The organism is Xanthomonas sp. F1 (assembly GCF_014199855.1).
The window spans coordinates 1-56584 of the sequence record NZ_JACHOK010000013.1 but is presented as its reverse complement, the minus strand read 5'-3'; the positions used below and the strand labels follow the sequence as shown (position 1 = coordinate 56584).

The window sequence follows — 56584 nt, the reverse complement described above, 5'->3', positions numbered from 1 at the left end:
CCTGCGCGTGGATCAGGCGGCGTCCGCGTACCAGGCGGGCGCGAGCACCGGCAGCGGCGTCGCCGCATCGCGGCAGGCGTCCAGCAGGCCGTGGTCGGCCAGCGTGGGATGCTGCTGGCGGGCACGCGCCAGGATCTCCCCGGCCAGTTCCGCCATGCGCGCGACGTTGCCGTGCAGACGGGCGACGAAGGCGGCGTCGTCCAGCCGGTCGCGCAGGGCGCGGTTGAGTTCGTGGAACCAGCCGATCAGGTACTGGTCCAGCAGGCGCCCGTCGGCCACCGCCGCGGCCTGCGCGCGGTTGGCCACGCCCCAGTCGCGCAGCAGTGCCTGCATGCCCAGGTTGAGCGCGCTGGCCTGCTGCAGCGCCGGGCGCAGCCGGCCCAGCACCGCCAGGTCGGCGATGCGGTCGGTGCAGTACAGCGGCGCCAGCAGCGACCAGTAGTAGGTGTAGTCCCAGATCACCTTGACCGGCATCACCTGGGCGTCGCCGAACAGCGGGTACTGGTCCTGGTAGAGGGTCAGGGTGTTCTCGTAGAACGAGAAGTACAGCTGCTGGTACAGCTCGGCGTAGGGCGCGATGTCGCGCCCGGCGCGTTCGCGCCCGATCAGTTCGCAGATGTAGGTGTTGCTGATCGCGATGAAGTCGCTGCCCGGCGAATAGAACGGGTCCAGGAACACGCCGGCCTCGCCGGTCAGCGCCCAGCGCTGCGCCGAGAACACCTGCTTGCAGCCGTAGGAGAAGTCACGCAGGAACAGGAAGTCCTGCACGGTGTGCTCGCTGCGCTCCAGCGTGCTGGCCACCTGCGGCTGGTGCGTGCGCAGCCAGTCCATCGCCTTGCCGTGGGTGTTCATCGTCTCCAGCGGATGCAGGGCGGCATCGCAGACGATGCCCAGCGAATGCGCGCCGGAGGACAGCGGGATCAGCCAGAACCAGTAGCCGGGGCCGCACATGTGGTTGGTCGAGCGCCAGCGGTCCGGCGGCGTGCAGCGCTGCAGCCAGGCGCTGTCCTGCGACCAGCCGTTGGGATCGACCAGCCCGTCCACCCGCCACCACACCGCGTTGGCCCGATGCGCGTTGTCCTGGGCCAGGCCGAGCTTGCGCTTGAGCAGGCCGGCGCGGCCACTGGCGTCGATCACCCAGCGCGCCTGCAGACGCGCGTCGGCGCCATCGCGGCTGTAGCGCACGCAGTGGTCGCCGTCGTCCTCGGCCAGGTCGACGCCGCGCACCGTGCTGCCGTCCAGGAACTCCACGCCCAGGTCGCGTGCGCGCTGCCCGAGGAAGTTCTCGAAGCGGCCGCGGTCGATCTGCCACGACGGCGTCGGCAGCAGCTGGCTCACGCCCAGCTCGGTGCACTGGTCGATGTCGGCGCGCCCGTCGGAGAAGAAGAAGCGGAAGCCGAACTTGCGGATCTGTTCGGCGTCCAGGTGTTCGCGCAGGCCCAGCACCTCGGCGAAGTAGTGCGCGCCGATCTCCACCGAGGACTCGCCGACCTTGAACGCGGCCTCGCGCACCGGGTGCGCGCGCCGTTCCAGCACGCGGATGCGCAGCTGCGGGTCGCGCTGGCGCAATTGCAGCGCCAGGGTCAGTCCGGCCAGTCCGCCGCCCAGAATCGCCACATCCGCCTGCGCTGCATTCATGTCGTCTTTTCCTTGGCGACGGCCAGGGGGGCCGGGTCGAGGGTGCCGTCGATGTCGTCGATCAGCACCGGATTGGCGCGGGTGCGCCGGTATTCGCGCACCACGTGCCCGTAGGTCCATACCTGCACGATCACGTGCGAGGTGATCTTCCACAGGTCGCGCACCAGCCGGAAGTGGCTCTTGCGGAACGTACCGGGGGTCTGGTTGGCGTAGCGCGTCTCGATCGGCACCGCCACCACCCGCGCACCGGCCTGGCGCGCGGCCGAGATCAGCAACTGCGCTTCGAACACGAAGCCTTCGCCGGGCACGTCGGGCAGGGTATAGACCGACTGTGGGTACAGGCGCTGGCCGCTCTGGCTGTCGACCAGGCGAAAGCCGCAGCCCCAGGCGATGCCCCAGTCGCCGAAATCGTTGCCGATGCGGCGGATCGGCGGCTGGCTGGCGCGCTTGCGCAGGCGCGCGCCGACGATTACGCAGCCGGGATGGCGGTTGGCCGCGGCCAGCAGCCGCGGGAAGTCGGCGGCGCTGTGCTGGCCGTCGCCGTCCATGGTCATCACCGCGCGCGCGCCCTGGCGCTGCGCCTCGGCGAAGCCGCTGCGCAGCGCCGCGCCCTTGCCGCGGCGCTGCGGGTGGCGCAGCAGGGTCACCGGCAGGTCGGCGATGCAGTCGCTGGTGCCGTCGTCGGAGCCGTCGTCGACCACGATCACCCGCGGGCAGTGCGCCAGCGCGTCGCTGACCACCTCGCGGATGCGTAGCCGTTCGTTGAGGGCCGGGATCAGGATCGCGGCGTCGGCGGCGGTCAGCGGCGTGCGGCTCATGCGCGCAGCTCCACCTGCAGGCAGCGGCCGCCGCCTGCGTCGAGCACGCAACCGCTGCCGCCCAGCGCCAGCGCATCGAACAGCGGCAGCATCGGCGCCATCGCGTTGCCCGCGGCATGCCGCGCCAGCGCGCCATCGCCCACCGGCGCCGTGCCATCGCGCAGCTGCACCTGCAACTGCGGCTTGCCGTTGCGTGCGCCCGCGCTCAGCACCAGCGCGCCGCCGAGCAGGCCCTCGCTGCGTGCGATGCGGCCCAGCGCACCCACCGAGCGGCTGTCATAGCCGACCAGCAGCACCGCGTCTTCGCCCGCGACCAATTGCGACAGCGCTTCCAGCAGGCCCTGCGCGAAGCTGCCCGAGTGCGCGCTGATCGCGGTCGCCGCGGCGGTGGCGCCGGCGCCGATGGTCCAGTAGCCGGCGGCGGCGTTGTGCACCGAGTTGTGGAACTTGGTCGGCGACACCGACAGCGGTTCGCTGGCCAGGGTGGTGCACATGTAGTCGGTGATCGCCAGGTCGCCGTGGGTGGAGGTGAACACCGACGGCAGCGTGGCCGGGTCGCGGCCGGCGTCGTGGCAGGCGGCCAACGCCGCGTCCAGCGACACCGCCACCGTGTCCGGCGCACGCCGCCGTTCGTTGGGCGCCAGCAGCTGCGGCGATGGCCGAGCCGGCGTCTCCTGCAGCGCGCCGCCGTGCGCGAAGGCCTGCGCCACCGCCCACGACGGCAGCCCGGGCGCCCAGAACCCGATGCCTTCGATCGTCGCGCTCAGCATCGGCGTGCTCATGCGCGGCCGAACAGCAGCGAGCAGTTGTTGCCGCCGAAGCCGAAGGAGTTGTTCATCGCGTAGCGGACCTGTGCGTGGGCGGTGGCGAAGCGGATCTGCGGGCCGCAGGCGGGATCGGGCAGTTCGCTGTTGAGGGTGCCGGGCAACAGTCCGTCGCGCAGCGCCAGCAGCGCGAACACCGACTCGACGATGCCGGCGGCGCCGAGCGTGTGCCCGGTCCAGGCCTTGGTCGAACTGGCGTGCAGGGTCGGCGGAAACAATGCCGCCACCGCGGCGGCCTCGACGCTGTCGTTGGCCGGGGTCGCGGTGCCGTGCAGGTTGAGGTACCCGACCTCGGCCGGGTCCACGCCGGCGCGCTGCAGCGCACCGCGCATGGCCAGGCCGGCGCCCAGCCCCTGCGGATGCGGCGCGGACATGTGGTGGGCGTCGCTGGATTCGCCGTAGCCGCACAGCAGCGCCTGCGCCGGCGGCGCGTCGACGGCATCGGTGCGTTCCAGTAGCGCGTAGCCGCCGGCTTCGCCCAACGACAGCCCGACCCGGCGCACGTCGAACGGCCGGCACGGTTCCGGCGACACCACCTGCAGCGAGTTGAAGCCGAACAGCACGCTGCCGCACAACGTGTCCACGCCGCCGACCAGCGCCGCATCGACCACGCCGGCGGCGATCAGCCGCGCGGCCTGGGCGAACACCTTGGCGCTGGACGAACAGGCGGTGGCGACGGTGATGCACGGGCCGCGCAAACCGGTGGCGGCGCGCACGAAATCGCCGAGCGAATGCGGAGTGTGCACGATCGGCCGGTCCAGGTCGGCGGGCATGCGCGGGCCGTCCGCGTCGTGTTCGAGCCGGGTGTAGGCCTCCTCGCTGGCCCCGATGCTGGAGGTGGAGGTGCCCATCACCACCGCCACCCGCTCGGCGCCGTGCCGCTGCGCCGCGGCGGCCACGGCGGCGGCCATGCCGTCCTGCTGCAGGGCCAGCCAGGCCAGGCGATTGTTGCGGCATTCCCACGCAGCCAGGGCGTCCGGCAGCGCGGCGGTTTCCAGCGCGTCCACCCGGCCGATCCAGCATTCCAGCGGCTGCGGACCGAAGTCGTTGCGGCGCAGGCCGCTGCGGCCCTCGCGCAGCGCCGCGGCCTGGGCCTGCAGTCCGCTGCCGAGCGCGTTGGTCGCGGTGTAGGCGCGGATGGCCACGGGAGCCATGCGGGGCGACGAGGACGCTTCGGTCACGCGGTATTCCATACAAGGACAATCACCGCAGTATATCGACGCATTTGGTCATGCCGTGAAACGTCCACAACGCGAACGTGAATAGCACTCCTGCCCCGGAGCCGTTCAGCGCAGGGCCGGCGTGCGCTTTCGCCGCTGGCGCATTTCCTCCACAATCGCTTGCCTTTCCACGCCAGGCGCACGCCACGGGCATGCAAGCCTACGTCTACAAAAGCCAACGCAAGCCGGACACCTATCTGTATCTCGCCGCCCGCGACGACTTCGGCCGTCTGCCGCCGGCGCTGTTGGCGTCGCTGCAGCCGTTGGCGTTCGTGCTCGAGGTGGCCTTGACCGCCGAACGCACGCTGGCCCGCGCCGATCCGGCCGCGGTGCGCGCCAACCTCGCCGGCTGCGGCTTCCATCTGCAATTGCCGCCGTCCCTGCCCGGCACCACCGATCGACACGATGACTGACTCTTTCCTCCGCGCGCGCGCGCCGATGCTCGCCGCCGCGCTGGGCGCGGTGCTGGCGCTGGCCGCCGGATTCGGCCCGCTGGCCGCCGCCCTGGGTGCCTGGCTGGCGCAGCCGGCGTTCGCGCTGGCGCTGTCCTGGCACCGTGGCAGCCGGCCGCGTCCGCGTGCCGCGCGCGACCTGGTCGGCGCGGCGGCGCCGCTGCTGGTGCTGTGGGCGGGCGGCATGGCGCTGGTCGCGGTGCTGGTGGCCTGGCCGCTGGCGGCGCTGCACGACAGCGGCAGCCTGGCCGCGGCGTTGGCGCTGAGCGTGGCCGCCAGTGCCGCATTGCTCGGCCTGTGGCGGACCTGGCCGTTGTGGCACGGCAGCGATGCCGAGGGCGGCCCGCTGGGCGCGCGCTGGCATGCGCTGGCGCAGCAGGACGTGCAGGCCTGGCGCGGGCTGGCGGTGGCCGCGCTGGTGCTGGTGCTGGCCGGACTCGGCGTGGTGCTGGCCTGGCCGGGACTGCTCGCCGAGGCGGCGCGCTGGCCGCTGGCGCTGGCCTATGCGCTGCTCTCGCCGCTGCTGCACGCCGGCCTGCAACGGGTGGCGGCGCCGCAGACGCTGACCCCGCCGGTGTCCTCGGCCGACCTGTTCGCCGAACTCAGCGCCACCGCAGCGCCGCACGCGGACGAGCCGCCGCCGGCGCAGGACGAACTGCATGCGGCGCTGTACGACGCCGCCCGCGGCGGCCGCGTCGATCGCGCGCTGCAGTTGCTGCAGGCCGGCGCCGATCCGCATGCGCTGCCCGCCGCCGAGTGGCGCGACCAGCGCAGCCTGCCGGTGCTGGCCGCGGTGCTGCCGGACCTGCGCCTGCTGCGCGAACTGATCGTGCGCGGGGTCGACGTCAATCGCCCGCACCTGGGCATGACCCCACTGCTGGCCGCCACCCGCGACAGCTGGCATGGCCGCCCGGAGGCGGTGATGACCCTGCTCGCCAACGGCGCCGACCCGCGTGCCAGCGACGGCGAGGGCAACACCCCCCTGCATCATGCCGCGCGCAGCTCCGACCCGGGCGTGGCCGCGCTGCTGCGCGATGCGGCCGCCGAACTGGACGCGGCCAACCGCGACGGCCTGACCCCGCTGGCGGTGGCCTGCCAGGTCGGCAACTGGCGCATGGCCAAGTTCCTGCTCGAGCGCGGGGCCAAGCCGGAGCCGGCCGAGGCCAGCCCGGTGCTGCTGGCCGCCGCCGGCACCGAGGAAGACGATCCGGCCGGCGTGCAGTTGTTGCTCAAGCACAAGGCGCGGGTCGACGCGCGCGATCGCCAGCGCCGCAGCGCGCTGCACGAGGCGGCGCAGGCCGGCCACGTGGAGATCGTGCAGGCCCTGCTCGGCGCCGGCGCCAACCTGGAAGCGCGCGACGCGCTGGGCCGCACGCCGTGGCTGGAAGCCGCCCGCCACGGCCGCGTGGCGGTGCTGGAACGGCTGCTGCCGCACAAGCCGGATCTGGTCGCGGTCGATGGCGACGGCCGCAACGCGATCCTGCTGGCCTGCACCGCCGACCACGTCGCCCCCGGCCTGATCCGGCGCCTGCTCGACCTGGGCGTGGCGCCGGCGCAGCCGGACCAGAGCGGCCGCCGCGCCGTCGACCTGGCCGCCGAGGCCGGGCGCTGGGCGATCGTGTCGGCGCTGGACCCGGACTATCCGCTGCCCGCGGCGGTCAGCGACGGCCAGGGCGAGACCGGCCCCGCCGGCCTGCCCGACCGGCCGCCGCTGGAACTGCTGCGCGAGGGCCTGCAACTGGGCCAGGCGCGCGACGGCCTGGCCGCGCTGGCGCGGCTGTGCGCGGCGGAGGAACTGGGTGCGCTGCTGCACGAGCCGCCGCTGGCATTGAACGCGCAGGCGGTGGACTGGCTGCTGGCGCATGGCGCCGAGCCGGAGGTGCTCGATGCCTGCGGCGACACCCCGATGTTCGCGCTGCTCTCGCGCGGCGTGGAGGCGGTGCCCAGCCTGCAGGCGATGCTGCGCCATGGCGTGTCGCCGGCCGGCCGCGGCGGCCTGACCCGCCTGCTCGCCGCCTGCGCCCAGCACGATCACGCCTCGCGCGCGCTGGAACAGTTCGCCCTGGAACTGCTCGAGCGCGGCGCCGATCCGTTCGCGCCGTCGCCGGCCGGCGACCCGCCGCTGTCGCTGGCGGTGCGGCTGGGCTGGCTGCGTCTGCAACTGCAGTTGCTCGAGCGCGGCGCCGACCGCGAGGCGCGCGACAGCCATGGCATGACCGCGCTGCACCTGGCTGCCGCGCTGGGCCGCGAGGCTTCGCTGAAGCTGCTGATCCAGCAGGGCGCCTCGCCGGACGCGCGCGCCGCCGACGGCCAGACCCCGCTGGGCGTGGCCCTGGCCAGCGGCCGCCGCGACCTGGCCGACTGGCTGGACTGGCGCACCTGGCCGCTGCCGCGGCGCCCGCTGCGCGAGGCCGACGTGCCGGCTGCGGCGATGGTCGGCGACGCCGAGGCGATCCGCCGGCTGATCGACCTGGGCCTGCCGGTGGACGCGGTGGATGCGCAGGGCTGCACCGCGCTGCTGCGCGCCGCCGGCGGCGGCCACCTCGCGGCGGTGAAGCTGCTGCTGTCGCGCGGCGCCGATCTGCAGCACGCCGCGGCCAGCGGCGCCACGCCGCTGTCGGCGGCGGTGAGCATGCGCCAGACCGAGATCGTCGCCGCCCTGCTGCAGGCCGGCGCGCAGATCGAACACCGCCTGCCCGGCGGCGTCACCGTGCTGATGCTGGCCTGCGCGCTGGGCCTGCCGGACATCGCCGCGCGGCTGCTGGCCGCCGGCGCCGACGTGCATGCCGGCGACGCCCAGCAACTGGCGCCGCTGCACTGCGCCGCGCTGTACGGCTTCACCGCGCGCGACAAGACGCGCCTGCTGGCGTTGCTGGACACCTTGTTGCTGGCCGGCGCCGAGGCCGACCGCGGCTCTGCCGGCGGGGTGACGCCGCTGTTGTTGCTGCTCGGCGCACGCGCCGAGCCGGGCACCGCCTGCGAGGAGCCGGTGGTACTGGCCGGTGTGGAGCGCCTGCTCGACGAGGAGGTCAGCCTGGAGGTGCAGGATCCGCGCGGCTTCGGCCCGCTGCACCTGGCCGCGCTGCACGGCCTGCCGCTGCTGGTGCAGCGCCTGCTGCGCGCCGGCGCGGATCCGGAACTGCGCGATACCTTGAACCGCACCCCGCGCGAGATCGCGGTCATGCGCGGCTTCGTCGACGTCGCCGGGCAGTTCCAGCCGGCGCTGCCGGGAGTGTCATCGATGGCACGGTTCCTGCGCGAAAGCCGTTAGCGCATTTTCCTTCTCCCACCGGGAGAAGGTGGCCCGGAGGGCCGGATGCGGGGAGGGCGCAGCCGCGCATCGCCCATTGCACCGCGCCTCGTGCCGCACCCTCACCCCAACCCCTCTCACCGGTGGGAGAGGGGCTTGCGGCATCGTGCGGCATCGCCGTGCGCCACCATGCAAAAAAATGCCCGCCGGAAGGCGGGCGAATTGCGTCATGGTGGGCACGTCGCTGCTTTCGGAACCGCGGCGGGAGGGCGTCCTCCCGCGCACGCTGCGCGGCGGCGAACGGCGCCGCCGCGCGGTCGGGCCTTACTGCCGCCCGACCAGGGTCAGGCCGCTGTAGCTGCCGCTCAGGCGCACGTAGTAGGTCGTGGCGCTGGACGGGGTGAGGCGCACCGTCTGGGTGGTGGTGCCGGGGCGGGTGGAGCGGGCGTCGGCACTGCTGCTGGTCGGCACCTTGCCGGCTGACACATACATCGCCACGTTGCCGGTGCCGCCGAAGGTCATGAAGCTGACCGTGCTCCCGGCCGCGGCCTGGAAGCTGTACAGCGCGTCGCCGCCCTGGCTGCTGAGGCCGCGCATCTCGACCTTGTTGTTCATCGTCTTGGTCGGCGGCACGCAGCTGCTGTCCGACGGATTGCACGGCGGGTTGGTGACCATCTGCAGCAGCATGTCCACGTCCAGGATGCCGGCGCCGATGGGGGTATTGGTGGCGATGGCGACCGGGAACGGCCGCGCACTGGCGCGCAGCAGGTCGCGCATGCCGGTCCAGGTGAATGGGGTCTTGGCGATGCTCTGCACCATCGCCACCGCCGCGGCCACGTGCGGGGACGCCATCGAGGTGCCGGCCATGCCGCCGATCTGCCAGTCGCTGGTCGGGCTCTGCGTGCCACCGTTGATCACCTGGAAGATGTAGCCGCCCGGGTTGCCGTCGATGTCGCCGCCGCCGCCCGGCGCGGCGAGATCCACGCGCGTGCCGTAGTTGGAGTAGCTGGCGCGGCCGCCGTTGATGCGCGAGGCGCCGACGCTGATGACGCCCCTGCACGAGGACATGGTGTAGGTGCCGGCATCGGCATTGGAGTTGCCGGCGGCGACCACGATGATGGTGCCCTTGGCGTTGATCTTGTCGATCGCGTCCTGGTAGAGCTGCGGGCAGCTGTCCGGGCCGCTGCTGCCCAGGCTCATGTTGATCACCTCGGCCGGGTTCGGATTGGTCGGCAGGCCGTCCACCGGCAGGCCGGCGGCCCACAGCATGCCGTCGGCGATGTCGCTGCCGAAGCCGCCGCAGGAGCCGAGCACGCGCACCGGCAGGATCTTGGCGTCGTAGGCCAGGCCGGCGGTGGCCAGGCTGTTGTTGGTGACCTGGGCGATGGTGCCGGAGACGTGGCTGCCGTGCCAGGAGCTGTTTTCCGGCGCATTGCCGCTGGCGCCCAGCGGGACGCAGTAGTCGGCCTCCACCCAGTCGCCCAGGTCGTCGCCGCCGGGCGCGCGGCCATCGGTGGCGCGGCGCGAGACGCGGTGGTCGGTGATCATGTCGTAGCCCGGCAGCACGTTGGCGGCCAGGTCGGGGTTGTTCTTGACCACGCCGGTGTCGACCACCGCCACCACCACGCCCTTGCCCGTGGAGCGGGTCCAGCCCTGCTCGGCGTTGACCCCCCCGACCGCGTTGTTGAAGTTCCACTGCAGCTTGGCGTAGGCCGGATCGTTGGGGGTGGTGGAGGCGGCGGCCGCGGCGACGGCCGGCCCGCGCACGCTGGCTTCGTCCAGGCGCTGGTACAGGCGGTCGACCTGCACCGATTCCACCGACGGGTCGGCCTTGAGTTCGTTGATGAAGGCGGCGCGCTCGCTGTCGCTGAGGTGGCGCGAGGTCTGCACCACGTGCCAGCCCGGTACCGCCATGTCGCGCAACACCTTGGCGCTGACCGCGCTGCGCAGGGTCAGGCCGTTGTTGGCGATCTGCGCGCGCTGCATGCCGCTGCGGGCCACTGCGCTGCTCAGGGTGGTGGCGAGCATGCTGCGTGCCTGGGTGCCGCCATCGCGGGTCTTGACGATGAAGCGCTGGCCCAGGTCGTTGGCGCTGGCCGATTGCGGCACCGGGCCCTGCACGCCGCCCATGCCGATGGTGGGAGTGGCCGCCTGCGCGGCACCGGCGAACAGGACGGCGGCGAGGGCGGCGGCGAGGGTGTTGGAAGACATCATCTGCGGATCCTGGAAGAGAGAGGAGAAGGAGAAACCCGCGGCGCACGCGGCGCCGCGGTACGTCACAGATCGATGCCCACGCCGATGCCGGCCGAGGACTCGCCGCTGCTGAAGGCGCCGCCCAGGCTGAACGAGGCGCGCTCGCCGATCTTGCGGGCATAGCCGATCGACAGCGCCTGCTGCCCGCCCTGGAAGCCGGCGCCGACCGACACGCGCCCACGCGGGCTTTGGGTGCCGGCGGCGTTGACCGCCATGTTGAGCATCGCCGCGCTCATCGCGCCGAGCCGGTCCATGCGCCGGTCCATGCCGTCCAGGCGATGCTCGGTGTCGGTGCGCAACTGGTTGAAGCTGTCGTCCAGCGCGGTGATGCGGGTGTTGGTGTAGGCGTTGGCGCTGCTCAGGGTGGCGGTGTTGCCGGCGCGCAGTTGCGCCACGTTGACCGCATCGGTGTCGGCGCTGCCGGCGGCGACGTTGGCGACCTGGCGCTCGTTGCCGGCGCTGCCCACCGACACCGTGTTGGCGCGGTTGGCGACCGAGCCCTGGCCCAGCGCCACCGAGTTGGCGGCGCTGGCCGAGGCGCCCTGGCCGAGCGCAGTGGCCGACGCGGCCGACGCGTTGGCGCTCTCGCCGACCGCCACCGCATTGGTCGCCACCGCGGCGACGCGGGCGTTGGCGCCGACCGCGGTACTGCCGTCGGCATTGACCTGGGCATTGCCGCCGATGGCGGTGTCGTTGGGGCCGTAGGCCAGCGACTGCGCACCCATCGCCAGGCCGTTGTTGCCGTTGGCGGTAGCCCCGGAGCCGACGGCTACGGCATTGGTGCCGGCACCGGTGCTGGGCGCGGTGGCCGCACCATCGCCGCCGCCGACGCTGATGCCGCCGGAACTGCCGATGGTGTTGAGACGGTTGCCGAAGCCGGTCAGCGCGGTATCGAGCGCGCCCATCGCCGAGCCCAGGTCGGTGTACTTGGTGCCCTGCACCAGATAGTTGCCGCCGATCAGGTTGCCGTTGGCGTCGACCACGCTGCCGGCGCCGAAGGCGGCGGCGACGTTGCGCAACTGCGCCAGGTTGACCGCATCGGTGTCCATGGTGCCGGCGGCCAGGTTGGTGAGCTGGCGCTCGCTGCCCGCCGCGCCGATGGACACGGTGTTGTCGCGTTCGGCCACCGACCCGGCGCCCAGCGCCACGCTGCGGTTGGTGATGGTCGACTTGCCGTTGACCAGGGTGGAATCGCCGACGCGCGCGCCGGGTCCGATCGCGATCGAGTGGTCGCCGAACACTTGCGCACCGGTGCCCATGGCGATGCTGTCGTAGAACAGCACCGGGGTGTCGAGGAAGAATTCGCCGTTCCACACCATCGCCCCGCCCAGGGCCAGGCTGCGGGTGCCGCCGGCCAAGGAGCCGTTGCCGAGCGCGGTGGCGCCGACGCCGCTAGCGAATGCGGCCGGGCCGACTGCGGTGCCGTCGTCGCTCTGCGCGAACGCGCTGGGGCCGACCGCCACGCTGCGGGTGCCCCAGGCGCGTGCGTCATTGCCGAAGGCGGTCGCCCACTCGGCGGTGGCCTGGCTCTGTGCGCCCACTGCGACGGCAGCGTACTGGTTGGCCAACGCGGTGGAGCCCACGGCCACGGTACGCTGGGAACTGGCCTCGGCCAGCGCGCCGACCGCGGTCGCGTTGTAGGCGGTGGCCAGCGCGCCGCCGCCCAGCGCGGTGGATAGCGGACCGGTGGCCTGAGTGGCCTGCAGCTGCATCCCTTCCGAACCGAATCCGTCTTCGCCCACATCGACGATGCCGCCGACGGCGACGCTGGAACGGTCGCTGGCGATCGCGCCGGCGCCGGCGGCCACGTTGAACTTGCCGCTGGCCTGGGCGCCGGCGCCCAGCGCGGTGGCGGCCATGCCGGTGGCGGAGGTCTGCTGCAGGATCTTCACCCCGCCGGACTGGTTGGAGTAGTCCACGTCGAGCATGCCGCCGATGGCGGTGGTGGAGATCTCGGTGGCCAGGCTGTTGTGGCCCACCGCCAGCGCGTGGTCGGCATAGCCGACCGCACCGCCGCCCAGCGCCATGGCGCCGGTGCCGACTGCCGAAGCGGCTTCGCCGGCGGCCAGCGCTTCGTCGCCGTCGGCGTCGGCGCCGGCATTGCTGTTGGCGCTGCCGGTGGCCTTGAAGTAGACGCTGGGGTCGTAGGTGATCGCGGTCGGGGTCGCGTTGGCGTCGGTGGCCGTGGCGTCGGTGCCGGTGGTGGCGGGCTGGGTGGGCGCGGTGGTGGTAGCGGTGGTAGTGGAGGGGGTCTGTGCCATGGCCGTCGATGCCAGGCACAACGCGCAGGCCAGGGCCAGGGTGCTGTAGGCGCGGGGCATCGGATGACGGGCGGCGGTGCCACGGGGGGAAGTGCAATCGTTCATGGCGATCTCGGGCTGGGAAACGGCAGGGCAGAGGGTGACGTCGGCGGCGCATGTGCGCCTCCGCATCGGTCAGGAGTGGTCTGGACGTCGCGCCGTCGTCCCCGGGCGCGCTCCGTCATGTGAACTTAGGCCCGCCGTCACCGGCTTGTCACCCGCAAGTTCTCGCATGATCATCACCGGATTCTCACTGAACGGGCTGGGCACGGCGGCATGAAGGCGTTCTGGAACTGGCTGGGCCGCGCGCCGCTGCTGGACGAGGTGGATCGGCGCAACGCGCGGGTGATCCAGCTGCTGCTGCTGTTCCTGGCGGTGACCATTCCCGCCACGATCGCGGTCGCGCTGGTCCTGGCCTGGCCGCAGTTGCGTGGGCAGGCGGTGCCAGCGGGCATGGTGGTGTCGCTGGGCATGAGCCTGTTGATCGGCGTGTGCGCGGCCATCGGCTTCGTGCGCGTGCGCCACGGTGCGTTGCGCGGCGGCGTGCGGCTGCTGCTCGGGGCGATGCTCGGCTCGCTGCTGGTCAATGCCGCCATCAATGGATTCCAGCGGCAACTGCCGGACCAACTGGCGCAGATGCTGGTGCTGATCCTGGCCGGCCTGGTGCTCGGGCGCCGCGCGCTGTGGGTGACGTTCGCCGCCCTGCTGCTGATGCTTGGTGTCGGCGTCGGCCATGACGCATTGCTGGAATTCGCCGATACGCCCGCACAAGCCTTTTTCAACGTGCTGCCGGTGTTGTTCAGTTACCTGCTGGTGGCGCTGCTGCTGGACCGCACCACCGAGGCGCTGCGCGAGAGCCTGCGCGAGTCCAACGCGCGTGGCCAGCGCCTGCAGCAGGAAATGCAGGAGCGCGAACGCGCGCAGACCCAACTGATCCACGCGCAGAAGCGCGAGATCACCGAGCGCATGGCCAGCGGCCTGGCCCACGACTTCAACAACATCCTGGCGGTGATGTCCGGCTTCGCCGCCACACGTCACGAAGACGACCTGGTCAGCGACGCGCAACGCATCGCGCAACTGGAGGACAGCCTGGCGGCGGTGGAGGCATCGGCCGAGCGCGGCATGACCATCGTGCGCCGGCTGCTGCGCTTCAGCCGCCGCGATGCCGAGCATGTCGAACGCTTCGACGCCGCGGCCGCGGTGGAGGCGCTGCAGCCGATGCTGCGGCAGTTGCTGGAAGCACGGATCGTGCTGCGCTGCGCGCTACCGGCGGCGCCGGCACCGATCCGCTTCGAGCGCAGCCAGTTCGACCTGATGCTGCTCAACCTGGCCTCCAACAGCCGCGACGCGATTGCCGACCGCGGCCATTTCGACATCGCCGTCTCCAGCGAGGACGGCACCACCGTCATCGAGGTCGCCGACGACGGCGATGGCATGCCGGCCGAGGTGGCCGCGCAGGTGTTCGAGCCGTTCTACAGCACCAAGCCAGCCGATCGCGGCACCGGCCTGGGTCTGGCCGTGGTGCGCGACCTGGTGATGCGCGCCGGCGGGCAGATCCAGGTGCACAGCACGGTGGGCGTGGGCACGCGTTTCCGCATCGTGCTGCCGCACGCCGATGCGGTGTCGACGTAGGGCGTGTCATCCATCCCCGAGCGATGACGCGGCCGTAGGCGCAGGCAACCGCGGCCCTTCGGGTTGGGCCGGCAGCGCGCCTGCCAGACCCAACGCGGCATACTCGGGAATTGGTGACACGCCCTAGCGTCTGCCGCGACGCACCGCGCGCCGTGCGAGAGGAGACGTCCTAGCCTGCAGGATCGAAGATATAGCCCTTGCCGTGCACCGCGGCCAACGGCAGCGGCTCGCCGCAGCGGCGCTGCACCTTGCTGCGCAGGCGGTGCACCATCGAATCCAGGCGGTGCGCGTCGAAGTCGTAGACGCGGTCGGTGAGGGCGGCGATCAACGCCTCGCGCGCCACCAGCAGGCCCGGCTGCTCGAGCAGGCGCAGGCACAACCGGCGTTCGCTGCCGGTCAGCGCGGCGGCGGCGCCGGAGGGCGACAGCAGGCACCAGCCATCCTCGCTCACCTGCCAGCGCCCGCGCGCCGGCGCCGCAGGCGGGCGCCCGCTCACGCGCCGCGCCAGGCTGTGCAGGGTCGCGGCCAGCAGGTCGATTTCCACCGGTTTGGACAGATAGGCGTCGGCGCCGCCAGTCAGGCCGCGGATACGGTCCTCGGTCTGGCCCAGGCTGGTCAGCATGACGATGCCGAGGTCCGGATACTGCAGGCGCAGCGCGCCGGCCAGGGTGAAGCCGTCGGTATCGGGCAGGCCGACATCCAGCACCACGATCTCGGCGCCCTCGCGCTGCACCCGTTGCTGCAGTTCCGCACCGGTGCCGCAGCCGTCGGCGGCGAAGCCGAAGCGGCGCAGGCCCGGCACCAGGATGCGATCGCGCAGTATCGGATCGTCCTCCAGGACCAAGGTGCGCAGGGCGGCGGCAGCGGGATCGGAAGTCATGCGCAGGCGCAGTGTAGCGGCAGCCGGCTGCTTGCGCGCGCCTGAACGGCAGCGCGCGGCGATTACGCGACGCAAACACCGGCGCTGGCAGACTCGCCGCTCCTCCGTCCCGGCGCCCACGATGGCCTCGCGAATCGAAGACTACGCCATGCTCGGCAACTGCCGCAGCGCGGCCTTGGTGGACCGTTGCGGCTCGATCGACTGGCTGTGCCTGCCGCGCTTCGATTCCGATGCCCTGTTTGCCGCGCTGCTCGGCGAACCCGACCACGGCCGTTGGGCGATCGCGCCACAGGGCGCCTTCACCAGCACCCGCGCCTACCGCGACGGCAGCCTGGTGCTGGAGACGCGGTTCGAGACCGACACCGGCGCAGTGGCGCTGCTCGACTTCATGGTCGCCAGCCACGACGAGGTGATGCACAACCACGTGGTGCGGATCGTGCGCGGCCTGCACGGCAAGGTGCCGCTGCGCATGCAACTGCAGTTGCGCTTCAACTACGGCCGCACCATCCCCTGGGTGTCGCAGATCGATGGCGGCCTGCAGGCGGTGGCCGGGCCGGATCAGATCGCGCTGCGCAGCCCGCAGGCCATGCACGGCCACGGCTTCGCCACCGAGTCCGAGTTCGTGCTGGACGCCGGCGAGAGCACCTGGTTCGTGCTCAGCCACGGCGCCTCGCACCTGGAACTGCCGCCATTGCTGGCGCCGGAGCAGGCGCTGGCGCAGACCGAGGCGTTCTGGCACGGCTGGTCGCATCGCTGCCTGCATGCCGGTCCATGGACCGAGGCGGTGCGGCGCTCGCTGGTGGTGCTGAAGGGCCTGAGCTACCTGCCCACCGGCGCGATCGTCGCCGCGCCGACCACCTCGCTGCCCGAACGCCTGGGCGGCGAGCGCAACTGGGACTACCGTTTCTGCTGGCTGCGCGATGCAGTGTTCACCCTGACCGCGTTGCGCTCGGCCGGCTACTTCGACGAGGCTGCCGCGTTCCATGGCTGGCTGCAGCGCACCGTGGCCGGGTCGCCGGACCAGTTGCAGGCGCTGTACGGCATCGGCGGCGAGCGGCGCATGTCCGAATGGCAGGTGGACTGGCTGCCCGGCTACGAAGGCGCTTCGCCGGTGCGCGTGGGCAATGCCGCGGTCGGCCAGTTCCAGCTCGACGTCTATGGCGAGGTGATCGCCGCGTTCCACCGTGGCCACCACGAGGGCATGGCCTCGGCCGTGCATGGCCGCTCGCTGGCGCGGCAGCTGCTGGAGGTGCTGGAACAGCGCTGGCGCGAACCGGACGAAGGCATCTGGGAAATCCGTGACAAGCGCCAGCACTTCGTCCATTCCAAGGTGATGGCGTGGCTGGCGTTCGACTGCGGCGCACGCGACGGCGTCACCGATGCCGATGCCACGCAACGCGCGCACTGGCGCGCGCTGGCCGACGAGATCCATGCGCAGGTGCTGGCGCAGGGCGTGCACCGCGACGGCTACTTCGTGCAGAGCTACGGCAGCGAGCGACTGGACGCGGCGACCCTGCTGATCCCCTTGGTCGGCTTCCTGCCGCCGGACGACCCGCGCGTGGCTGCCACCGCCGACGCCATCGCCGAACGCCTGAGCATCGACGGCCTGGTCGAACGCTACCGCGCCGACGACGCCAGCGGCGACGGCCTGCCGGCCGGCGAGGGCACCTTCATCGCCTGCAGCTTCTGGCTGGTGGAGAACTACACGCTGCTCGGCCGTGGCGACCAGGCGCGCACCCTGTTCGAGCGCCTGCTCGGGCTGTGCAACGACGTCGGCCTGCTGGCCGAGGAATACGACCCGCGCAGCGGCCGCATGCTCGGCAATTTCCCGCAGGGCTACTCGCACGTGGCGCTGGTCCACGCGGCGCTGCGCCTGCATGGCTTGATCGGCGAACAGGACACCCATCCATGAGCGATGCTTCCCAGACCACTCCTCCCTGCCTGATCGTGGTGTTCGGCGCCCGCGGCGACCTGACCCGGCGCCTGGTGCTGCCGGCGCTGTACAACCTGCGCCACAGCGGCGCGCTGCCCGAGGAATTCGCGGTGATCGGCGTGGACCACGGCGCGGTCAGCGAAGTGGCGTGGCGGCGCATGCTCGGCGATGCGATGCGCGGGCTGATGGCCGACCGCGACGCCGAGTTCAAGGCCGATGGCCTGGATGAGGAGGTGTGGGGCTGGCTGCGTTCGCGCCTGCACTACCTGCGCGGCGACTTCAACGACGCCGGCACCTATCGCAGCCTGGGCGCGCTGCTGGAGAAGATCGGCGCGCAGTACCGCACGGGCGGCAACGTGCTGTTCTACCTGGCCACCGCGGCGCGCTTCTTCGCGCCGGTGATCGAACAGCTGGGCGCGGCCGGGCTGGTCAAGCAGAGCGCCAGTGGCGGCTGGCGCCGGGTGATCGTGGAGAAGCCGTTCGGCCACGACCTGCAGAGCGCGCGCGAGCTCAATGCCATCGTTGGCCGCGTGCTCGACGAGGACCAGGTGTTCCGCATCGATCATTTCCTCGGCAAGGAAACGGTGCAGAACATCCTCGCCTTCCGCTTCGCCAACGGCCTGTTCGAACCGGTGTGGAACCGCGACCGCATCGACCACGTGCAGATCACCGCGGCCGAGACCATCGGCGTGGAAGGCCGCGGCGGTTTCTACGATCCCACCGGCTGCCTGCGCGACATGGTGCCCAACCATCTGTTCCAGTTGCTGGCGATGATCGCGATGGAACCGCCGGCGGCGTTCACCCCTGCCGCGATGCTGCGCCGGCGCGCCGAGGTGATCGAGGCGGTGCGGCCGCTGAGCCCCGCCGACGTGGTCCGCGGCCAGTACGCGGCTGGCGCGATCGGCCGCAACGCGGTGCCCGGCTACCGCGAGGAAGACACGGTGCCGCCGGATTCCAATACCGAAACCTACGTGGCGATGAAGTTGCAGGTGGACACCTGGCGCTGGGCCGGCGTGCCGTTCTATCTGCGCACCGGCAAGCGCCTGCGCGAGCGCACCACCGAGATCGCGATCCGCTTCAAGCCGGCGCCGCTGGCGCCGCTGCGCAGCGCGGAGATCGGCGGTTACGGTCCCGACTGGCTGGTGCTGCACATCCAGCCCGACGAGGGCATCTCGCTGCAGTTCGACGTCAAGCGTCCGGGCGCAAGGGTCAGCCTGGCGCCGGTGCGCATGGACTTCCGCTACCGCGACTGGTTCCCCAAGGAATACACGGTGGGCTACGAGCGCCTGCTGCAGGACTGCATGCACGGCGAGGCCGGCTTGTTCCAGGACGCGACCATGGTCGAGGCGGCCTGGACCATCGTGCAGCCCATCCTCGACGCCTGGCAGACCTCGGCCGATGAGACCCCGCAATACCCGGCCGGCAGTGCCGGCCCGGCCGCGGCCGATGCGCTGCTGGCGCTCAACGGCGGCCACACCTGGCGCACCCTGACCGCCGGGCGCCGCCCGCCGCCGCGGCGCCCGCCGGAGGCCGGTGCCACGACCGAAACCCGGCCGGTGACGCCGGCGCCGAAGCGTGGCGGGGCCAAGGCGGGCGATGCCTCGGCTGCCGCGACGCTGCGCAAGTCGACCAGGAGCAAGACCGCCTCGGTACCAGCGAAGACGTCGGCGGCGAAGACGGTCGCGAAGAAGACCGCGAAAAAAGCCGTCAAGCGCGCGGCCAGTAGCGCCGCGAAGCGTCCCGCACGCAAGCGCTGAAGCAGTGCCCCGGGCGCTGGCGTGCCCGTCAGTGCTCGGGGAGATGTCTCCATGTCACAAAGCGGTGCCGCGGGCGCTGGCGTGAGCCCCAGCGCTCGGGGAGATGCCTCCATGACAAGGCGGGCGAATGCGTGGCGGTTGGATCCTGCAGTCGGGGCTGAAGCCCCTCCCACAATGGAAGGATGGGCGGTGTCCAGACATCGCGCGCTTGCGAGCATCGGCCTTGGCGAACCGGCATGTCATGCCTGCCCCTATCGTCCCTGCTTTCGCCGCCAGTAAAAGCGTCGCCGCCGCGGACGCGTTCGACCGTCATTGTGGGAGGGGCTTCAGCCCCGACGCGACCATGCCGGATGACGCCCGCAGCATGTCGCAATCCGGGTGCAGCTTGGCGATTGGTCAGTCTCCCCATCGCCACCCGGGCGCGGCGCACACGGCGGTGGCATGCCCGCCGTGAGCGGCAGCAATGCGACCGCAACGCATCGCACACCCGCAACACATGCAGACCATGTGGCCCTGGTCACGCCCACGCCACCAGTCTCAACTGCGCGGCTGCCCCAAGCCCGTCGCATCCGCCGGCCCGGCCGTCGGATCGTTGACGTCGGCCTCGAACAGCTTGGTCAGGTCGGCGCGTGCCGCACGGGCGGTCTGCACCACCGCGGCATCGTCGTCGTAGACCAGGTGCTGGGCGCGCAGCAGTTGCGTGTCGTGCTCGCGGAAGCGGGCGATGCGGTCGCGCGCGGTGGCCGCGTCCAGGCCCAGGCCGAGCAGCACCTGCTCGCTCAGCTCCAGGCTGGAGGCGAACACTTCGCGGAACGGTTCGGCGCCCAGGTCCATCAGCCGCCAGGCGTGCTGGCGGTTGCGCGCGCGGGCCAGCACCTTGGCGGTGGGGTAGAGCCGGCGGATCAGCCGCGTGGTCTTGATGTTGGTCTCCGGGTCGTCCATCGCCACCACGAAGATGCGGATGCCGTCGCTGCCGGCCGCGCGCAGCAGGTCCGGGCGGCTGGGGTCGCCGTAGTAGAGCTGGTTGCCGAAGCGGCGCAGGTCTTCCACCGTGTCCGGGTTGTGTTCCAGCGCCACGAACGGGATGCGCTGTGCGGTCAGCAGGCGCGCCACGATCTGGCCGAAGCGGCCCATGCCGGCGATCAGCACCTGCGCGCGCTGCGCGTCCACGGCGTCGTACTGCGCGGCCGGCGGTGGTGGCTGCTTGCCCTTGCCGGCCTCGTTGCCGCCGAGCAGGCGCTGCATGCCGATCAGCAGCAGCGGCGTCAGCGCCATCGACACGCCGACCACCGCGACCAGGCGGTCGTGGGTGGCGTCGTCGAGCAGACGCACGCGCTGCGCCTCGGTGAACACCACGAAGGCGAACTCGCCGCCCAGCCACAACAGGCTGCCCAGCAGCAGCGCACTGCGCCAGGGCAGGCGCAGCACGCGGCCGATGCCGGCCAGCAGCGCGAACTTGACCAGCAGCAGCGTGGCCACGGCGCCGGCGATCAACCACGGCTCGGCGACGATGCGGTCCAGGTCGATGCCCATGCCCACGGCGATGAAGAACACGCCCAGCAGCAGGCCCTGGAACGGCTCGATCTGTGCTTCCAGTTCGTGGCGGAACTCCGAATCGGCCAGCAGCACGCCGGCCAGGAACGCGCCCAGGCTGGGGCTGAGCCCGGCCTTCTGCAGGAACCAGGCGTTGCCCAGCACCACCAGCAGCGCGCTGGCGGTGAACACCTCGGGCATGCGCGTGCGCGCCACCGTGCGGAACAGATGGCGCAGCACGAAGCGCCCGCACAGCACCACCAGCGCGAGCGCGCCCAGCGCCTGGCCCACTTCCGTCCAGGTCAGGGTGTCGTTCTTGGCGCCGCCGAGCAGCGGCACCGCGGCCAGCAGCGGGATCGCGATCAGGTCCTGGAACAGCAGGATGGCGAAGCCGAGCCGGCCGTAGTCGCTGTTGAGCGCCTTGCGCTCGGCCAGCAGTTGCAGGCCCACCGCGGTGGAGGACAGTGCCAGCGCCAGGCCGATCACCAGCGCGCTCTTCCAGTTCAGACCCACGCACAGCGCCAGCGCGCCCAGCGGCAGCGCGGTCAGTGCGACCTGGGCCGAACCGGCGCCGAACACCGCATGCCGCATCACCTTCAATCGCGCCGGCGACAGCTCCAGGCCGATCAGGAACAGCAGCATCACCACGCCGATCTCGGCGGCGTTGAGGATGCGCTCGGTGTCCTGCACGAAGCCCAGCCCGTCCGGCCCCAGCACCACGCCGGCGGCCAGGTAGGCCAGCACCGCGCCCAGGCCCAGGCGCTTGAACACCGGCACCGCGATCACCGCGGCCAGCAGCAGCACCAGCGCCAGTTCCAGGCCGCCGCTATGCACGAGTCGTCTCCATCGCCGCATTATGCGGCCGCCAATGCGACCGTCTGCTGACCCGGGCTGGGTGCGGGGTGTCCGATGGGCTCTGCGAATCCTTGGAGGTCGAGGCCGGATGGGCGGCGGTGTTGCTGGCCTTGCTGTGGAGGAGGAGGTCGCCTCCTGGATCAGGCGCTGTGCTTGCGCGGTCGCCTCGCCTGTGGCTCGGTCGCGTCGCGACCGAAGGGCGCCTCGAGCAAGCACAAGCGCACACGCGTAGGAGCGGCTTCAGCCGCGACCGTGCCTTACCGGTAGAGCCTCGTCGCGGCTGAAGCCGCTCCTGCGAGACAGCGCGATGCGCGGCAAAACAGGTGATTCAAGGTGCCCTGAAGGCGCTCCCACACGGCATGACTTGCAGCGGTCGAAGTCGTGTTGAATCCAGCAGCACACGCGAGCCGTGAGCACCGGGCAGCCGACCGAAGCCCCTGTGGGAGGGGCTTCAGCCCCGACGCGCGGAGGCCGGAATCGCGACAGTGCACCCTGTCGCCGAACGCGCGCTACGGTCGGCCGCAAGCCCTGGATCATCCCCGCGCCGCGGCCAGCCGTGTACCGTTAGCGCATTCGCTTGCCTCTGCCGCCGCCATGAGTACCTACCACCTGCAGTCCGTGTTCCGCCCCGCTTCGGTCGCCATCGTCGGCGGCAGCCCGCGCGAGCGTTCGGCCGGGCGCGCGGTGGTGCGCAGCCTGCGCGCGGCCGGGTTTCCGGGGCAGATCGGCTGGGTCAGCCCGCGGTATCGCGAGATCGACGGCGTGCCCACGGTGCGCCGCCTCACCGATCTGCCGTGGGTGCCGGATCTGGTGGTGATCACCGCGCCGGCGCGGATGGTGCCGCGCATCGTGTCGATCGCCGCCCGGCGCGGCGTGGCCGCGGCGATCATCCTCACCGCCGGGCTCGGCAGCGGGCCGGGATCGGCCGCGGCGCGGGTCGAGAGCGCTGCGCGCGCCAAGGGCCTGCGCATCCTCGGCCCGCACTGCCTGGGCGTGATCGCGCCGCATGCGCGGCTCAACGCCAGCATCGCCGCGCACTGCCCGCAGCCGGGCGACCTGGCGCTGATCTCCGAATCCAGCGCCATCGCCGCGGCGCTGGTGGAGTGGGGCGTGGCGCGCGCGGTCGGCTTCTCGGCGGTGGTCTCGCTGGGCGACGCGCTGGACGTGGATTTCGCCGACCTGCTCGACTACTTCGCCACCGACTACCGCACCCGCGCGATCCTGCTCTACGTCGAACACATCCGCGACGCGCGCAAGTTCATGTCCGCCGCGCGCGCCGCGGCGCGCGCCAAACCGGTGGTGGTGGTGAAGTCGGGTCGGCAGCTGCGCATCGATCCCAACGCCGACACCCACGTGCAGGCCCTGGCCAGTTCCGATGCGGTGTACGGCGCCGCGTTCGCCCGCGCCGGCTTGCTGCGGGTGCGGGCGCTGGACGAACTGTTCGCTGCGGCGGAGACGCTGGGCCGGCTCAGCACCTTCCCCGGCCGGCGCCTGGCCATCCTCAGCAACGGCGGCGGCGTCGGCCGCCTGGCGGTGGATACGCTGGCCGATCTCGGCGGCACCCTGGCCGCGCTGTCGGCACCCATCCAGCAGCGGCTGGACGCGGCGCTGCCGCAGGAGTGGTCGCACCGCAATCCGGTGGACATCGTGGTGGACGCCGACGGCGAACGCTACGCCGCCGCTGCTGGCGCGCTGCTGGAGGATCCGGAGAACGATGCGGTGCTGGTGGTCAATGTACCGACCGCGTTCACATCCTCCGCCGAGGCGGCGCAGGCGCTGACCCGCATCCTCGGCCAGCGTCCGCGCCACCACCGCGACAAGCCGGTGTTCGCGGTGTGGCTGGGCAACGACGAAAGCGCCACCGCCACGCTCAACGCCGCGCGCATTCCCACCTACGCCACCGAGGCCGACGCGGTGCGCGGCTTCATGCACCTGGTGCGCTACCGCGAGGCACAAGCGGCGCTGATGGAAACGCCGCCGAGCCTACCCGACGATTTCGCCTTCGACGCCGCCGCCGCGCGCGGCATCGTCGACGCCGCGCTGGCCGCCGGGCAGACCTGGCTGGACCCGCTGGCGACCACGCGGCTGCTGGCCGCCTATGGCATTCCCACCGCGCCGGTGGCGCACGCCGCCGATGCCGAGGCCGCGGCGCAGGTGGCCGCGCCGATGCTGGCGCAAGGCTCGGCGGTGGCGGTGAAGATCCACTCGGCCGACATCCCGCACAAGTCCGACGTGGACGGGGTGCGCCTCAACCTGGTCAGCGTGGAGGCGGTGCGCGATGCCGCCGAGGGCATCCTCGCCCGCGCGCGCGCCGCGCGGCCGGACGCGCGCATCGACGGCGTGCTGGTGCAGCCTTCGTTGCTGCGGCCCAAGGCGCGCGAGCTGATCGCCGGCATCGCCGACGACCCGACCTTCGGCCCGGTGATCGTGTTCGGCCGCGGCGGCACCGCGGTCGAGGTGATCGACGACAAGGCGCTGGCGCTGCCGCCGCTGGACCTGCGCCTGGCCCACGAACTGATCGGCCGCACCCGCGTCAGCCGCATCCTCAAGGCCTACCGCGACGTGCCGGCCGCCGACGAGCGCGCGGTGGCGATGGTGCTGGTCAAGCTGGCGCAGCTGGCGGCCGACCTGCCGGAGATCCGCGAACTGGACATCAACCCGCTGCTGGCCGACCGCGACGGCGTGATCGCGGTCGACGCGCGGGTGGCGGTGGCGCCGTCGCGGCGCCTGCACAAGGGCCGCGGCCATCCGCGCTTCGCGATCTTCCCGTATCCCAAGGAGTGGGAGCGGCGCATCGTGCTCAACGACGGCAACGCTGCGCTCGTGCGCCCGGTGCGGCCGGAGGACGATGCGCTGTTCCGCAGCTTCTTCGCCCGCGTCACCGACGAGGACCTGCGCCTGCGCTTCTTCCAGGCGGTCAAGCATTTCAGCCACGAGTTCATCGCGCGCCTGACCCAGCTCGACTACGCGCGCTCGATCGCGCTGGTGGCGATCGAGCCGCGCAGCGGCGACATGCTCGGCGCGGTACGCCTACATGCCGACGCCGACTACGACCGCGGCGAGTACGGCATCCTGATCCGCTCCGACCTCAAGGGCCACGGCATCGGCTGGCAGCTGATGCGGATCATGATCGAGTACGCCGGCTGGCTCGGCCTCAAAGTGGTCGAAGGCCAGGTGCTGCGCGAGAACCGCACCATGCTGGCGATGTGCCAGCAGCTCGGCTTCAAGGCCACGCCCGATCCGGACGACGCCACGCTGATGGACGTGGTACTGCCGGTGACGCAACACTGAGGGCGGCGCTGCGATGTCGACGTTCTCGCCCAGCGTCTTGAAGCCGCGCCACGCGATCCTGTCCGGCCTGCCGGGCGATGCCGCGCTGGAGATCCTGCTGCGCCCGTTCCTGCATGCCGGCGAGATCGTGGACACGGCGATCCGCCTGGACGGTATCGCGCTGCCCTCGCTCAGGCTCGGCGAGCTGGCCGGCCAGCGCTTCGACTTTCCGCGCAACCCGCAGGACGGCTACATTGATGGCGCGCTCTACCTGGCAGGCGCGCACCATCCGGTCGACGTCGACACGCTGACCTTCAACCTTTCGCGCGACGGGCAGCTGATGCTCGTGGTCAAGGGCGTGTACGCGTTCGATGTCGAAGGCCTCGACGAGCTGGGCGCGGTGCCCTTTACCCTGGCGGCACGGGTGAGCACATGCGCGCTGTAAATGGCGTAGGCCACGCAAGCCCCAGCGCACATCGGCACCGCTCCCCACGGGTTCAGTGGCGATCATGAAGTACATCGCGCGGTACTACGACGGCGACACTTTGCTGCGCGCGCGTCAATTGCTACGCGAGAAGGGTATCGCCACGCACGTCGTGCAGGAGGAGTCGCGAAGATTGGGCGAGCAATGGGCGCTGTTCGTCTGTTTCAACGCCCAGGCCGAGGACGCGCTGCGCGTCCTTCACGATCCCAGGCATCAACCGGAAACCAGGATCGATGTGGCAGCGTTCGAGCAGCGCATGGCGACTGCCGACCTGCGTCTGCTCACCCGTGCCGCCAGCATCGTGTTCGTGATCGCAGTACCGGTGTTATGCGCCTTGATCTATCTGCTCTGGCGCTACGCCTGAGCCGCCGCATCCGACCCGCCCTCAGGAGTTCCTCATGCCGTTCAAGCCAGAGCGCTACACCTCGGTCTCGCCGTATCTCATCGTCGACGGTGCGCAGCGCACCATCGATTTCCTGGTCGCGGTGTTCGATGCCGAACCGCTGCGGCAGATTCCCAGCGAGGGCGGCCTGCTCGCGCATGGCGAGGTGCGCATCGACGATACCGTGGTGATGTTCTGCGATGCGGTCGAGGGCTGGCCGGCGGTGCCGGCGCATGTGCACGTCTACGTCCGCGACGTGGATGCCGCCTACCAGCGTGCGTTGGCCGCCGGTGCGACAGCAATACAGGCACCGGAGCAGAAGGACGATCCGGACCGGCGCGGCGGCTTCCGCGACGCCGGCGGCACGACCTGGTGGGTCGGGCAGCAGATCGGCTGAGCGAGCGCAGGCGGCAGCACGCCTGATGCTGCTCATCCCTGTGTCCTTTCGCCGCGCTGGGCACGGGCCGTACCTGCCGGCGCCGTCGGACGGCGCGCGGCAGGCGTGGCATTGCGGCGGTTACTCCAAGTCCTGGTTGCTCAGCCCGCGCTCGACCGGGTACACGGTCGGCGGCGGGGTGGTGGAGCGCATCAGCTTCAGCGACGTCTTGCTCTGCTCGCACAGGTTGCCGCCGCTGACGAACACGCCGTCCTGGGTGCACTTCCAGTCGTAGAAGTTGGCGATGCCGCCGGCCAGCTGCAGGCTGTAATCGGTGCTCTTGGCTGCCGCGTCGAAGGGCTGCCCGGCCGGAATGTTCTGGAACCAGCGCATCCACTCCTTGGAACCGACCGGCGGCACCTTGTCCGGTGCCTGGAAGGTCGGGTTCATCGGCGAGAGCTGCGGCGATTCGGCGGTCATGTGGCAGCTCATGCAGGAGCTGATGGGGTTGTCCACCGGGCCGTTGAGGCGGCCGTTCCAGCCCAGGTGGGTCGGCGGCAGTTCCGGCCTGGCGTTGATCGCCGACTGCAGGATGCGCGGATTGATCCGGGTCTGGGTCGGCTGCTTGTTGGTGTAGTCGTCGCCGCTGTTCTGCGGATCGTTGCCCCACATCACGCCCACCGGCACCAGGTTCTGCCAGCCGGGCTTGCCGCTGACCGCGCCGTTGTACTGGAAGGTGCCGAAGATCCAGCCGGTGCCGGGCACGCGGCTGTCGCGCACGGCGAAATCCATCTGGATCAGGGCCACTTTCTTGAACGAACGGTCGGCGGACTTGAAGCTGTTGGTGACCCAGGCGTTCCACAGCACCGGGTTCTGCAGGAACGGCACCTGGCTCAGGTCCACGTCGGCGAACAGCGCCTTGCACACCACGGTGCCGTCGCGGAAGGTGTTGGGCTTGGTGGTGAAGCTCGGGTCCGGGTTCTGCGGGTCCTTCCACACCTGGCCGAAGGTATAGGCGCCGACATCGTTGTAGATGCCGACCGCGAAGGTCTGGCCGGTGGTGAGCTGGGTCGGCGCCAGTTGCTTGACCTGGATCTGCGCTTCCTTGGTCAGTCCATGCACGCCTTCGCGCCCGAGCGGGCCGTAGTGCTGCCAGGGCGCGTGGTACCAGCGCCGCACCTTGTTGTTCTGCACGTACCAGTCGCTTTCGACGTTGCCTTCCAGGCAGTAGGCCTTCACCGCGTCGGCGTAGCCGCGCCAGGCTTCGAAGTTGTTGCTCAGCGGCTTGGGCAACTGCTGGAAGAAGGCCGGCAACGGGCCGCTCGGCGGCTGTTGCGGATAGTCCTGGCTGAGCTGGAACAGCGGCCCCTTGTAGGTGGAGGGCGGCGCGTAGCCGAAATCCGGAAACCGTCCAGCGGAGGCGGCGCCGCTGGCAAGGGTCAGCACGGTGGCGATGGCGAGAATGCGCGGATGGGGCAGTTGCATGATGGACCTCCGGTCGTGTGCGTCGGTGCGTGCGGGCGATGCCGCGTCCTGTGTCCGGACATCCCTGGCCCCGGACCGGCCGCACGCCCGCGTTGCTGCGCGGCCGCCATGAAGGACTCCCGCCGTGCCGCAGGCACGCGCGCGCATCCGGCTGCGCGCGCAGACGAAGCGGGAGACGCGTTGGGAGGTGGCAACGTCCACCGCCGCCGTGCAGGGGCGACGGCGACGCTGTGGAAGCGGCAATGCGGTGGAACCGGCCTAGCGGACCGAAGACATGTCCATGTCGCTCTCCTGACCCCGTGTGGAAGGCAACTGCGCTGAAGGATCCTGTTGCGTCGAGCGTGGGGGAAACGCGCGGACCCGGCAGGCAGCATCGGGGGACGAATGCTGCGGGGGCGGCGCCATGCGGCGGCCGCGATGCCGGGTTGCGCGTCGATGGCCGGTACCGCGCGGTGTGCGGGCATCGGTGTACTCGACGCTTCGGACTCTAGCGAGCGCCGCGCAGCCGGTGGTAGACAGTTGTCGCCGCCCGCGCTGCGGCGGCGAACGGCTTGCGGGCCGTTCCGGCGCGCCGACCGCGCCTGCCGCGTGGCCGCCCAGCGCGGACGGCCCGGCCGTGGCATGCTGCGCGCGGGGCCGTGCCTGGCGGAAGTGGGCAGGCACGGTGGGGGCGATGGACGCACCGGGTACGGCGGCGTCCATCGCGGCGATGCATTTTCTTGCGGTGACGCCATGCGCACGCACGGGACCTTGATTCAGTGGAACGAGGAGCGCGGTTGCGGCCGGGTGCGCCTGGCGCATCGCGAGACCGAAGCCGAGGTGCAACGCGCGGCGTTTCCCGCAGACGGCGTGCCGCCGCGGGTGGGCGAACTGATCTCCTTCGACCTGGAGCACGACGCGCAGGGACGGCCGCGTGCCTTGCGGGTGATGCGGCCTGGCCGTGCACCGGCAGTGTCGACGCGCGCGGAGGCCGCGCCGCGCGTACGTCGCGGCCGCTGGCTCGGCGTGCTGATGCTGCTGGTGGTGCTCGGGGGCGCGGCCTATGCGGCACTGCGCTTCGGGGCGGCACCGCAAGTGACCACCACAGCGCCACCAGCGCCCGCTTCGCCAGCCGCAATGGCGCGCGCCTCGTCCGCGACGGCACCCGCATTCCACTGCGACGGCCGCACGCACTGCGCACAGATGACCTCCTGCGCCGAAGCGGTGTATTTCCTGCAGCACTGCCCGGGCGTGGAGATGGACGGCAACCACGATGGCGTGCCGTGCGAGCGGCAGTGGTGTCGTAGCGGGCGTTGAGCACCTGCCGCCGAGTGTGTTGCGCATGGTCTTGACCAAGCCGTGATCCGTCTTCGCCTACGGTCAACGATTGCCTGCAGGTGACGCATGACCGAGCCACGCCTTCCCCCCGCCAAGACCCGCGTACTGTCGCTGGGCCTGTTCGTCTTCGTCGCGATCTTCGCCGCCATCGTCTGGTCGCTGCTGCGTCCGTACGGCTCGGTGTACTTCTTCCCGGTGCATTTCCTGGTCGGGCTGGGCATGCCGTTCCTGTGCTATGCGCTGGGCGCCAACCGCGCCGCGTTCCTGGCCGGGCTTGGGCTGACCGCCATCGTGCTGGTGCTGTTCAACCTGTGGGGCGACCAGGTCGGCGGCATCGGCCCGCGCGTGTTCGACTGGGCGCACGCCGTGGCGGGGATGCTGGGCATGCTGCTGGCCTACGGCGTGTTCCGCCTGTCCACGCGTGTGCGCCAGCGCCACACGCGCTGAGCCGCGCTCACTCCGCGTCGTCGCTGCGGGTGAACGGCGCCAACCGCAGTTTGACCCGGTGCTCCACGCCGGCCGGGCACTGCCCCGGCGCCGGTCCGCGGAAGTAGCTGCGCTGCCAGCCTTCGCGGCTGGCGTCGGAATCGGGCTGCTCAAGATCGTGCAGGAACTGCCCGCGGCTGCGCATCCATGCCTGGTGTTCGCGCTCCAGCTCCGGTGTCTGCGACAGCGGCTGCCAGCGCGGCTCGGTCTCGGCCAGCACCCGTCGCTGCACCGGGAAGAAGTGGCAGAACGGCTCGCCGGCCTCGAACCGCACCCGGCCGGGGCGGGTGAACTGCCAGTTCATGGTGAAGGTGTACGGGCTCCAGTCGGTCTCGATCAGCCCGGTGAGCCCGGCGATGCCGTCCTTGGGCCGATTCACCGGCGCGGTGACGTACAGGTCCACGCCGGCCTCGGTGCGGAACAGGCAGGGCACGTGGAAGGTCAGCACGCCGTAGCCGAAGTGGCTGACCGCCGGTGCGTGCGTGCCCGGCGCCGGCTGCACGCGCAGGTCGTCGAGCGCATTGCCGCCGTTCCACTCGGCCTCGAACGCGGTCTGGCACAGCAGCTCCCAGCCGTGCGCATTGGCGATGTCCAGCGGCAGGCAGCGGTAGGCGTAGCGCTCGGCGGTCCGGTCCATCCACGGCCGCTCGCGCGGTGCCGGGCGCACGTCCAGGGTGTGGCCGTCGAGAACGTGGGCGGTGAGTTTCATGGCGCAGGCAGGGCGATGGACCAGCGCCGAGTGTGACGCCTCGCCGCGGCCTTGGCGACCGCGGCGCCGTGCGCGATGCTCAGGCTGCGTCGAAGTCCAGCAGCGCCACGCCGTCGCCGACCAGCTCGCCCTCGCGCACGCGGAAGCCGTGCACGGTGCCATCGGCCGGCGCCTGCAGGGTGTGCTCCATCTTCATCGCCTCCAGCACCAGCAGCGGCGTACCGCGGCGCACCTGGGTGCCGGGCGCGACCAGCAGGGCGACGATGCGCCCCGGCATCGGCGCAGTCAGGCCGCCGTTCTCCACCGCCGGCTGGTCCGCCTCGGCGACCGGGTCGTGGCGTTCGAACAGGTAGCCGTGGCCGTCGACGAACAGGTGCAACTGCGTGCCGGCGAACACCGCATCGGCTTGCAGCCGTTGCGTGCCGAGGAACGCGGACAGGCGGCCGTCGCGCAACTGGCCGCTTGCCTCGAGCACGTCCTGCGCCTGCGCGGCGTGGATCCGCCAGCCGCCGGTATGCGCGGTCAAGTGCAACGTGCGTTGCGTGTCGCCATGCTGCAGCGTCAGCGCACGCGGCGCCGGTGCGCCCAGCCGCCAGCCGTCGCGCAGGTCCCATGGCGACTGCGGATCGGCAGCCTGCGCGGCCGGCGCTGCTTCTTGCAGTTGCCAGGCCAGCGCGGCCAGGCTCCACAACGTGTCCGTGGTCGGAGTGGGGGTGTCGAACAGGGCGGCGTGCTCGCGCTCGATCAGCGCGGTGTCCAGGTCCGCCTGCGCGAACGCGGTGGTGCCGACCAGGCGCTGCAGGAACGCGGCATTGGTCGACACGCCGACCACCTGGCACGCGGCCAGCGCCGCCTGCATGCGCCGTAGCGCGCGCTCGCGGGTCACATCCCAGACGATCAGCTTGGCGATCATCGGATCGTAGTGCGGGCCGATCACGTCGCCCTGTTCGACGCCGGCATCGACCCGGGTATGCGCATCGGCGGCGGGCAGGCGCAGGTGTTGCAGCGTGCCGATCGAGGGCAGGAAACCGCGCGCCGGATCTTCGGCGTACAGCCGCGCTTCCAGTGCATGGCCTTGGATTGCCAGTTCGTGCTGGCGCTGCGGCAGCGGCTGGCCGGCGGCCACGCGCAGTTGCCACTCGACCAGATCGGTGCCGGTGATGCACTCAGTGACCGGGTGTTCCACCTGCAGGCGGGTGTTCATTTCCATGAAGTAGAACGCGCCATCGGGCGCGACGATGAACTCCACCGTACCGGCGCCGACATAGCCGACCGCGCGCGCGGCCTCCACCGCGGCCTGGCCCATCGCCGCACGTCGCGTCGCATCCATGCCGGGTGCGGGCGCTTCCTCCAGCACCTTCTGGTGGCGGCGCTGCACCGAGCAGTCGCGCTCGAACAGGTACACCAGTTCGCCGTGGCTGTCGCCGAACACCTGGATCTCGATATGCCGCGGTCGCAGCACGTACTTCTCCACCAGTACGTGCGCATTGCCGAACGCGGCCTGCGCCTCGCGCTGGCAGGCGGCGAGCGCGGCGATGAAGTCGTCTTCGCGATCGACCCGGCGCATGCCCTTGCCGCCGCCGCCGACGCTGGCCTTGATCAGCACCGGGTAGCCGATGGCCGTGGCCTGCGCGCGCAGGAAGTCCGGATCTTGCTGCTCGCCGTGGTAGCCGGGCGTCAGCGGCACCCTGGCCGCCTGCATCAGCGCCTTGGCCGCGCTCTTGTCGCCCATGGCGCGGATCGCCGCCGGTGGCGGCCCGATGAACGCCAGCCCGCGCGCGGCGCAGGCCTCGGCGAACTCGGCGTTCTCGGACAGGAACCCGTAACCGGGATGGATGGCCTGGGCGCCGCTGCGTTGTGCGGCTTCGAGGATGCGTTCGCCCAGCAGGTAACTCTCGCGCGCCGGTGCGGCGCCGATGTGCACGGCTTCGTCGGTCAGGCGCACGTGGCGGGCATCGCGGTCGGCATCGGAGTACACGGCCACGGTGGCGATGCCGAGCTTGCGGCAGGTGGCGATCACCCGGCAGGCGATCTCGCCGCGATTGGCGATGAGGATCTTGTCGAAGGTCGGCAGGTCGGGGGTGGCCATGGTCGGGTGCCTGGAAATTAGGTCAGGGGTGCTGCGGTTGCTGAGCGAGGATTTGCGCGAGGCGCACGGTGCTGTACGCGAGGTTCCGGCCGTTGCTGTTGCTGTTGCCTTCGCCTTTGCTGTTGCTGTGCTTTGGCTGTTGCTCCGGCTTTTGATTTACCGGGTTCCCTTCCGCAGCGGCGGCCAGCACGGGGATTCGCGGAAGGGGCATCCTGCCCCTGCCGCGAACGGCGCACGTCCATGTGCGCCGCCCTTCGGGTTTTTCCCCGCCGTGGCTGCCGCGCCGAGGGGGCCCGGTAAGTCAAAGGCAGGGCAAGAGCAAACGCAGGAGCCAAAGCAAAAGCGGGAGCCAAAGCAAAGGCAGTTGCGCCGGCCGCTGCCGTAGCGCCGATCAAACGGGCCACGGCCGGGCACACTGCCGCCGACATCGCCAGCGACCACCTGCGTGGCCACCGCCGATCGCGGCACGAAGGCGCCTGCCACCGCGAGCGCATGCGCCCCCTCACATCCGGAACACCCCGAACCGGCTCGGCTCCGCCGGCGCGTTCAACGCCGCCGACAGCCCCAGCCCCAACACCTGCCGCGTCTGCGCCGGATCGATCACCCCGTCGTCCCATAGCCGCGCACTGGCGTAGTAAGGATGACCCTGGCGCTCGAACTGCTCGCGGATCGGCGCCTTGAACGCCGCCTCCTCGGCGTCCGACCACTGCCCGCCCTTGGCCGCGATGCCGTCGCGGCGCACCGTCGCCAGCACGCTCGCCGCCTGCTCGCCGCCCATCACCCCGATGCGCGCGTTCGGCCACATCCACAGGAAGTTCGGCGAATACGCGCGCCCGCACATGCCGTAGTTGCCGGCGCCGAACGAGCCGCCGATCACCACCGTGAACTTGGGCACCTTGGCGCAGGCCACCGCCATCACCAGCTTGGCGCCGTCCTTGGCGATGCCGCCGTGCTCGTACTTGCGGCCGACCATGAAGCCGGTGATGTTCTGTAGGAACACCAGCGGGATGCCACGCTGCGCGCACAGTTCGATGAAGTGCGCGCCCTTCAGTGCCGACTCGGAGAACAGGATGCCGTTGTTGGCGACGATGCCCGCCGGATAGCCATGGATGTGCGCGAAACCGGTGACCAACGTGGTGCCGTAGCGCGCCTTGAACTCGTCGAAGCGCGAGCCGTCGACTACCCGCGCGATGACTTCGCGCACGTCGAATGGCTTGCGCGGGTCGGCCGGGATCACCCCGTACAGTTCCTCGGCCGGATACAGTGGTGGTTCCGGCGTGCGCAGCGCCAGCGCCGGGGCCGGCTTGCGCCAGTTGAGCTGGGCGACGATCGCGCGTACCCGCGCCAGTGCCTGCAGGTCGTTGTCGGCGAAGTGGTCGGCCACGCCGGAGATGCGCGTGTGCACGTCGGCGCCGCCCAGGTCCTCGGCGCTGACGTCCTCGCCGGTGGCGGCCTTCACCAGCGGCGGGCCGCCGAGGAAGATCGTGCCCTGCTCGCGCACGATCACCGTCTCGTCGCTCATCGCCGGCACGTAGGCGCCGCCGGCGGTGCACGATCCCATCACGCAGGCGATCTGGGCGATGCCCTGCGCCGAGAGGTTGGCCTGGTTGTAGAAGATCCGGCCGAAGTGGTCGCGGTCGGGAAATACCTCGTCCTGCAGCGGCAGGAACGCGCCGCCGGAATCGACCAGGTAGATGCACGGCAGCCGGTTCTGCTGGGCGATCTCCTGCGCGCGCAGGTGCTTTTTCACCGTGATCGGGTAGTAGGTGCCGCCCTTGACCGTGGCGTCGTTGGCGACGATCACGCATTCCACGCCGGACACGCGGCCGATGCCGGCGACCACGCCGGCGCACGGTACCTCGTCGTCGTACAGGCCCAGCGCCGCCAGCGGCGCGATCTCCAGGAACGCGCTACCCGGGTCGAGCAGCGCATCGATGCGCTCGCGCACCAGCAGCTTACCGCGCGCCTGGTGCTTGGCGCGGGCGGCCTCACTGCCGCCCAGGGCGATGCGCGCCTGGGTGGCGTGCAGGTCGTCGACCACCGCGCGCAGCGCGGCGGCATTGGCGGCGAAGGCGTCGCTGCCGGGTTGCAACTGGGTCTGGATCGCGCTCATGGCTGGGCCGTGGAAAGAAGGAAAGGGCAGGCGGCTGATGTGGGAGGGGCTTCAGCCCCGACGCGATCTCGTCGAACGGCGTCGGGGCTGAAGCCCCTCCCACACGGCATCACTTGGTCCGCTCGAACAATTCGCGGCCGATCAGCATGCGGCGGATCTCCGAGGTGCCCGCGCCGATCTCGTAGAGCTTGGCGTCGCGCCACAACCGCCCGGTCGGATAGTCGTTGATGTAGCCGTTGCCGCCCAGCACCTGGATCGCCTGGCCGGTCAGCCAGGTCGCCTTCTCGGCGGCGTAGAGGATCGCGCCGGCGGCGTCCTGGCGGGTGGTGCGGCCGGCGTCGCAGGCGCGCGCCACCGCGTACACGTAGGCGCGGCAGGCGTTGAGGCCCACGTACATGTCGGCCAGCTTGCCCTGCATCAGCTGGAAGCTGCCGATCGGTTCGCCGAACTGGCGGCGTTCGTGCACGTAGGGCAGCACCACGTCCAGCGCCGCGGCCATCAGCCCGAGTGGACCGCCCGAGAGCACCACGCGCTCGTAATCCAGGCCCGACATCAGCACGCGCACGCCGCCGCCGACGTCGCCGAGCACGTTCTCCGCCGGCACCTCGCAGTCCTGGAACACCAGTTCGCAGGTGTTGGAGCCGCGCATGCCGAGCTTGTCCAGCTTCTGCGCGGTGCTGAAGCCGGGCATGCCCTTCTCGACCACGAACGCGGTGATGCCGCGCGCGCCGCCGCTCGGGTCGGTCTTGGCGTAGACCACCAGCACGTCGGCGTCGGGGCCGTTGGTGATCCACATCTTGTTGCCATTGAGCACGTAACGGTCGCCGCGCGCCTCGGCGCGCAGCTTCATCGACACCACGTCCGAGCCGGCGCCCGGCTCGCTCATCGCCAGCGCGCCGACGTGCTCGCCGCTGCACAGCTTCGGCAGGTAGCGCGCCTTCTGCGCCGGGCTGGCGTTCTTGCGCAGCTGGTTCACGCACAGGTTCGAATGCGCGCCGTAGGACAGGCCGATCGCGCCGCAGGCGCGTGAGATCTCCTCCATCGCCACCACGTGCGCCAGGTAGCCCATCGCGCTGCCGCCGTACTCCTCCTCGACGGTGAGGCCGAGCAGGCCCTGCTCGCCGAGCTTGCGCCACAGCGGCGCGGGGAAGGCGTTGTCGCGATCGGCCTGCTCGGCCAGCGGCGCGATCTCGCGCGCGGCGAAGGCGGCGACGCTGTCGCGCAGCAGGTCGACCTCCTCGCCCAACTCGAAATTCAACGACGGCATCAGCATGGCGGCAACTCCGGGAATGGCGGGTGGCCGGCGGCGCCTAGAATCAGACCCGCGCCGGGCAAGAGCGCCCAGCGTAGCCGGGAACGGCAAAGAAGTGAACAGAAATTCATTAATTGAACTTAGAATCACGCCATGGCCTATAAACGCTCCGCCCTGATGGAAGAACGCCTCGCCGGCAACCGCCAGCGGATCCTGCTGGCGGCGCGCCGGCTGATCGCCGCCGACGGCTTTCGTGGCGCCCCGGTGACCTCGGTGGCGGCCGAGGCCGGGGTCTCCACCGGGCTGATCTACCGGCATTTCCCATCCAAGGCAGAACTGTTCGTGGAGGTGCTGACCGCGGCGGTGGAGCACGAACTGACCATCCTGCGTGCCATCGCCGCCGCGCCGGCACCGGCGGCGCAGCGCCTGCGCGATGCCATCGCCTCGTTCGTGCGCCGCGCCCTGGCCGGCCCCGGGCTGGCCTATGCCTTCATCGCCGAGCCGGTGGAGCCGGAGGTGGACGCCGAGCGCATCCGCTGCCGGCGCCTGCTCGGCGACGTGTTCAAGGGCATCCTCGCCGACGGTGTGGCCGCGGGCGAGTTCCCCGCGCAGGACCTGGAGGCGGCCGCGGCATGCCTGGTCGGCGCCTACACCGAGGCCCTGGTCGGCCCGACCGCGCCCAGCCGCGACGGCCCCCGCAACAGCGAGCGCCTGGTCGAGGCGGTGTGCGGGTTCTGCCTGCGCGCGGTGGGTAGCGCCTGAGCGCGATCGACCGCGGCGCCTGCGCCGAACTGCTGCGATGCAGCACGCATCGCCTGCGATTCCGTGCCATCGCGGCGTGCCGCGCGGCGCAAACGCTGGCTATACTCGGTCGCGTAGCGGTGGTCCGGATTACCACGTGCCAAAGGGGTGTGATGTGCGGAATTACGACCTCGAATTTCTCAAGCGCTTCTCGATGGTGATCGGCCTGCTGGTGCTGATCACGATCGGCCTGATCGTGTTCGCGCACTACCTGCAGCGGGCCATCCCGCCGGAGGTGTCGCCGATCGCGCAAAAGCGCACCGAGGAACGCATCGCGCCGGTCGGCGCGGTCTACGCCGGCAGCACCGGCGCCGCGGCGCAGGCCGCCGCGCAGGCGGCGGCGCTGGCCAAGGCCTCGGCGCAGGCGGCCTACGGCGGCACCACCGACGGCAAGACCATCTTCAACAACCTGTGCACCGCCTGCCACACCACCGGCGTGGGCAAGGCGCCGACGCTGGACCACGCGCACTGGGACAAGCGCATCGCGCAGGGCAAGGACACGCTCTACAAGCACGCCATCGAGGGCTATACCGGCCCCGACGGCGGCATCATGCCGCCCAAGGGCGGCAATCCCGGGCTGACCGAGGAGCAGATCCACGCCACCGTGGACTGGATGCTGGCCAACCTGAAGTAACCTTGCGCCTCCCGCACGCCCTTGCGCCGCCTTCGGGCGGCGCAGTCGTTTCCGCGCCCGTCGCGTGCCGGCGCAAACAAGGAGAGTGATCACATGCGCATGCCGCCGCCATCGTTGTTGTCGTTGCTGCTGCTGGTCGTAGCCCCCGCCGCGCAGGCGCTGACGCCGCCCACGCTGCTGCCGATCGGGCAGTTGCGTCCGGGGCCGCAGGCGCAGGGCGTGGTGTTCGAGGGCGTGGTCACCGCGCGGGTGGAGGCCGGCGGCAGCGGCTACCTGGTACAGGACGCCGGCGACGACGATCCGCTGACCGCCGACGCGCTGCTGGTGCGCGGCGATGCCGAGCGCAGCCTGGCCCCGGGCGACCGCGTGCGGGTCTGGGGCGAACTGGCGCCGCAGGCCGCGGCGTCCGCCAAGGCCGGTACGGCGTTCGTCGGGCGCAGCGTGCTGGAGCAGGGCCACACCGTGCTGGCACGGGCGCAGCCCTTGCCGCTGCAGGTGCTCGACGCGGCGCCGGCCGACTGGGCGGCGCTGGCCGGCATGCGCGTGCGCATCGCCGCGCCGCTGACCGTGGTCGACAACGACGCGCTGGGCAAGACCGGCGAACTCGGCGTGGCCTTCGGCGGGCGCCTGTGGCAGCCCAGCGAAGTGGCCGCGCCCGGCAGCGCCGAGCAAGCGGCGGTCATTGCCGACAACACGCGGCGCGGGCTGCGGCTGGGCACGCTCACTGCACCGACACCGACACCGGCAACGGCAACGGCAAAGCTCCCGGACTATCTGGGCAGTGCGACTGCACCGCCGCGCGCGGGCAGCACGGTCCAGGACGTGGAGGGCATCGTGGGCGGGGTGATCGACGGCACCGCGCGGCTGTACCCGACCGCCGCGCTGCAGCTGACGTCGCCGCCGGAACCGGCGCCGCCGCAGGTCGAGGGCACCCTGCGCATCGCCGCGTTCAACCTGGAGAACTTCTTCAACGGCGACGGCCGCGGCGGCGGTTTCCCTACCCTGCGCGGTGCGCGCACGCCGGCCGAGTTCCAGGCGCAGCTGCGCAAGCTGGTGGCGACGATCCGCCCGCTGCAGGCCGACGTCGCCGCCCTGATGGAACTGGAGAACGACGGCTACGGCCCGACCTCGGCGATCGCCAGCCTGGTCGACGCGCTCAACGCCGGCGGCGGCGACTGGCGCTTCGTCGATGCCGGGCATGGCCCCGGCGACAACCCGATCCGGGTCGGGCTGATCTACCGCGCCTCGCGGGTGAGCCCGGTCGGCAAGCCGGCGATGCTGGAAGGCGGCCCGTTCGCCGAGCACAGCCGCGTGCCGCTGGCGCAGGCGTTCCGCCACGGCAGCGGCGCGCCGTTCGTGGTGGTCGCCAACCACTTCAAGTCCAAGGGCGGCTGCAGCGAGGCCAGCGGTGCCGACGCCGACCGCGGCGACGGCCAGGGCTGCTGGAACGCGACCCGCACCGAGTCGGCGCGGCGCCTGGATGTCTGGTTGCGCAGCGACCCCACCGGCACCGGCAGCACGTCCAGCGTGCTGCTGGGCGACTTCAACGCCTACGCGATGGAAGATCCGCTGCGCCTGCTGCGCGACGCAGGCTGGCGCGACGCGCTGCAGGAGGCGCATGTCGCGCAGCCCTACAGTTTCGTCTACCGCGGCCTCAGCGGCCGGCTGGACCACGCCTTGTTGAGTCCGGCGCTGGCGGCGCGGTTGCGCGGCGCCGCGGAATGGCACGTCAATGCCGATCTGCCCGACAGCGACGGCTACCGCGAGCGCGATCTGCCCGGTCCGTGGCGCAGTTCGGACCACGATCCGTTGTTGCTGGGGTTTGATCTGTAGGGCCGGGAGCGGGGAATCGGGAATGGGGATTCGCAAAAGCCGATCGTCGGCCTTCTTTCCCCATCCTCGATTTGCAGGACGGCCCGACCTGGGCTCCCGTCGTTCGCAAAGCGTACGACTGCCGTCATGCGTAGTTGCGCTTCGCTTCGGGGTGGTCGTCGATGCACATCCTGCCTTGCGTGTCACCGGCGATCTTGAAGGAGCGTTGGTGTCTCTGACTGCGTTGGCTGCGCGTTTTGCCGTTGCGCCGATCGAAGTCGGTAGATGCGGTGCTTTTGCCCGATAGAGCGACAGCATCGCCCGCTGTTGCTGTTGCTGTTGCGGTTGCTCTGGCTTTTGATTTGCCGGGTTCCCTTCCGAAGCGGCGGCCAGCGCGGGGAAAAACCCCGAAGGGGCGGCGCACATGGATGTGCGCCGTCCGCGGCAGGGGCAGGATGCCCCTTCCGCGGATCCCCGGGATGGACGCGGACCCGGAGCGCGTCAGCGCGGAGGGCGCGTAGGTAGGGTGTGCTTTCTTTTGGTTACTTTTCTTTGCACAAGCAAAGAAAAGTAACTCGCCGCAAGGCGAAAGCTTTGCTCTTGCACATGCTCTTGCTGCTACGGTGGCGACCGCTGGATCGTAGGAGCGGCTTTAGCCGCGACAGACATGACCAATTACGTTTGTCGCGGCTAAAGCCGCTCCTACAGTTTTTCTCATCTGACACCAAAGCTTGGAGCAAGGCTTTCGCCCTTGCGGGCGAGTTACTTTCTTTGCTCGCGCAAAGAAAAGGTAACCAAAAGAAAGCGCGCCCTGCCTCGCGCCCTCCGCGCTAACGCGCTCCGGGTCCGCGGATGCACCGGGGATTCGCGGAAGGGGCTTGGCTGCTTCGCAGCCAAGTCCGGGGCAGTCGCCTCACGGCGCCAGCCCGCCCGCCGGGGCGAAGCAGTGCTTCGCCTTTTTCCGGCGAGCCCTGCCCCTGCCGCGAACGGCGCACGTCCCTGTGCGCCGCCCTTCGGGTTTTTCCCCGGTCCATCCGCCGCTGCGGAAGGGAACCCGGTAAATCAAAAGCCAGACCAAGGCGACAGCCACAGCAAACCGCGCCTTGATTCATGATTGCCGTTCGGCGTCAGCACTCAATGCCGCATGCCGCATAGCGTGCGCGTACGTCCGCGCTCAATGCCGGCAATGCTGCCGGTGTCGGCGCCAGTTCCACAGATGCGCACTGGCCAACGCCAGGCTGCCGCACACCGTCATCGCGGTCTCGCTGGCCTCGTCGGGAATGCCGAAGGCGCCGGCCAGCAGACCGAGCAGGCCCAGCGCCGCCAGCGTCCACAGCGGCCAGGGCAACGCGTCGCGCCGGTGCCCGCGCCAAAGCGCCAGCCCCGCCAATGGCGCGGCGATCGCCACGAACAGCACGTGCACCCATTCGGCCTCGGCCCAGACCCCGAACAGCGGCAGCGCCGCGGCCAGCAACGGCAACGCCAGGCAGTGCAGCAGGCATAGCCCGGACAACACCATCGCCGAGGCGTCGAAGAAGGATTGCGGCAGGGATTTCATGGACGTCCACTCCAATGCATCAAGTGTTATATAGTAACATTTCTCGCCCGCCACGCCTTCGCGCCGATGCCCGCCATGTCCAACGCTGCCGTTTCCGATCGCCGTCTTCCCGTCACCGTGCTGTCCGGCTTCCTGGGTGCCGGCAAGACCACCCTGCTCAACCGTGTGCTGCACAACCGCGACGGCCGCCGGGTGGCGGTCATCGTCAACGACATGAGCGAGGTCAACATCGACGCGGCGCTGATCCGCGACGGCGGCGCCGCGCTCAGCCGCACCGAGGAGACCCTGGTCGAGTTCAGCAACGGCTGCATCTGCTGCACCTTGCGCGACGACCTGCGCCAAGAGGTGCAGCGCCTGGCCGAGAGCGGGCGCTACGACTACCTGCTGATCGAATCCACCGGTATCTCCGAGCCGATGCCGGTGGCGGCCACCTTCGCTGTGCGCGATGCCGACGGTCGCGGCCTGGCCGATGTCGCGCGCCTGGACACCATGCTCACCGTGGTCGACGGGGTCAGTTTCCTGCGTGACTTCGGCTCGGCCGAGCGGCTGGCCGACCGGGGCCTGCAGGCCGGCGACGACGACGATCGCGGGCTGGTCAACCTGCTGGTGGAGCAGATCGAGTTCGCCGACGTGATCGTGATCAGCAAGGCCGACCTGGCCGATGCGGCCACGCTCGACCGCACCCGCGCGGTGCTGCGCGCGCTGAATCGCGATGCGCGCATCGTCGAGGCGAGCGGTGGTGACGTGCCGCTGGAACTGGTGCTGGACACCGGCCGCTTCGACTTCGTGCGCGCGCAACTGGCGCCGGGCTGGATGCAGGCGCTGCGCGGCGAGCACGCGCCGGAGACCGAGCAGTTCGGCATCGAAAGTTTCGTCTATCGCGCGCGCCGGCCGTTCCATCCGTTGCGCTTCGCGCGACTGGCGCAACGCGGCCTGCGCGACGTGATCCGCAGCAAGGGCTTCTTCTGGCTGGCCAGCCGCATGGACTGGGTCGGCGAACTGTCCATCGTCGGCGCGGCCACCCAGACACAGGCGGCCGGCTTCTGGTACGCGGCGCGCGAGCGCGTGGATCGCGGCCTGCTGGACACGCCATTGGCGCTGCCGCCATCGCCGCTGCCTTACACCGAGCTCGGCTGGCAGCGCCAGCAGACCGCGTGCTGGAACGCACCGCCGCCCCAGGCCGAGGAGGTCGGCGATGCGCGCGAGTACGCGGCGTTGCGTGCGATGTGGCACCCGTTGTGGGGCGACCGCCGCCAGGAGCTGGCGGTGATCGGCGTCGGCCTGGACGCGGCGCGGGTGCGCGCCGAACTCGATGCCTGCCTGCTCGACGATGCCGAGCTGCGGCAGGGGCCGGTCGTATGGCAGGGCTTGGAAGATCCGTTTCCGGTGTGGAGGCGCTGAGGGGCTGGGAATCGGGAATCGGGAATCGGGAATCGGGATTGGGGAATCGTAAGAGCGGAATGCGGGCGCTGAAGGTTGGTTGCCTGCGCCAGGGCGTTCCCCCGTGATTCCGGTGCCGTTGCTCGATTTGCGGCTGTCCATCTCCAGCTTGGATGCGCTGGGGCAGGTGGGATTCGGAAGTCGCGCGTTGATGCGCAGGCGCGCTGTGGGCTAGCCGCGCGCACCCAGCGCGATCAGCACGATCGCCGGCACGGCCAGCAGCAGGCCCAGGCGGTTCCAGCGGGTGGTGCGTTCGCCGAACACGGCGATGCCGAGCAGGGTGCCCAGGCCGATCACGCCCAGGTTCATCGCCGCGAACACGCTGGCCGGGCTGTCCGGCAGGGCCTGGTGCGCGCGCACGTAGAACAGGATGTTGCCGAAGTTGAGCGCGCCCAGCAGCAAGCCGCCGCCGAGATTGCGCCAGGCCAGAGGGGCAGTGGCGCGCAGGTGCCGCCACAGCTGCACGCCCAGCAGCAGCACGAAGGCCAGCGCGAAGGCGACCAGCAGCGAGGCGGCGAACGGCGTGCCTGCCTGGGCGATGCGCTTGAGCAGTACGTCGATCGCGGCGAAGCCGACCCACACCAGCAGCAGCCACGGCGCGGTGCCTGCGGTGCTGCGCGACGTCGTGTCCGGCCGCTGCACGATGCCGGCGATCGCCAGCAGGCCCAGCGCCAGGCCGGCCAGCTTGGCGCCGTTGGTGCGTTCGCCGAACCACAGGAAGGCCGCCGCCAGCGACAGCAGCAGCGACAGCCGCTGCGCCGCGTCGGTGCGCACGATGCCGGCGCTGGCCACCGCGCGCCCCAGCACCAGGAACAGGCTCGGCAGCAGCACGCCCAGGGCCAGCAGCGCCGCCCACGGCGTGTGCGCATCGCCCAGCGCGGCCAGCGGCGGCTGCAGCAGGGCGGCGCACAGCAGCAGCGCCGCCAGGTAGTTCCAGGTCACCGCCTGGGCCAGGTCGATGCGCCGCTGCGGCGCCAGCTTCAGCAGCGCCGAGACCAACACGCTGCAGACCACACTCAACAGGACGAAGACCACACGCAGGATCCGGATCGGGAGCAAAAAGAACGCTGCGTGCACCGCATCGGCATGTGGCCGCGACCCAGCCCCGGTATTATGACCGCATGACCTCTCCCGCTTTCCCCACCGCTTCCGGCGCACTGACCCTGCAAGGCCCCGCCGGCCCGATCGAGGCCGCGGTCGATCTGCCCGAGGCCGACATCGCCGCGTTGCCGGTCACCGCCATCGTCTGCCATCCGCTGTCCACCGAGGGCGGCAGCATGCACAACAAGGTGGTGACCATGGTCGCGCGCGCGCTGCGTGAGCTGGGCGTGCGCGTGGTGCGCTTCAACTTCCGCAGCGTCGGCGCCTCCGCCGGCAGCTTCGACCACGGCGAAGGCGAGCAGCAGGACCTGGCCGCGGTCGCTGCCTGGGTGCGCGCGCAGCGTCCGCACGACGCGCTGTGGCTGGCCGGTTTCAGCTTCGGTGCCTACGTGTCGCTGCGCGCCAGCGCCGCGCTGCAGCCGCAGGTGCTGATCTCGATCGCGCCGCCGGCCGGGCGCTGGGATTTTTCCGGCATGGCGCCGCCACCGCAGTGGCTGGTGATCCAGGGCGAGGCCGACGAGATCGTCGATCCGCAGGCCGTGTACGACTGGCTGGAGACCCTGGAGGCGCAGCCGGAACTGGTGCGCATGCCCGACACCAGTCACTTCTTCCATCGCAAGCTGATCGACCTGCGCGGCGCGTTGCAGCACGCGGTCAAGGCCTGGCTGCCGGCGGCGCAGGCGTGAGCGCGGCGGCATTGCCGTCGCAGCGCTACGCCGAGGGCGTGGCGCGCGGCGACTGGCGCGACGATCCGGCCCAGCATGCGGCGCTGGCCGAACTGGATCGCATCCACGTGGCGATCGTGGACGGCGACCAGGAGGGCTGGCTGGACCGCCTGTCGGCGTTCTGGAAGAAGCCCGAGCCGGTGCGCGGCCTGTACTTCTGGGGCGGGGTCGGTCGCGGCAAGACCTTTCTGGTCGATCTGTTCTACGACGGCCTGCCGATCGCGCGGAAGTACCGCACCCACTTCCACCGTTTCATGCGCGGCGTGCACGAGCGCCTGCGCGAACATGCCGGGCAGAGCGATCCGCTGGCGAAAATTGCCCAGGAGTGGCGCAGCCGACTGCGCGTGCTGGTGCTGGACGAGTTCTTCGTCACCGACATCGGCGATGCGATGCTGTTGTCGCGCCTGCTCGAGCGCCTGTTCGCCGAGGGCGTGACCCTGGTCACCACGTCCAACACCGCGCCGCAGAACCTGTACCTCAACGGGCTGCAGCGCGACAGCTTCCTGCCCGCGATCGCGCTGCTGCAGACCTACTGCGTGGAGTTGTACGCTGAGGGCACCGAGGATTACCGCATGCGCGCGCTGACCCGCTCGCCGGTGTACCGCGCACCGCTGGCCGAGGACAGCGACGCCTGGCTGGGGCAGCGCTGGAGCGAGCTCACCGGCAAGGCCGAGGCGCGCCGCGGCAATATCGAGATCGAAGGGCGCAAGATCCCGGTGCGCGCGCGCGGCAAGAGCATCGTCTGGTTCGATTTCGTCGCGCTGTGCGAAGGCCCGCGCGGTCCCAGCGACTACATCGAGATCGCGCACGAGTTCACCACCGTGCTGCTCGGCGGCATCCCGCACTTCGACCGCATGAACGAGGACGCGGCGCGGCGCTTCGTCAACCTGATCGACGAGCTGTACGACCGCCACGTCAACCTGGTCTGCACCGCGCAGGAACCGCCACCGCTGCTGTACACCGGCGAGCGCCTGGCCGGCGCCTTCGAGCGCACCGCCTCGCGGCTGATCGAGATGCAGAGCGCCGAGTACCTGTCGGCCGCACACCGGGTCTGAGCGCGGGACCGACGGCGCGCGCTCAGCGCACTGCGCCGGCCGCGCACAGCCCGGCGACGAAGCGCGGCATCAGGCCCGCGCCCGCAATCTCTTCCAGATAGGCGGCCGCCAGGCAACTGGCGCCGCCTTCGCGGTGCGCGCAGCGGGCCGGACCGAACGCGCCGTCCTGCGGCAACTACCGGTCCATCGCCTGGCGCTGCGCCACCGACATCCCGTCCCGAAAGGTCTCCTCGGCATCGAGCAGGTCGGCCGGGGTGAGCCGGTCGGTCGGCAAGCCGGGGCACTGGCGACGGGTTTCGCGGGCCAGCGCGTCGACCAGCACCGGGCCGGCGGGCAGGGTGTTCGGCACGACGGCGGCGGGCGCACCGCCAAGCACGGCCAGCAGCAGGAACGATGCGCGCATGCGGAAACTCCTCGGGCTGCACGGCAGCGTAATCCTGCGCCAGCGGCGGGCGCAGTGGCAGGCCGCCGACCGCTTCAGCCGGAAGTTAGCGCTGAAAAATATCGCTTGCGATTGAGTAGCGCGCTATGTAATATCTCCCCCATGGACCGCACCTCTCCCCCCGACGCCACCGCGCTGCTGAAGCTGGACACCCAGCTGTGCTTCGCGCTGTATTCGGCCAACCTGGCGATGCACAAGCTCTACCGCGGGCTGCTGGGCGAGCTCGGCCTGACCTATCCGCAGTACTTGGTGATGCTGGTGCTGTGGGAACAGGACGGCTGCAGCGTCTCGGACATCGGCGAGAAGCTGTTCCTGGATTCGGCCACGCTGACCCCGCTGCTCAAGCGCCTGGAGGCGGTCGGCCTGCTGACCCGCCGCCGCGCCGCCGCCGACGAGCGCCGCGTGCTGATCGCGCTGACCGCCGAAGGCCAGGCCCTGCGCGCCCGTGCGCAGGCGGTGCCGGAAGGCGTGCTGTGCGCGGTCGCCTGCGACCTGCAGCAACTGACCCGGCTCAAGCAGGATCTGGAAGAAGTCCGCGGCAAGCTGCAGGCCGCGGCCTGAGCGGTTCCCGCCCCCGATCACCCCATCCCCTCTAACCCATGGCGCCGCGGCGCCGCCCTCCAAGGAGAACCACCATGGCTTCACCGACCACCATCGTCTACACCGCCACTGCCACCGCCACCGGGGGCCGCGACGGCCGCGCCGCCACTCCGGACAAGGCGTTGGACGTCAAGCTGTCGACCCCGCGCGAGCTGGGCGGCGCCGGCGGCGACGGCACCAACCCGGAGCAGCTGTTCGCGGCTGGCTATTCGGCCTGCTTCATCGGTGCGCTGAAGTTCGTCGCCGGGCAGGAGAAAGTGAAGCTGCCGGCCGAGCCGAGCATCGAGGGCCATGTCGGCATCGGCCAGATCCCGGGCGGCTTCGGCATCGCCGTGGAGCTGCGCATCGCCGTGCCGGGCCTGGAGCGGGCGACGCTGGAATCGCTGGTGGAGAAGGCGCACCAGGTGTGCCCGTACTCCAACGCCACGCGCGGCAACATCGACGTCAAGCTGGTCGTGCTCGACTGAGTCAGCGGAAGGTTTGGGCCGGCGCCTGCGCCGGACCTTGGCGACACGCAACGGGCGGCCACTGGCCGCCCGTTCGCGTTGCGGGAGCGGGCGGCCGCGCGTGCTGCCATGCACATTGAGACCGCCTTGCGTCAATGCAATAGTGTGCGCTTCATCAAGTCGAGCGCGCCATGCTCAGTTCCGCCTACAACGCCGAGACCGTCGCCGCCTTCATTCAGGGCGCGCGCCGTGTGCTGGTGCTGACCGGCGCCGGCATGTCCGCCGAGAGCGGGGTGCCGACCTTCCGCGGCCAGGACGACAGCCTGTGGTCGCGCTTCGATCCCGAGCAACTGGCCACCGAGGACGCCTGGCGCGCCGACCCTGCACTGGTCTGGGGCTGGTATCGCTGGCGCATGGCGATCGTGGCGCTGGCGCAGCCGCACGCCGGGCATCGCGCGCTGGCGCACCTGGCCGAGGTCCGCCACACCACGCTGGTGACCCAGAACGTGGACGACCTGCACCAGCGCGCCGACAGCGAGGTCGCCGCGCACGTGCACGGCCGCCTGTCGGCGCTGCGCTGCAGCGACTGCGGCCAACCCTGGCGCGGGCTGCTGCCGCCGGTGGACGTGCACACGCCCAGCCAGCGCCTGGCGCCGCCGGTGTGCGCGGCCTGTGGCGGCACGGTACGCCCGGGCGTGGTGTGGTTCGGCGAGGCGCTGCCGGCGATGGAGTGGACGCGTGCGCAGACGGCGGCCGACGCCGCCGACCTGGTGCTGGTGATCGGCAGTTCCGGCCTGGTCTATCCGGCCGCCAGCCTGCCGCTGCAGGCCAAGGAGCGCGGCGCCTGCGTGGTCGAGATCAACCCCGAACCCAGCGCGCTGTCGGCGCGCGCCGATCTGCACTGGCGCGACAGCGCGGCGGTGGCCCTGCCATTGCTGTTGCAGCAGTGCCTGGTGGCCCGATGAGGCCGCTGCACGTTGGAGATTGCCTTCGATTGCTTCGGTCGGCCACCCAAGGAGTGTGATGATGGGCATCAAACCTGGCCCCAAGCGCATCGCAAAGAGCACCGGCAAGCCGGATCGGCGTCAGCGAGACAACAAGGACATTCCGGGAAACACGAAGTCCCTCAAGCCGCGCAAGCACAAGAAAGGCGACTGAGCCGGCCGGCGGGGCGGATGGCCGGGAGGGCGCGCGCCCGGGGGCCGGCGGGCCGTTTCGATGGCATCTCGCCGCTCTCCGAGGACCGGCTTCACGGCCCCGTTACGGCCGCGGACGTTCTCCGCGGCGGGGCCGAAACCGGCGGCCGACGGCAAACCGTTGGCAGGCTTAGGTTTTCGTAATTTGACCCATATTTAGCGTTGACGTCGTCGAGCGACCACACTATCTTGGGGTGGTCGGTTCCGGCGGCCACAAGCCGCGGGATCAAAAGGGAAGCCGGTGCGGCGTGCCAACGCCAACTCCGGCGCTGCCCCGCAGCGGTAATTGGGAACGAACCCGTCATCCGCACTGAGGCGCCCGCCTTGGGAAGCGACGGGCTAGGAACCGGCCACGGCCGTTGCCCATCAGCCCGAAGACCTGCCGACAGCCGCGCGAAGCACACCGCGCGGCGCCGACCGCGCGCTCTCCGGGGGGAGAGGGTCGGTGCAGCGTTGACCGCCCGCAGGCCTGGTGCCTGCGCCGTTTGCAGTCTTCGCGACACCGCCTGCCCACCTGCGAACCCGGTCGGACCGCTGCCTGCGAGGGTCGGGCGGCCGCGTGCACCACGCTTGGAGACCTTCATGAGCCAGACCCACAGCCTGCCGGCCACCGCGTCCGTCGACGCCGCCGTCGACCCCTCGACTGCTGCCGCTACCGCCACCGCCCAGCCGGAGCCGGCCAGCAGCGAGCCGAGCAACGACCAGCGCGCCGTGACCTGGATCGTCAAGGACGGCGGCAACCGCCGCATGGCCTTCGACCGCTCGCGCCTGCAGCGCACCCTGGACCGGATCCACGCCGAGTTCCCGCAGCTGGACGTGAGCGACTACGAGCGCAAGGCCTTCGCCTTCATCGAGAAGAAGGAAAGCCTGTCGGCCGACGACATGGTCGACTACCTGATCCGCGAGGCCGAGTCGCGCGTGGACATCGCCACGCCGGAGTGGGAGTACTTCGCTGCGCGCCTGTACCTGGACCGCCTGTACAAGCGCGCCAGCAAGAATCGTTTCTACGATGCCGGCGAGAAGTACGGCTCCTACGTCGGCCTGCAGGAAAGCCTGGCCGACCGCGGCGTGTACTCGATCGACATCCTCAAGAACTACTCCAAGGACGAACTGGCCGAAGCCGGCCGCATGATCGATCCGGAGCGCGACAAGCTGTTCGCCTACAACGGCCTGTACCTGCTGGCCACGCGCTACCTGGCCACCGACAACTCGCGCAAGGTCTACGAACTGCCGCAGGAGCGCTGGCTGACCATCGCCCTGTACCTGATGCAGGACGAGAAGCCGCGCGAGCGCCGCATGCAGCTGGTCGGCGAGGCCTACTGGGCGCTGTCCAACCTGTACATGACCGTGGCCACGCCGACCCTGGCCAACGCCGGCAAGATCGGCGGGCAGCTGTCGAGCTGCTTCATCGACACTGTCGACGACAGCCTGCAGGGCATCTACGACTCCAACACCGACGTGGCGCGCGTGTCCAAGCACGGCGGCGGCGTCGGCGCCTACCTGGGCTACGTGCGTTCGTCCGGCTCGGCGATCCGTGGGGTCAAGAACTCCAGCGGCGGCGTGGTGCCGTGGATCAAGCAACTCAACAACACCGCCGTGTCGGTGGACCAGCTCGGCCAGCGCAAGGGCGCCATCGCCGTGTACCTGGACATCTGGCACCGCGACATCGAGGCGTTCCTGGACCTGCGCCTGAACAACGGCGACCAGCGCCTGCGCGCGCACGACGTGTTCACCGCGGTGTGCGTGCCGGACATCTTCATGGAAGCGGTGGAGCGCCGCGGCGAGTGGTACCTGTTCGACCCGCACGAGGTGAAGGAGGTCAAGGGCTGGTATCTGCAGGACTTCTTCGACGAGAAGCGCGGCGAAGGCAGCTTCCGCGCCCGCTACGAGGAAGTGGTGGCCGACGAGCGCATCGGCCGCAAGGTGGTCAAGGCCATCGACATGTTCAAGCGGATCATGGTCAGCCAGCTGGAGACCGGCAACCCGTTCATGTTCTATCGCGACGAAGTCAATCGCATGAACCCGAACAAGCACCAGGGCATGGTGTATTCCAGCAACCTGTGCACCGAGATCCTGCAGAACATGAGCCCGACGCGGGTCATCCAGGAGATGATCAGCGGCGACCAGATCGTCACCACCAAGCAGGCCGGCGACTTCGTCGTGTGCAACCTGTCCTCGGTGAACCTGGGCCGCGCGGTCACCGCGCAGCCGGACCTGCTGTCGCCGGACATCCTGGAGCGGCTGATCCGCGTGCAGGTGCGCATGCTCGACAACGTCATCGACCTCAACGAGCTGCCGGTGCCGCAGGCCACCATCACCAACCAGAAGTACCGGGCGATCGGCCTGGGCACCTTCGGCTGGCACCACCTGCTGGCGCAGAAGGGCATCGACTGGAATTCGCCGGCGGCCGAGGAGTACAGCGACACGCTGTACGAGCGCATCAACTACCTGACCATCCAGGCGAGCCTGGCGCTGGCCAAGGAGAAGGGCGCGTACAAGGTGTTCAAGGGCAGCGACTGGCAGAACGGCGAGTACTTCAGCAAGCGCGGCTACGACAGCGCGCAGTGGCAGGAACTGGCCGCGCAGGTGAGCGTGCACGGCGTGCGCAACGCCTGGATGGTGGCGGTGGCGCCGAACATGAGCACCGCGCAGATCGCCGGCTCCACCGCCTCGATCGACCCGATCTACAGCGCGTTCTACTACGAAGAGAAGAAGGACTTCCGCCGTCCAGTGGTGGCGCCGGGCCTGACCGTGGACACCTATCCGTACTACGAGAAGGGCGCCTACAAGGTCGACCAGTTCGCCAGCGTGCGCCAGAACGCGCGCCGCCAGCGCCACGTCGACCAGTCGATCAGCTTCAACTTCTACGTGCCCAGCGGCATCCGCGCCAGCACCCTGCTGGACCTGCACATGACCGCATGGAAAGAAGGCCTGAAGACCACGTACTACGTGCGTTCCAACGACATCGACATCAGCGAGTGCGAGTGGTGCTCGAGCTGATCGCCGGCGTCTGACGCCACCAGCGCGCGGCGGCCCATGGTCGCCGTGCGTTTCGCATTCCCGCGCCGCCTGCCGGCGCCGTTCACCCGACTTGACGAAGCACATCCATGGCCATCGCGCTCGACCGCATCAAGATCCTCGAACCGCTGCACCCCAACCGTTCCACCGGCATCATCAACGGCACCACCAGCGGCATCCTCAACTGGAACGACATCCCGTACCCGTCCTTCTACCGGGCGTACAAGGAGCTGTCGACCAACTTCTGGATCCCCGACGAAGTGGACATGAAGGGCGATGCCAAGCAGTACGGGGAGCTGTCGGCGCGCGAGAAGAACGCCTACGACTCGATCATCGGCCTGCTGGCCACGCTGGATTCGCCGCAGACGCGCTTCATCTACAACGTCGCCGAATACATCACCGACCCGGCCGCGCACGCCAACGCCGCGATCATCGGCCAGCAGGAAGTGATCCACAACGAGAGCTACTCGTACGTGCTGGCGTCGATCGCCGGCCTGGCCGACCAGAACCGCGTGTTCGAGATCGCGCGGACGCATCCGACCATCATCGCGCGCAACCAGCCGATCATGCAGGCCTACGACGACTTCATGCGCGAGAAGACCGCAGAGACCCTGCTGCGCTCGCTGATCCAGTCCTCGATCCTGGAAGGCATCAACTTCTATTCCGGCTTCGCGTATTTCTACAACCTGGTGCGGCAGAACCGCATGACCGGCACCGGCAAGATCATCAGCTTCATCAACCGCGACGAACTGGCCCACACCAAGTTCATCAGCGAGCTGATCCGCGCCATCATCGGCGAGAACGCCGAGCTGCAGACCAACGAGCTGACCGACTACGTGCACCAGGCCTTCGAACACGCGATCTGCCTGGAGACCGAGTGGTCCTCGGAAGTGCTCGACGGCATCGAGGGCATCGACGTGGACGAGATGATCCAGTACGTGAAGTACCGCGCCAACAAGATGTCCGGCATGCTTGGCATCGAGAAGCTGTACAGCGGCGCCAGCGACAACGTGATGCCGTGGATCAAGGCCTACGCCGACAACTTCACCGAGACCAAGACCGACTTCTTCGAGATGCGCAACGCCAGCTACAAGAAGACCAACTCGGACAACGGCTTCGACGATCTGTGAAGAGCCGGGATTGGGGAATCGGGAATGGGGATTGGTAAAAGCAGGTCTCCGCGCTCTGACGAATCCCCACTCCCCACTCCCTAATCCCCGCCCCATGCGTATCCTGCTCGCCTACGCTTCGCTCAGCGGCAACACCCGCGACGTCGCCCGCCGCGTGCATGCGCAGTGCGAGGCGGCCGGGCACGCGGTGACCTGGATCCACACCGACCTGCAGACGCTGCAGGGCGCGCTCGGCGATGCCGCGCGTGCGGCGGACTTCGATCTGCATCTGCTCGGCAGCTGGAGCGACAACGCCGGGCGCACGCCGGCGGAGATGAAGCGCTACATCGCCGAGCTGGTCGAGGCGACCGGCAAGACGATCGAGGTGGCGGCGTTCGGCACCGGCGAGACGCAGTGGGGGCTGGAGTACTACTGCGGTGCGGTCAAGCGCATCGCGTTGTTCTTCGACAGCGCTTATCCATTGCTGGAGATCGAGCAGATGCCGCATGGCGACCGCGACAATGCGGCCATCGACGCCTGGTGCGCGCAGGTGCTGGCGTTGCGCGCGGTGCGGGCGTCGTCGATAGGCACCGTGCCGCTGGCCGCTGCCGCCGCAGCCGAGCCCCCGTCCGCTGGTGCGGGCGGCTTCGCTGCGAGGGTGTTGCCGCTGCAGGGCAGCGGCTGACGCCGTCGTCGTTCTTCCGTTTTCCTGTCATCGCCGGCGTCGCTATCGTGCGCCGGGCTTCTTCCGACATCAGACAAGGTTCCGTTCCATGCTCACCACCATCACCGTCTCCAGTGCCGAACAGTTCGCGGATGCGCTCGCCGCCCACCCGCGCGTGCTGGCCGATTTCAACAAGGACAACTGCCCTGGCTGCCGCATGCTCGACAAGTCGCTGGAGCGCTTCGCCGAAAGCGACACGGCGCAGGGTGTGACCCTGCTCAAGGTGAAGATGGAAGACGTGGGCGAGGACTTCTTCCGCGCCCAGGGCCTGCGCCAGACCCCGACGCTGATGCTGTTCCGCCAGGGCGAGGAAGTGGCACGGGTGCCGGGCTTCGTGCCGCCGGCCAAGATCGACGAAGCGGTGCGCACGCATCTGGGTTGAGCACGCCACGTTCCTCGTAGGAGCGGCTTCAGCCGCGACGGGCTTCACCGATAGAGCCTATCGCTGCTAAAGCCCACTCTCGCTGTTGTGCTTTTCTGGCGGGTAAATCTCAAACAGCAACAGCAAAGCTTTCGCCCTTGCGGGCGAGTTACTTTTCTTTGCTTGTGCAAAGAAAAAGTAACCAAAAGGAAGCACACCCTGCCTGCGCGCCCTCCGCGCTGCGCGCTCCGGGTCCGCGTCCATCACGGGGATCCGCGGAAGGGGCATCCTGCCCCTGCCGCCCCTTCGGGGTTTTTTCCCCGCGCTGGCCGCCGCTTCGGAAGGGAACCCGGTAAGTCAAAAGCCGAAGCAACGGCAACAGCCGAAGCAACAGCAACAGCAACTGCCGAAGCGACTGCCGCTGCAGCGCCCGCCCGCGTCATTGCAGCGTCCGCCAGCGAAATGCGTTGCGCGTGGTGGCACACGTTGCTTGTCGATCATGGTGGACGCGCAACGGCGCTGGTTTCCGCAGCAGCGGCAGGCGGTGTTCGCGCGTGGCGGAACGACTCTTACAGGGGCTTGCGATACGTCGGCTGGGTGCACTGTGGGAGGGACTTCAGTCCCGACGCCTTACACGGTTGGCTACCCGCATGCGCTGTTCGTCGCGGCTGCATGACAGTTGAGTCCTACATGCGTGCCTAGAAGCGTGCAGCGATGCCTTGCTCGCCCCTACCCGCGCCTACCCGCCGCATGCCCCTGCGCCAACTGCCACAGGTGGCGCACGATCGGCATCGCCTGCGCGGTGGCTGGCAGCGCGGCCAGGGCCAGCCGCGCCATCGGCACGCGACCTTCGATGTCCAGGTAGCGCACGCCGGGCAACTGCACCTGCGCGGTCGAGGCGGGGACCACCGACACGCCCAGTTCCGCAGCCACCAGGTTGACGATGGAAGACATCTGCGGCGCTTCCTGTTCGATCTTCAGTTCGAAGCCGGCCTGGCGGCAGGCATCGAGGATTTCGTCGTACAGGCTGGTGCCGAAGCTGCGCGGGAACAGGATGAAGGGTTCGCCGGCCAGCGCCGACAGCGGCGCGCGGCGGCGCTTGGCCAGGCGATGCGCGGCCGGCACCGCGATCTTCATCGGCTCGTCCGGCAGCTTGAGCAACTGCAGCTCCGAGGGCGTGGCCACGCTGTAGCGGATGAAGGCCGCATCCAGCCGCCCCTGCAGCAGCGCGGCGAGCAGGCCGGCGGTATTGGTCTCCTCCAATGCCAGCGTCACCGCCGGCCAGCCGCGGCGGAAGCCCCGCACCAGGGTCGGGACGATCGGGTTGAAGGCGGCCGAGGCGGTGAAGCCGAGCCGCAGCACGCCGCTTTCGCCACGTGCGGCGCGGCGCGCGGCATCGCCAGCGCGCTCCAGGTCGGCGAGGACGCGCCTCGCCTCGCTGCGGAAGGCGCGGCCGGCGTCGGTGAGTTCGGCACCGCGCGGTGTGCGCACGAACAGCGGCGTGCCCAGTTCCTCCTCCAGCGCACGGATTTGCTGGCTCAGCGGCGGTTGCTGGATGCCCAGTTGCGCGGCGGCACGGGTGAAGTGTCCCGCTTCGGCCACGGCTAGGAAGTAGCGCAGGTGGCGCAGTTCCATGTCATATCCAAAAAGTATGGAGAGTGGGCAAAGCATATATTGGACGCGGGGTCGCGGCAGGCGAATACTGGCCCTCCGTTTCCCGCTGCGACTCACACCGTGAACGCCTCCAGCCAATGCCCGCCGGTGCACGCCGTGGACGATGCGCCGCTGCTGCGCATCCGCCTGGCCCTGTTCCTGGCCGGCTTCGCCACGTTCTCGCTGCTGTACAGCGTGCAGCCGCTGCTGCCTGCCTTCGCGCACGAGTTCGGGGTCAGCGCGGCGACCAGTTCGCTGCCGCTGTCGCTGGCCACCGGCGGCCTGGCGATCGCGATCTTCTGCGCTGGCGCGGTGTCGGAAACGTTGGGCCGGCGCGGGCTGATGTTCGTGTCGATCGCGCTGGCGGCGCTGCTCAACCTGTTGGCGTCGTGCCTGCCGCACTGGGGTTCCCTGGTGGTGGTGCGTGCGCTGTCCGGCATCGCCCTGGGCGGCGTGCCGGCGGTGGCGATGGTGTACCTGGCCGAGGAACTGCCGGCGAGCCGGCTCGGCGCGGCGACCGGGCTGTACGTGGCCGGCAATGCGTTCGGCGGCATGGTCGGCCGCATCGGCATGAGCATGCTCACCGATCACTTCGACTGGCGCGTCGCGCTGGCCACGCTGAGCACGGTCGATCTGCTGGCCGCGGTCGGCTTCGTGCTGTTGTTGCCGCCGTCGCGGCACTTCGTGCGCCGCCAGGGGGTGAACCTGCGCTTCCACCTGCGCGCCTGGGGTGGGCATCTGCGCGATCGCCATCTGCCGTGGCTATTCGCGATCCCGTTCCTGGCGATGGGTGTGTTCGTCAGCGTCTACAACTACGCCGGTTTCCGCCTGGGCGGGCCGGAGTTCGGGCTGAGCCAGAGCCAGCTCGGCATGATCTTCAGCGCCTACGTGTTCGGCATCGTGTCCTCGTCGGTCGCCGGCGCCGCCTCGGACCGCTTCGGCCGCGGCCCGGTGGTGCTGACCGGCATCGCCACCGCCGCGTTGGGCGTGGCGCTGACCCTGGCGCATGCGTTGGTGCCAGTGATCGCCGGCATCGTGCTGCTGACCATCGGTTTCTTCGTCGCGCACTCGGCGGCCAGCGCCTGGGTCGGGCGCCTCGGCGGGCAGTTCAAGGGCCATGCGGCTTCGCTGTACCTGCTGGCCTACTACGCCGGTTCCAGCCTGATCGGTTCGCTCAGCGGCGTGGCCTGGCAGCACGGCGGTTGGAACGCGCTGGTCGCCTGCTGCCTGGTGTTGCTGGGCATCGGCCTGGTCGCCGCGCAGGTGTTGCGCCGCGGCGCCGACGACAGCCGCCCCTATGGCCGGTTCGGGCCACATCCGCCGCGCGGCGAGTGAGCCGCGCGGCGTCATCCAACGAGGGTTCCGCAATGCAGATCGACCACCTCGACCATCTGGTCCTCACCGTCGCCGACATCGAGGCGACCTGCGCGTTCTATGCGCGGGTGCTGGGCATGCGCGTGGTGACCTTCGGCGAAGGCCGCAAGGCGCTGGCGTTCGGCGAGCAGAAGATCAACCTGCATCGGCATGGCCATGAGTTCGACCCGAAGGCGCGGGCACCCACGCCGGGTTCGGCCGACCTGTGCTTTCTCACCGCCACACCGCTGTCGCAGGTGGCCGAGGAATTGCGGACCGCCGGCGTGCCGATCGAGGATGGGCCGGTGCAACGCACCGGTGCACGCGGCCCGATCCTGTCCCTGTACTTCCGCGATCCGGACGGCAACCTGATCGAGGTCGCCAACCCGTTGTGATGGCGGTCGCCGCCGCGGCAGCGCCCGCGTCGTGCGCTCACTCCGAGTAGCTCACCGACAAGGTCACGTTGGCGTAGCCGCCGCTGCCGCCGACCAGGCGGAAGAAGTAGCTGCCGGTCGCCGGCACCGCCATCTGCACGTTCTGGGTGGTGCCGTTGCGCACCGAGCTGTAGTCGGCATCGCTGCCGTCGGCGCTGGGCGCACGCACCGCGCGCACGTACAGCCGCAACTGACCGTTGCCGCCCAGGGTGCGGATCTGCAGGTTGCGCGCGTTTGTCGGCACGTCCAGGCGGTACAGCGTGCCCTGGCCGGCCGCGGCGGACAGCTTGCTCTGCGTGCCACGCGCGATGGGGGTGGCGGTGGCTTCCTCGCCGCCACCGCTGGCGCCCGCGGCGCGCGCGACCGCCTTGCCGGCATTGAGGATGCCGGCGCCGATGCGCAGCGTCGGCTTCACCGGGAACACGTTGGAGGTCTGGGTCAGGATGTCGCGCATCTGTGCGGTCGTCGGCACCGGTCGGCCGGCGCTGATCGCCGCGCTGATCGCCAGGGCGACGACGCCGGCCACGTGCGGCGAGGCCATCGAGGTGCCGGCGTAGCCGGCGTAGGCCGGCTGGTCCGGGCCATGGGTACCCTTGTTGAGGGTGGACCAGACCAGGCCGGTGCGCACCGACCCCGCGCCGCTGGACGCATCGTTGGCGTAGACGCCGCCACCGGGCGCGGACAGGGTGATGGTATTGCCGTAGTTGGAGTAGTAGGCGCGGCCGCCGGTGATGCCGGTGGCCGCGATGTTGATGACGCCCGGGCAACTGGCCGGCGAATAGTTCGCGGCGTCGGCGTTGTCGTTGCCCGCGGC

General features: G+C 70.4%; 47 protein-coding genes and 1 riboswitch. Of the genes, 27 read left to right on the top strand and 20 right to left on the bottom strand.

Features of this window, described 5'->3' with window-relative positions:
* Positions 1–12: 12 nt before the first annotated feature.
* The 4 genes from GGR71_RS19715 to GGR71_RS19700 are packed head-to-tail and all read right to left on the bottom strand — an operon-like array spanning position 13 to position 4434.
* The gene (locus GGR71_RS19715; protein WP_160958300.1) at positions 13–1638 is read right to left on the bottom strand and encodes an NAD(P)/FAD-dependent oxidoreductase; all 1626 of its coding nucleotides are present in this window, start codon (positions 1636–1638) and stop codon (positions 13–15) included.
* Positions 1635–2456, bottom strand: coding sequence for a glycosyltransferase family 2 protein (locus GGR71_RS19710; RefSeq protein ID WP_160958298.1), 822 nt, complete (start codon positions 2454–2456; stop codon positions 1635–1637). The genes GGR71_RS19715 and GGR71_RS19710 overlap by 4 nt, the downstream gene beginning before the upstream one ends.
* Positions 2453–3226 (bottom strand): beta-ketoacyl synthase chain length factor, encoded by a 774-nt coding sequence (locus tag GGR71_RS19705; RefSeq protein ID WP_160958409.1) that lies wholly within the window; start codon positions 3224–3226, stop codon positions 2453–2455. The genes GGR71_RS19710 and GGR71_RS19705 overlap by 4 nt, the downstream gene beginning before the upstream one ends.
* 8 nt (positions 3227–3234) lie before the next feature.
* Complete coding sequence (locus GGR71_RS19700; RefSeq protein WP_160958295.1) at positions 3235–4434, bottom strand: beta-ketoacyl-[acyl-carrier-protein] synthase family protein; 1200 nt, start codon at positions 4432–4434, stop codon at positions 3235–3237.
* Between the two features lie 218 nt (positions 4435–4652).
* Here GGR71_RS19700 and GGR71_RS19695 point away from each other — a divergent pair, with 218 nt between their 5' ends.
* Both GGR71_RS19695 and GGR71_RS19690 read left to right on the top strand, forming a co-directional pair.
* Positions 4653–4913 carry a YcgL domain-containing protein gene (locus tag GGR71_RS19695; RefSeq protein ID WP_017909431.1) on the top strand — a complete coding sequence of 87 codons (261 nt, stop codon included), beginning with the start codon at positions 4653–4655 and terminating at the stop codon, positions 4911–4913.
* Positions 4906–8223, top strand: a complete 3318-nt coding sequence (locus GGR71_RS19690) for an ankyrin repeat domain-containing protein (RefSeq protein ID WP_160958293.1) — start codon at positions 4906–4908, stop codon at positions 8221–8223. Before GGR71_RS19695 ends, GGR71_RS19690 begins: the two co-directional genes overlap by 8 nt.
* Before the next feature lie 303 nt (positions 8224–8526).
* On the opposite strand, the gene GGR71_RS19685 is transcribed toward GGR71_RS19690, so the two are convergent.
* Entirely contained in the window at positions 8527–10413 is a 1887-nt protein-coding gene (locus GGR71_RS19685) for a S8 family peptidase (RefSeq protein WP_237474271.1), read from the bottom strand.
* A gap of 65 nt (positions 10414–10478) precedes the next feature.
* A complete protein-coding gene (locus tag GGR71_RS19680; protein WP_160958287.1) occupies positions 10479–12821 on the bottom strand; it encodes a YadA family autotransporter adhesin in 2343 nt (780 codons plus the stop codon).
* Positions 12822–13031: 210 nt separating this feature from the next.
* On the opposite strand from GGR71_RS19680, the gene GGR71_RS19675 reads away from it, so the two are divergent.
* Positions 13032–14387, top strand: a complete 1356-nt coding sequence (locus GGR71_RS19675; RefSeq protein ID WP_160958285.1) for a sensor histidine kinase — start codon at positions 13032–13034, stop codon at positions 14385–14387.
* 169 nt (positions 14388–14556) lie between these two features.
* On the opposite strand, the gene GGR71_RS19670 is transcribed toward GGR71_RS19675, so the two are convergent.
* Positions 14557–15267, bottom strand: a complete 711-nt coding sequence (locus GGR71_RS19670) for a response regulator transcription factor (protein WP_017908633.1) — start codon at positions 15265–15267, stop codon at positions 14557–14559.
* A gap of 121 nt (positions 15268–15388) precedes the next feature.
* Between GGR71_RS19670 and GGR71_RS19665 the strand changes: the two genes are divergently transcribed.
* Positions 15389–17179 (top strand): glycoside hydrolase family 15 protein, encoded by a 1791-nt coding sequence (locus tag GGR71_RS19665; RefSeq protein WP_160958282.1) that lies wholly within the window; start codon positions 15389–15391, stop codon positions 17177–17179.
* Positions 17176–18957: a glucose-6-phosphate dehydrogenase gene (gene zwf, locus GGR71_RS19660; protein ID WP_160958280.1), complete on the top strand. Its 1782-nt coding sequence runs from the start codon at positions 17176–17178 to the stop codon at positions 18955–18957. The genes GGR71_RS19665 and zwf overlap by 4 nt, the downstream gene beginning before the upstream one ends.
* A 537-nt stretch (positions 18958–19494) precedes the next feature.
* Here the strand turns inward: zwf and GGR71_RS19655 are convergent.
* Positions 19495–21324, bottom strand: a complete 1830-nt coding sequence (locus GGR71_RS19655; protein WP_160958277.1) for a monovalent cation:proton antiporter-2 (CPA2) family protein — start codon at positions 21322–21324, stop codon at positions 19495–19497.
* A 615-nt stretch (positions 21325–21939) separates the two neighbouring features.
* Between GGR71_RS19655 and GGR71_RS19650 the strand changes: the two genes are divergently transcribed.
* The 4 genes from GGR71_RS19650 (at position 21940) to GGR71_RS19635 (ending at position 25878) form a co-directional block, all read left to right on the top strand.
* Entirely contained in the window at positions 21940–24636 is a 2697-nt protein-coding gene (locus tag GGR71_RS19650) for a bifunctional acetate--CoA ligase family protein/GNAT family N-acetyltransferase (RefSeq protein ID WP_160958274.1), read from the top strand.
* A 13-nt stretch (positions 24637–24649) separates the two neighbouring features.
* Positions 24650–25060 carry a hypothetical protein gene (locus GGR71_RS19645; protein WP_160958272.1) on the top strand — a complete coding sequence of 137 codons (411 nt, stop codon included), beginning with the start codon at positions 24650–24652 and terminating at the stop codon, positions 25058–25060.
* 64 nt (positions 25061–25124) lie between these two features.
* Positions 25125–25463 (top strand): hypothetical protein, encoded by a 339-nt coding sequence (locus tag GGR71_RS19640; RefSeq protein WP_160958269.1) that lies wholly within the window; start codon positions 25125–25127, stop codon positions 25461–25463.
* Between the two features lie 34 nt (positions 25464–25497).
* Positions 25498–25878 (top strand): VOC family protein, encoded by a 381-nt coding sequence (locus tag GGR71_RS19635; protein WP_160958266.1) that lies wholly within the window; start codon positions 25498–25500, stop codon positions 25876–25878.
* A gap of 120 nt (positions 25879–25998) precedes the next feature.
* Here GGR71_RS19635 and GGR71_RS19630 read toward each other — a convergent pair whose 3' ends face one another.
* A complete protein-coding gene (locus tag GGR71_RS19630) occupies positions 25999–27342 on the bottom strand; it encodes a hypothetical protein (RefSeq protein ID WP_048489171.1) in 1344 nt (447 codons plus the stop codon).
* A gap of 519 nt (positions 27343–27861) precedes the next feature.
* On the opposite strand from GGR71_RS19630, the gene GGR71_RS19625 reads away from it, so the two are divergent.
* The gene (locus GGR71_RS19625) at positions 27862–28638 is read left to right on the top strand and encodes an excalibur calcium-binding domain-containing protein (RefSeq protein ID WP_456362644.1); all 777 of its coding nucleotides are present in this window, start codon (positions 27862–27864) and stop codon (positions 28636–28638) included.
* A gap of 87 nt (positions 28639–28725) precedes the next feature.
* A complete protein-coding gene (locus tag GGR71_RS19620) occupies positions 28726–29106 on the top strand; it encodes a hypothetical protein (RefSeq protein WP_160958260.1) in 381 nt (126 codons plus the stop codon).
* 7 nt (positions 29107–29113) lie between these two features.
* On the opposite strand, the gene GGR71_RS19615 is transcribed toward GGR71_RS19620, so the two are convergent.
* From GGR71_RS19615 to GGR71_RS19595, 5 genes are all read right to left on the bottom strand, one after another.
* The gene (locus GGR71_RS19615) at positions 29114–29854 is read right to left on the bottom strand and encodes a DUF6065 family protein (RefSeq protein WP_160958258.1); all 741 of its coding nucleotides are present in this window, start codon (positions 29852–29854) and stop codon (positions 29114–29116) included.
* A 79-nt stretch (positions 29855–29933) separates the two neighbouring features.
* Positions 29934–31943, bottom strand: a complete 2010-nt coding sequence (locus GGR71_RS19610; protein WP_160958255.1) for an acetyl/propionyl/methylcrotonyl-CoA carboxylase subunit alpha — start codon at positions 31941–31943, stop codon at positions 29934–29936.
* Positions 31944–31965: 22 nt separating this feature from the next.
* Positions 31966–32133: a hypothetical protein gene (locus GGR71_RS19605; protein ID WP_184452249.1), complete on the bottom strand. Its 168-nt coding sequence runs from the start codon at positions 32131–32133 to the stop codon at positions 31966–31968.
* Between the two features lie 312 nt (positions 32134–32445).
* The gene (locus GGR71_RS19600) at positions 32446–34056 is read right to left on the bottom strand and encodes a carboxyl transferase domain-containing protein (protein ID WP_160958252.1); all 1611 of its coding nucleotides are present in this window, start codon (positions 34054–34056) and stop codon (positions 32446–32448) included.
* 109 nt (positions 34057–34165) lie between these two features.
* On the bottom strand, positions 34166–35329 hold the full coding sequence (locus tag GGR71_RS19595; protein WP_160958250.1) for an isovaleryl-CoA dehydrogenase: 1164 nt from the start codon (positions 35327–35329) through the stop codon (positions 34166–34168).
* 132 nt (positions 35330–35461) lie between these two features.
* On the opposite strand from GGR71_RS19595, the gene GGR71_RS19590 reads away from it, so the two are divergent.
* The 3 genes from GGR71_RS19590 (at position 35462) to GGR71_RS19580 (ending at position 38576) form a co-directional block, all read left to right on the top strand.
* Positions 35462–36070, top strand: coding sequence for a TetR/AcrR family transcriptional regulator (locus tag GGR71_RS19590; protein ID WP_160958247.1), 609 nt, complete (start codon positions 35462–35464; stop codon positions 36068–36070).
* Positions 36071–36224: 154 nt separating this feature from the next.
* A complete protein-coding gene (locus GGR71_RS19585; protein WP_048489179.1) occupies positions 36225–36743 on the top strand; it encodes a c-type cytochrome in 519 nt (172 codons plus the stop codon).
* A gap of 93 nt (positions 36744–36836) precedes the next feature.
* Positions 36837–38576: an ExeM/NucH family extracellular endonuclease gene (locus GGR71_RS19580; protein WP_160958244.1), complete on the top strand. Its 1740-nt coding sequence runs from the start codon at positions 36837–36839 to the stop codon at positions 38574–38576.
* 1153 nt (positions 38577–39729) lie between these two features.
* Here GGR71_RS19580 and GGR71_RS19575 read toward each other — a convergent pair.
* Entirely contained in the window at positions 39730–40113 is a 384-nt protein-coding gene (locus GGR71_RS19575; RefSeq protein WP_160958241.1) for a MerC domain-containing protein, read from the bottom strand.
* Positions 40114–40188: 75 nt separating this feature from the next.
* On the opposite strand from GGR71_RS19575, the gene GGR71_RS19570 reads away from it, so the two are divergent.
* Entirely contained in the window at positions 40189–41514 is a 1326-nt protein-coding gene (locus tag GGR71_RS19570; RefSeq protein ID WP_160958238.1) for a GTP-binding protein, read from the top strand.
* A 210-nt stretch (positions 41515–41724) separates the two neighbouring features.
* On the opposite strand, the gene GGR71_RS19565 is transcribed toward GGR71_RS19570, so the two are convergent.
* Complete coding sequence (locus tag GGR71_RS19565) at positions 41725–42588, bottom strand: EamA family transporter (RefSeq protein WP_160958405.1); 864 nt, start codon at positions 42586–42588, stop codon at positions 41725–41727.
* An 86-nt stretch (positions 42589–42674) separates the two neighbouring features.
* On the opposite strand from GGR71_RS19565, the gene GGR71_RS19560 reads away from it, so the two are divergent.
* Positions 42675–43340, top strand: a complete 666-nt coding sequence (locus GGR71_RS19560) for an alpha/beta hydrolase (protein ID WP_160958236.1) — start codon at positions 42675–42677, stop codon at positions 43338–43340.
* Positions 43337–44434, top strand: a complete 1098-nt coding sequence (zapE, locus tag GGR71_RS19555; RefSeq protein ID WP_160958233.1) for a cell division protein ZapE — start codon at positions 43337–43339, stop codon at positions 44432–44434. Before GGR71_RS19560 ends, zapE begins: the two co-directional genes overlap by 4 nt.
* A gap of 22 nt (positions 44435–44456) precedes the next feature.
* On the opposite strand, the gene GGR71_RS21235 is transcribed toward zapE, so the two are convergent.
* On the bottom strand, positions 44457–44609 hold the full coding sequence (locus GGR71_RS21235; RefSeq protein ID WP_237474269.1) for a hypothetical protein: 153 nt from the start codon (positions 44607–44609) through the stop codon (positions 44457–44459).
* Positions 44610–44837, bottom strand: a complete 228-nt coding sequence (locus GGR71_RS21230) for a hypothetical protein (protein ID WP_237474268.1) — start codon at positions 44835–44837, stop codon at positions 44610–44612.
* A 141-nt stretch (positions 44838–44978) separates the two neighbouring features.
* On the opposite strand from GGR71_RS21230, the gene GGR71_RS19545 reads away from it, so the two are divergent.
* From GGR71_RS19545 to GGR71_RS19515, 8 genes are all read left to right on the top strand, one after another.
* Entirely contained in the window at positions 44979–45437 is a 459-nt protein-coding gene (locus GGR71_RS19545) for a MarR family winged helix-turn-helix transcriptional regulator (protein WP_160958230.1), read from the top strand.
* A gap of 74 nt (positions 45438–45511) precedes the next feature.
* A complete protein-coding gene (locus GGR71_RS19540) occupies positions 45512–45943 on the top strand; it encodes an organic hydroperoxide resistance protein (RefSeq protein ID WP_019800967.1) in 432 nt (143 codons plus the stop codon).
* Positions 45944–46113: 170 nt separating this feature from the next.
* Positions 46114–46887: an SIR2 family NAD-dependent protein deacylase gene (locus GGR71_RS19535; RefSeq protein ID WP_160958226.1), complete on the top strand. Its 774-nt coding sequence runs from the start codon at positions 46114–46116 to the stop codon at positions 46885–46887.
* 61 nt (positions 46888–46948) lie between these two features.
* Complete coding sequence (locus GGR71_RS21225) at positions 46949–47080, top strand: hypothetical protein (protein WP_255490345.1); 132 nt, start codon at positions 46949–46951, stop codon at positions 47078–47080.
* A gap of 220 nt (positions 47081–47300) precedes the next feature.
* A riboswitch (cobalamin riboswitch) is annotated at positions 47301–47519 on the top strand.
* Positions 47520–47700: 181 nt separating this feature from the next.
* Positions 47701–50118 carry a ribonucleoside-diphosphate reductase subunit alpha gene (locus GGR71_RS19530; protein ID WP_160958224.1) on the top strand — a complete coding sequence of 806 codons (2418 nt, stop codon included), beginning with the start codon at positions 47701–47703 and terminating at the stop codon, positions 50116–50118.
* Between the two features lie 107 nt (positions 50119–50225).
* Complete coding sequence (locus GGR71_RS19525) at positions 50226–51266, top strand: ribonucleotide-diphosphate reductase subunit beta (RefSeq protein WP_160958221.1); 1041 nt, start codon at positions 50226–50228, stop codon at positions 51264–51266.
* A 94-nt stretch (positions 51267–51360) separates the two neighbouring features.
* Positions 51361–51930, top strand: coding sequence for a flavodoxin (locus GGR71_RS19520; RefSeq protein WP_160958219.1), 570 nt, complete (start codon positions 51361–51363; stop codon positions 51928–51930).
* 88 nt (positions 51931–52018) lie between these two features.
* Entirely contained in the window at positions 52019–52351 is a 333-nt protein-coding gene (locus GGR71_RS19515) for a thioredoxin family protein (protein ID WP_019798422.1), read from the top strand.
* Between the two features lie 708 nt (positions 52352–53059).
* Here GGR71_RS19515 and GGR71_RS19510 read toward each other — a convergent pair.
* A complete protein-coding gene (locus GGR71_RS19510) occupies positions 53060–53965 on the bottom strand; it encodes a LysR family transcriptional regulator (RefSeq protein WP_048489191.1) in 906 nt (301 codons plus the stop codon).
* Between the two features lie 99 nt (positions 53966–54064).
* On the opposite strand from GGR71_RS19510, the gene GGR71_RS19505 reads away from it, so the two are divergent.
* Both GGR71_RS19505 and GGR71_RS19500 read left to right on the top strand, forming a co-directional pair.
* The gene (locus GGR71_RS19505) at positions 54065–55318 is read left to right on the top strand and encodes an MFS transporter (protein ID WP_160958216.1); all 1254 of its coding nucleotides are present in this window, start codon (positions 54065–54067) and stop codon (positions 55316–55318) included.
* Between the two features lie 32 nt (positions 55319–55350).
* Positions 55351–55731 carry a VOC family protein gene (locus tag GGR71_RS19500; RefSeq protein WP_160958213.1) on the top strand — a complete coding sequence of 127 codons (381 nt, stop codon included), beginning with the start codon at positions 55351–55353 and terminating at the stop codon, positions 55729–55731.
* 37 nt (positions 55732–55768) lie between these two features.
* Here GGR71_RS19500 and GGR71_RS19495 read toward each other — a convergent pair.
* Positions 55769–56584, bottom strand: an 816-nt coding sequence (locus GGR71_RS19495; protein WP_184452247.1) for a S8 family serine peptidase, incomplete at its 5' end; no start/stop codon positions are given.

What these genes read in the sequence shown, in the direction of transcription:
- GGR71_RS19715 (WP_160958300.1), bottom strand. Translation starts at nt 1,638, where the DNA reads ATGAATGCAGCGCAGGCGGATGTGGCGATTCTGGGCGGCGGACTGGCC.
- GGR71_RS19710 (WP_160958298.1), bottom strand. Translation starts at nt 2,456, where the DNA reads ATGAGCCGCACGCCGCTGACCGCCGCCGACGCCGCGATCCTGATCCCG.
- GGR71_RS19705 (WP_160958409.1), bottom strand. Translation starts at nt 3,226, where the DNA reads ATGCTGAGCGCGACGATCGAAGGCATCGGGTTCTGGGCGCCCGGGCTG.
- GGR71_RS19700 (WP_160958295.1), bottom strand. Translation starts at nt 4,434, where the DNA reads ATGGCTCCCGTGGCCATCCGCGCCTACACCGCGACCAACGCGCTCGGC.
- GGR71_RS19695 (WP_017909431.1), top strand. Translation starts at nt 4,653, where the DNA reads ATGCAAGCCTACGTCTACAAAAGCCAACGCAAGCCGGACACCTATCTG.
- GGR71_RS19690 (WP_160958293.1), top strand. Translation starts at nt 4,906, where the DNA reads ATGACTGACTCTTTCCTCCGCGCGCGCGCGCCGATGCTCGCCGCCGCG.
- GGR71_RS19685 (WP_237474271.1), bottom strand. Translation starts at nt 10,413, where the DNA reads ATGTCTTCCAACACCCTCGCCGCCGCCCTCGCCGCCGTCCTGTTCGCC.
- GGR71_RS19680 (WP_160958287.1), bottom strand. Translation starts at nt 12,821, where the DNA reads ATGAACGATTGCACTTCCCCCCGTGGCACCGCCGCCCGTCATCCGATG.
- GGR71_RS19675 (WP_160958285.1), top strand. Translation starts at nt 13,032, where the DNA reads ATGAAGGCGTTCTGGAACTGGCTGGGCCGCGCGCCGCTGCTGGACGAG.
- GGR71_RS19670 (WP_017908633.1), bottom strand. Translation starts at nt 15,267, where the DNA reads ATGACTTCCGATCCCGCTGCCGCCGCCCTGCGCACCTTGGTCCTGGAG.
- GGR71_RS19665 (WP_160958282.1), top strand. Translation starts at nt 15,389, where the DNA reads ATGGCCTCGCGAATCGAAGACTACGCCATGCTCGGCAACTGCCGCAGC.
- zwf (WP_160958280.1), top strand. Translation starts at nt 17,176, where the DNA reads ATGAGCGATGCTTCCCAGACCACTCCTCCCTGCCTGATCGTGGTGTTC.
- GGR71_RS19650 (WP_160958274.1), top strand. Translation starts at nt 21,940, where the DNA reads ATGAGTACCTACCACCTGCAGTCCGTGTTCCGCCCCGCTTCGGTCGCC.
- GGR71_RS19645 (WP_160958272.1), top strand. Translation starts at nt 24,650, where the DNA reads ATGTCGACGTTCTCGCCCAGCGTCTTGAAGCCGCGCCACGCGATCCTG.
- GGR71_RS19640 (WP_160958269.1), top strand. Translation starts at nt 25,125, where the DNA reads ATGAAGTACATCGCGCGGTACTACGACGGCGACACTTTGCTGCGCGCG.
- GGR71_RS19635 (WP_160958266.1), top strand. Translation starts at nt 25,498, where the DNA reads ATGCCGTTCAAGCCAGAGCGCTACACCTCGGTCTCGCCGTATCTCATC.
- GGR71_RS19630 (WP_048489171.1), bottom strand. Translation starts at nt 27,342, where the DNA reads ATGCAACTGCCCCATCCGCGCATTCTCGCCATCGCCACCGTGCTGACC.
- GGR71_RS19620 (WP_160958260.1), top strand. Translation starts at nt 28,726, where the DNA reads ATGACCGAGCCACGCCTTCCCCCCGCCAAGACCCGCGTACTGTCGCTG.
- GGR71_RS19615 (WP_160958258.1), bottom strand. Translation starts at nt 29,854, where the DNA reads ATGAAACTCACCGCCCACGTTCTCGACGGCCACACCCTGGACGTGCGC.
- GGR71_RS19610 (WP_160958255.1), bottom strand. Translation starts at nt 31,943, where the DNA reads ATGGCCACCCCCGACCTGCCGACCTTCGACAAGATCCTCATCGCCAAT.
- GGR71_RS19600 (WP_160958252.1), bottom strand. Translation starts at nt 34,056, where the DNA reads ATGAGCGCGATCCAGACCCAGTTGCAACCCGGCAGCGACGCCTTCGCC.
- GGR71_RS19595 (WP_160958250.1), bottom strand. Translation starts at nt 35,329, where the DNA reads ATGCTGATGCCGTCGTTGAATTTCGAGTTGGGCGAGGAGGTCGACCTG.
- GGR71_RS19590 (WP_160958247.1), top strand. Translation starts at nt 35,462, where the DNA reads ATGGCCTATAAACGCTCCGCCCTGATGGAAGAACGCCTCGCCGGCAAC.
- GGR71_RS19580 (WP_160958244.1), top strand. Translation starts at nt 36,837, where the DNA reads ATGCGCATGCCGCCGCCATCGTTGTTGTCGTTGCTGCTGCTGGTCGTA.
- GGR71_RS19575 (WP_160958241.1), bottom strand. Translation starts at nt 40,113, where the DNA reads ATGAAATCCCTGCCGCAATCCTTCTTCGACGCCTCGGCGATGGTGTTG.
- GGR71_RS19570 (WP_160958238.1), top strand. Translation starts at nt 40,189, where the DNA reads ATGTCCAACGCTGCCGTTTCCGATCGCCGTCTTCCCGTCACCGTGCTG.
- GGR71_RS19560 (WP_160958236.1), top strand. Translation starts at nt 42,675, where the DNA reads ATGACCTCTCCCGCTTTCCCCACCGCTTCCGGCGCACTGACCCTGCAA.
- GGR71_RS21230 (WP_237474268.1), bottom strand. Translation starts at nt 44,837, where the DNA reads ATGCGCGCATCGTTCCTGCTGCTGGCCGTGCTTGGCGGTGCGCCCGCC.
- GGR71_RS19545 (WP_160958230.1), top strand. Translation starts at nt 44,979, where the DNA reads ATGGACCGCACCTCTCCCCCCGACGCCACCGCGCTGCTGAAGCTGGAC.
- GGR71_RS19540 (WP_019800967.1), top strand. Translation starts at nt 45,512, where the DNA reads ATGGCTTCACCGACCACCATCGTCTACACCGCCACTGCCACCGCCACC.
- GGR71_RS19535 (WP_160958226.1), top strand. Translation starts at nt 46,114, where the DNA reads ATGCTCAGTTCCGCCTACAACGCCGAGACCGTCGCCGCCTTCATTCAG.
- GGR71_RS21225 (WP_255490345.1), top strand. Translation starts at nt 46,949, where the DNA reads ATGGGCATCAAACCTGGCCCCAAGCGCATCGCAAAGAGCACCGGCAAG.
- GGR71_RS19530 (WP_160958224.1), top strand. Translation starts at nt 47,701, where the DNA reads ATGAGCCAGACCCACAGCCTGCCGGCCACCGCGTCCGTCGACGCCGCC.
- GGR71_RS19525 (WP_160958221.1), top strand. Translation starts at nt 50,226, where the DNA reads ATGGCCATCGCGCTCGACCGCATCAAGATCCTCGAACCGCTGCACCCC.
- GGR71_RS19520 (WP_160958219.1), top strand. Translation starts at nt 51,361, where the DNA reads ATGCGTATCCTGCTCGCCTACGCTTCGCTCAGCGGCAACACCCGCGAC.
- GGR71_RS19515 (WP_019798422.1), top strand. Translation starts at nt 52,019, where the DNA reads ATGCTCACCACCATCACCGTCTCCAGTGCCGAACAGTTCGCGGATGCG.
- GGR71_RS19510 (WP_048489191.1), bottom strand. Translation starts at nt 53,965, where the DNA reads ATGGAACTGCGCCACCTGCGCTACTTCCTAGCCGTGGCCGAAGCGGGA.
- GGR71_RS19500 (WP_160958213.1), top strand. Translation starts at nt 55,351, where the DNA reads ATGCAGATCGACCACCTCGACCATCTGGTCCTCACCGTCGCCGACATC.